This is a genomic window from Pseudomonas anuradhapurensis, from assembly GCF_014269225.2.
GTDB lineage: Bacteria > Pseudomonadota > Gammaproteobacteria > Pseudomonadales > Pseudomonadaceae > Aquipseudomonas > Aquipseudomonas anuradhapurensis.
In genome coordinates, this window is the sequence record NZ_CP077097.1 from 2,221,066 (window position 1) to 2,276,869 (window position 55,804).

Annotated in this window: 52 protein-coding genes and 2 pseudogenes (2 of these 54 running past the window's edge); 25 read left to right on the forward strand and 29 right to left on the reverse strand. The window is 64.4% G+C overall.

Going from position 1 to position 55,804, the window contains the following annotated elements; genetic code table 11:
• On the reverse strand, positions 1-495 hold the 5' portion of the coding sequence (pbpG, locus tag HU763_RS10310) for a D-alanyl-D-alanine endopeptidase (protein WP_170029361.1). Its footprint begins 432 nt before the window's first position; 495 of the gene's 927 nt are visible here — the first part of the coding sequence; the start codon lies at positions 493-495; the stop codon falls past the left edge of the window.
• A 295-nt stretch (positions 496-790) separates the two neighbouring features.
• On the opposite strand from pbpG, the gene HU763_RS10315 reads away from it, so the two are divergent.
• Positions 791-1,159 carry a hypothetical protein gene (locus tag HU763_RS10315; protein ID WP_170029362.1) on the forward strand — a complete coding sequence of 123 codons (369 nt, stop codon included), beginning with the start codon at positions 791-793 and terminating at the stop codon, positions 1,157-1,159.
• Positions 1,160-1,200: 41 nt separating this feature from the next.
• On the opposite strand, the gene HU763_RS10320 is transcribed toward HU763_RS10315, so the two are convergent.
• The gene (locus tag HU763_RS10320) at positions 1,201-1,605 is read right to left on the reverse strand and encodes a MerR family transcriptional regulator (RefSeq protein ID WP_186684636.1); all 405 of its coding nucleotides are present in this window, start codon (positions 1,603-1,605) and stop codon (positions 1,201-1,203) included.
• Positions 1,606-1,677: 72 nt separating this feature from the next.
• Between HU763_RS10320 and HU763_RS10325 the strand changes: the two genes are divergently transcribed.
• Positions 1,678-2,742: an SDR family oxidoreductase gene (locus tag HU763_RS10325; protein ID WP_186684638.1), complete on the forward strand. Its 1,065-nt coding sequence runs from the start codon at positions 1,678-1,680 to the stop codon at positions 2,740-2,742.
• Between the two features lie 103 nt (positions 2,743-2,845).
• Here the strand turns inward: HU763_RS10325 and HU763_RS10330 are convergent, their stop codons facing one another.
• The 3 genes from HU763_RS10330 to HU763_RS10340 form a co-directional block, all read right to left on the reverse strand.
• Positions 2,846-4,084: a DUF2599 domain-containing protein gene (locus HU763_RS10330; RefSeq protein ID WP_186684640.1), complete on the reverse strand. Its 1,239-nt coding sequence runs from the start codon at positions 4,082-4,084 to the stop codon at positions 2,846-2,848.
• A gap of 105 nt (positions 4,085-4,189) precedes the next feature.
• The gene (locus HU763_RS10335) at positions 4,190-5,554 is read right to left on the reverse strand and encodes a DUF2599 domain-containing protein (RefSeq protein ID WP_186684642.1); all 1,365 of its coding nucleotides are present in this window, start codon (positions 5,552-5,554) and stop codon (positions 4,190-4,192) included.
• Positions 5,555-5,725: 171 nt separating this feature from the next.
• Positions 5,726-6,400 (reverse strand): polysaccharide lyase family 7 protein, encoded by a 675-nt coding sequence (locus tag HU763_RS10340; protein ID WP_186684644.1) that lies wholly within the window; start codon positions 6,398-6,400, stop codon positions 5,726-5,728.
• 247 nt (positions 6,401-6,647) lie between these two features.
• On the opposite strand from HU763_RS10340, the gene HU763_RS10345 reads away from it, so the two are divergent.
• Positions 6,648-6,959, forward strand: a complete 312-nt coding sequence (locus tag HU763_RS10345) for a DUF1654 domain-containing protein (protein ID WP_186684646.1) — start codon at positions 6,648-6,650, stop codon at positions 6,957-6,959.
• 37 nt (positions 6,960-6,996) lie between these two features.
• Here HU763_RS10345 and HU763_RS10350 read toward each other — a convergent pair whose 3' ends face one another.
• The 3 genes from HU763_RS10350 to HU763_RS10360 form a co-directional block, all read right to left on the reverse strand.
• Positions 6,997-7,815: a S24 family peptidase gene (locus tag HU763_RS10350; RefSeq protein ID WP_186685059.1), complete on the reverse strand. Its 819-nt coding sequence runs from the start codon at positions 7,813-7,815 to the stop codon at positions 6,997-6,999.
• A 190-nt stretch (positions 7,816-8,005) separates the two neighbouring features.
• Complete coding sequence (locus HU763_RS10355; RefSeq protein ID WP_170029369.1) at positions 8,006-8,188, reverse strand: hypothetical protein; 183 nt, start codon at positions 8,186-8,188, stop codon at positions 8,006-8,008.
• Between the two features lie 93 nt (positions 8,189-8,281).
• Positions 8,282-8,617 carry a hypothetical protein gene (locus HU763_RS10360; RefSeq protein ID WP_170029370.1) on the reverse strand — a complete coding sequence of 112 codons (336 nt, stop codon included), beginning with the start codon at positions 8,615-8,617 and terminating at the stop codon, positions 8,282-8,284.
• A 152-nt stretch (positions 8,618-8,769) separates the two neighbouring features.
• Between HU763_RS10360 and HU763_RS10365 the strand changes: the two genes are divergently transcribed.
• Positions 8,770-9,591 carry a shikimate 5-dehydrogenase gene (locus HU763_RS10365; RefSeq protein ID WP_186684648.1) on the forward strand — a complete coding sequence of 274 codons (822 nt, stop codon included), beginning with the start codon at positions 8,770-8,772 and terminating at the stop codon, positions 9,589-9,591.
• A 64-nt stretch (positions 9,592-9,655) separates the two neighbouring features.
• On the opposite strand, the gene HU763_RS10370 is transcribed toward HU763_RS10365, so the two are convergent.
• From HU763_RS10370 to HU763_RS10380, 3 genes are all read right to left on the reverse strand, one after another.
• Positions 9,656-9,898: a hypothetical protein gene (locus HU763_RS10370; RefSeq protein WP_186684650.1), complete on the reverse strand. Its 243-nt coding sequence runs from the start codon at positions 9,896-9,898 to the stop codon at positions 9,656-9,658.
• 97 nt (positions 9,899-9,995) lie between these two features.
• A complete protein-coding gene (gloA, locus tag HU763_RS10375) occupies positions 9,996-10,523 on the reverse strand; it encodes a lactoylglutathione lyase (RefSeq protein WP_186684651.1) in 528 nt (175 codons plus the stop codon).
• A gap of 225 nt (positions 10,524-10,748) precedes the next feature.
• On the reverse strand, positions 10,749-11,108 hold the full coding sequence (locus HU763_RS10380; RefSeq protein ID WP_170034136.1) for a histone-like nucleoid-structuring protein, MvaT/MvaU family: 360 nt from the start codon (positions 11,106-11,108) through the stop codon (positions 10,749-10,751).
• Between the two features lie 360 nt (positions 11,109-11,468).
• Between HU763_RS10380 and HU763_RS10385 the strand changes: the two genes are divergently transcribed.
• A complete protein-coding gene (locus HU763_RS10385) occupies positions 11,469-12,758 on the forward strand; it encodes an OprD family porin (protein ID WP_186684652.1) in 1,290 nt (429 codons plus the stop codon).
• 67 nt (positions 12,759-12,825) lie between these two features.
• On the forward strand, positions 12,826-13,575 hold the full coding sequence (gene cobF, locus HU763_RS10390) for a precorrin-6A synthase (deacetylating) (protein ID WP_186684653.1): 750 nt from the start codon (positions 12,826-12,828) through the stop codon (positions 13,573-13,575).
• 70 nt (positions 13,576-13,645) lie between these two features.
• Here cobF and HU763_RS10395 read toward each other — a convergent pair whose 3' ends face one another.
• The gene (locus tag HU763_RS10395; RefSeq protein WP_186684654.1) at positions 13,646-13,996 is read right to left on the reverse strand and encodes a response regulator; all 351 of its coding nucleotides are present in this window, start codon (positions 13,994-13,996) and stop codon (positions 13,646-13,648) included.
• A 248-nt stretch (positions 13,997-14,244) separates the two neighbouring features.
• Here HU763_RS10395 and HU763_RS10400 point away from each other — a divergent pair, with 248 nt between their 5' ends.
• From HU763_RS10400 to HU763_RS10420, 5 genes are read left to right on the forward strand one after another with little or no spacing between them, the layout of a single operon-like run.
• Positions 14,245-17,712: a response regulator gene (locus HU763_RS10400; protein WP_186684655.1), complete on the forward strand. Its 3,468-nt coding sequence runs from the start codon at positions 14,245-14,247 to the stop codon at positions 17,710-17,712.
• Positions 17,709-18,530 (forward strand): CheR family methyltransferase, encoded by an 822-nt coding sequence (locus HU763_RS10405; protein ID WP_186684656.1) that lies wholly within the window; start codon positions 17,709-17,711, stop codon positions 18,528-18,530. The genes HU763_RS10400 and HU763_RS10405 overlap by 4 nt, the downstream gene beginning before the upstream one ends.
• Positions 18,527-19,102 carry a chemotaxis protein CheB gene (locus HU763_RS10410; protein WP_186684658.1) on the forward strand — a complete coding sequence of 192 codons (576 nt, stop codon included), beginning with the start codon at positions 18,527-18,529 and terminating at the stop codon, positions 19,100-19,102. The genes HU763_RS10405 and HU763_RS10410 overlap by 4 nt, the downstream gene beginning before the upstream one ends.
• Positions 19,096-20,322 (forward strand): hybrid sensor histidine kinase/response regulator, encoded by a 1,227-nt coding sequence (locus HU763_RS10415; protein WP_186684660.1) that lies wholly within the window; start codon positions 19,096-19,098, stop codon positions 20,320-20,322. The genes HU763_RS10410 and HU763_RS10415 overlap by 7 nt, the downstream gene beginning before the upstream one ends.
• Positions 20,323-20,365: 43 nt before the next feature.
• Positions 20,366-20,743, forward strand: a complete 378-nt coding sequence (locus HU763_RS10420; RefSeq protein WP_170029381.1) for a response regulator — start codon at positions 20,366-20,368, stop codon at positions 20,741-20,743.
• Positions 20,744-20,853: 110 nt separating this feature from the next.
• Here HU763_RS10420 and HU763_RS10425 read toward each other — a convergent pair whose 3' ends face one another.
• Genes HU763_RS10425 through HU763_RS10435 form a run of 3 tightly spaced genes read right to left on the reverse strand, consistent with a single transcriptional unit; the run spans position 20,854 to position 23,494 of the window.
• A complete protein-coding gene (locus tag HU763_RS10425; RefSeq protein WP_186684662.1) occupies positions 20,854-21,435 on the reverse strand; it encodes a TetR/AcrR family transcriptional regulator in 582 nt (193 codons plus the stop codon).
• 12 nt (positions 21,436-21,447) lie between these two features.
• Positions 21,448-22,296, reverse strand: coding sequence for a 3-hydroxybutyryl-CoA dehydrogenase (locus tag HU763_RS10430; RefSeq protein WP_186684664.1), 849 nt, complete (start codon positions 22,294-22,296; stop codon positions 21,448-21,450).
• Positions 22,297-22,309: 13 nt separating this feature from the next.
• Complete coding sequence (locus HU763_RS10435; protein WP_186684666.1) at positions 22,310-23,494, reverse strand: acetyl-CoA C-acyltransferase family protein; 1,185 nt, start codon at positions 23,492-23,494, stop codon at positions 22,310-22,312.
• A gap of 168 nt (positions 23,495-23,662) precedes the next feature.
• On the opposite strand from HU763_RS10435, the gene HU763_RS10440 reads away from it, so the two are divergent.
• Positions 23,663-24,673: an AraC family transcriptional regulator gene (locus HU763_RS10440; protein ID WP_186684668.1), complete on the forward strand. Its 1,011-nt coding sequence runs from the start codon at positions 23,663-23,665 to the stop codon at positions 24,671-24,673.
• 130 nt (positions 24,674-24,803) lie between these two features.
• Here the strand turns inward: HU763_RS10440 and HU763_RS10445 are convergent, their stop codons facing one another.
• On the reverse strand, positions 24,804-25,241 hold the full coding sequence (locus tag HU763_RS10445; protein ID WP_170029386.1) for a carboxymuconolactone decarboxylase family protein: 438 nt from the start codon (positions 25,239-25,241) through the stop codon (positions 24,804-24,806).
• Positions 25,242-25,436: 195 nt separating this feature from the next.
• Between HU763_RS10445 and HU763_RS10450 the strand changes: the two genes are divergently transcribed.
• On the forward strand, positions 25,437-25,895 hold the full coding sequence (locus tag HU763_RS10450) for a nucleoside deaminase (protein WP_170029387.1): 459 nt from the start codon (positions 25,437-25,439) through the stop codon (positions 25,893-25,895).
• Entirely contained in the window at positions 25,892-27,088 is a 1,197-nt protein-coding gene (locus tag HU763_RS10455; RefSeq protein WP_186684670.1) for a cyanate transporter, read from the forward strand. Before HU763_RS10450 ends, HU763_RS10455 begins: the two co-directional genes overlap by 4 nt.
• On the opposite strand, the gene pdxR is transcribed toward HU763_RS10455, so the two are convergent.
• From pdxR to glcD, 7 genes are all read right to left on the reverse strand, one after another.
• Positions 27,081-28,514 (reverse strand): MocR-like pyridoxine biosynthesis transcription factor PdxR, encoded by a 1,434-nt coding sequence (gene pdxR, locus HU763_RS10460; protein WP_186684672.1) that lies wholly within the window; start codon positions 28,512-28,514, stop codon positions 27,081-27,083. The genes HU763_RS10455 and pdxR overlap by 8 nt on opposite strands.
• A gap of 125 nt (positions 28,515-28,639) precedes the next feature.
• Complete coding sequence (locus tag HU763_RS10465; RefSeq protein WP_186684675.1) at positions 28,640-28,981, reverse strand: hypothetical protein; 342 nt, start codon at positions 28,979-28,981, stop codon at positions 28,640-28,642.
• A 201-nt stretch (positions 28,982-29,182) separates the two neighbouring features.
• The gene (locus HU763_RS10470) at positions 29,183-31,354 is read right to left on the reverse strand and encodes a malate synthase G (protein ID WP_186684677.1); all 2,172 of its coding nucleotides are present in this window, start codon (positions 31,352-31,354) and stop codon (positions 29,183-29,185) included.
• Positions 31,355-31,401: 47 nt separating this feature from the next.
• Positions 31,402-31,800, reverse strand: a complete 399-nt coding sequence (locus HU763_RS10475; protein ID WP_186684679.1) for a heme-binding protein — start codon at positions 31,798-31,800, stop codon at positions 31,402-31,404.
• A complete protein-coding gene (gene glcF / locus HU763_RS10480; protein WP_186684681.1) occupies positions 31,793-33,028 on the reverse strand; it encodes a glycolate oxidase subunit GlcF in 1,236 nt (411 codons plus the stop codon). Before glcF ends, HU763_RS10475 begins: the two co-directional genes overlap by 8 nt.
• Before the next feature lie 9 nt (positions 33,029-33,037).
• Positions 33,038-34,090 carry a glycolate oxidase subunit GlcE gene (gene glcE, locus HU763_RS10485; RefSeq protein WP_186684683.1) on the reverse strand — a complete coding sequence of 351 codons (1,053 nt, stop codon included), beginning with the start codon at positions 34,088-34,090 and terminating at the stop codon, positions 33,038-33,040.
• Complete coding sequence (gene glcD / locus HU763_RS10490; RefSeq protein ID WP_186684685.1) at positions 34,090-35,589, reverse strand: glycolate oxidase subunit GlcD; 1,500 nt, start codon at positions 35,587-35,589, stop codon at positions 34,090-34,092. Before glcD ends, glcE begins: the two co-directional genes overlap by 1 nt.
• Positions 35,590-35,785: 196 nt before the next feature.
• Here glcD and glcC point away from each other — a divergent pair, with 196 nt between their 5' ends.
• Positions 35,786-36,550, forward strand: a complete 765-nt coding sequence (glcC, locus tag HU763_RS10495; protein ID WP_186684687.1) for a transcriptional regulator GlcC — start codon at positions 35,786-35,788, stop codon at positions 36,548-36,550.
• 92 nt (positions 36,551-36,642) lie between these two features.
• Here glcC and HU763_RS10500 read toward each other — a convergent pair whose 3' ends face one another.
• Complete coding sequence (locus tag HU763_RS10500) at positions 36,643-36,960, reverse strand: DUF2388 domain-containing protein (RefSeq protein WP_170029397.1); 318 nt, start codon at positions 36,958-36,960, stop codon at positions 36,643-36,645.
• Positions 36,961-37,169: 209 nt separating this feature from the next.
• On the opposite strand from HU763_RS10500, the gene HU763_RS10505 reads away from it, so the two are divergent.
• On the forward strand, positions 37,170-37,796 hold the full coding sequence (locus HU763_RS10505) for a glutathione S-transferase family protein (RefSeq protein ID WP_186684689.1): 627 nt from the start codon (positions 37,170-37,172) through the stop codon (positions 37,794-37,796).
• A 37-nt stretch (positions 37,797-37,833) separates the two neighbouring features.
• Here the strand turns inward: HU763_RS10505 and mrdA are convergent, their stop codons facing one another.
• A complete protein-coding gene (gene mrdA, locus HU763_RS10510; RefSeq protein ID WP_186684692.1) occupies positions 37,834-39,729 on the reverse strand; it encodes a penicillin-binding protein 2 in 1,896 nt (631 codons plus the stop codon).
• A gap of 307 nt (positions 39,730-40,036) precedes the next feature.
• Between mrdA and HU763_RS10515 the strand changes: the two genes are divergently transcribed.
• The 5 genes and pseudogenes from HU763_RS10515 (at position 40,037) to alr (ending at position 45,778) form a co-directional block, all read left to right on the forward strand.
• A complete protein-coding gene (locus HU763_RS10515; protein WP_186684694.1) occupies positions 40,037-40,702 on the forward strand; it encodes an ABC transporter ATP-binding protein in 666 nt (221 codons plus the stop codon).
• The gene (locus HU763_RS10520; RefSeq protein WP_186684696.1) at positions 40,702-43,164 is read left to right on the forward strand and encodes an ABC transporter permease; all 2,463 of its coding nucleotides are present in this window, start codon (positions 40,702-40,704) and stop codon (positions 43,162-43,164) included. Before HU763_RS10515 ends, HU763_RS10520 begins: the two co-directional genes overlap by 1 nt.
• Positions 43,154-44,221: a lipocalin-like domain-containing protein gene (locus HU763_RS10525; protein ID WP_186684699.1), complete on the forward strand. Its 1,068-nt coding sequence runs from the start codon at positions 43,154-43,156 to the stop codon at positions 44,219-44,221. Before HU763_RS10520 ends, HU763_RS10525 begins: the two co-directional genes overlap by 11 nt.
• A 59-nt stretch (positions 44,222-44,280) precedes the next feature.
• Positions 44,281-44,411, forward strand: a pseudogene (locus tag HU763_RS10530) (IS5/IS1182 family transposase); the annotation flags it as partial.
• A 137-nt stretch (positions 44,412-44,548) separates the two neighbouring features.
• Complete coding sequence (gene alr / locus HU763_RS10535) at positions 44,549-45,778, forward strand: alanine racemase (protein WP_186684701.1); 1,230 nt, start codon at positions 44,549-44,551, stop codon at positions 45,776-45,778.
• A 48-nt stretch (positions 45,779-45,826) separates the two neighbouring features.
• On the opposite strand, the gene HU763_RS10540 is transcribed toward alr, so the two are convergent.
• Both HU763_RS10540 and HU763_RS10545 read right to left on the reverse strand, forming a co-directional pair.
• Positions 45,827-47,167, reverse strand: coding sequence for a D-serine ammonia-lyase (locus tag HU763_RS10540; protein WP_186684703.1), 1,341 nt, complete (start codon positions 47,165-47,167; stop codon positions 45,827-45,829).
• Positions 47,168-47,240: 73 nt separating this feature from the next.
• Complete coding sequence (locus HU763_RS10545; protein ID WP_186684705.1) at positions 47,241-48,959, reverse strand: FAD-dependent oxidoreductase; 1,719 nt, start codon at positions 48,957-48,959, stop codon at positions 47,241-47,243.
• A 194-nt stretch (positions 48,960-49,153) separates the two neighbouring features.
• On the opposite strand from HU763_RS10545, the gene HU763_RS10550 reads away from it, so the two are divergent.
• The 3 genes from HU763_RS10550 (at position 49,154) to HU763_RS10560 (ending at position 51,968) form a co-directional block, all read left to right on the forward strand.
• The gene (locus HU763_RS10550) at positions 49,154-49,930 is read left to right on the forward strand and encodes an IclR family transcriptional regulator (protein WP_186684708.1); all 777 of its coding nucleotides are present in this window, start codon (positions 49,154-49,156) and stop codon (positions 49,928-49,930) included.
• Positions 49,931-50,070: 140 nt separating this feature from the next.
• Positions 50,071-51,123: a Gfo/Idh/MocA family protein gene (locus HU763_RS10555; protein WP_186684710.1), complete on the forward strand. Its 1,053-nt coding sequence runs from the start codon at positions 50,071-50,073 to the stop codon at positions 51,121-51,123.
• A gap of 29 nt (positions 51,124-51,152) precedes the next feature.
• Positions 51,153-51,968, forward strand: a complete 816-nt coding sequence (locus HU763_RS10560; protein ID WP_186684712.1) for a sugar phosphate isomerase/epimerase family protein — start codon at positions 51,153-51,155, stop codon at positions 51,966-51,968.
• 141 nt (positions 51,969-52,109) lie between these two features.
• On the opposite strand, the gene HU763_RS10565 is transcribed toward HU763_RS10560, so the two are convergent.
• Both HU763_RS10565 and HU763_RS24690 read right to left on the reverse strand, forming a co-directional pair.
• Positions 52,110-53,435 (reverse strand): MFS transporter, encoded by a 1,326-nt coding sequence (locus HU763_RS10565; RefSeq protein ID WP_186684714.1) that lies wholly within the window; start codon positions 53,433-53,435, stop codon positions 52,110-52,112.
• A 127-nt stretch (positions 53,436-53,562) separates the two neighbouring features.
• Positions 53,563-54,090: a histone-like nucleoid-structuring protein, MvaT/MvaU family gene (locus tag HU763_RS24690; RefSeq protein WP_420831054.1), complete on the reverse strand. Its 528-nt coding sequence runs from the start codon at positions 54,088-54,090 to the stop codon at positions 53,563-53,565.
• Positions 54,091-54,193: 103 nt separating this feature from the next.
• Here HU763_RS24690 and tssM point away from each other — a divergent pair.
• Positions 54,194-55,804: pseudogene (tssM, locus tag HU763_RS10575) on the forward strand (type VI secretion system membrane subunit TssM); its annotated part runs 678 nt beyond the window's last position; the annotation flags it as partial.

A 55,804-nucleotide genomic window follows, 5' to 3' on the forward strand; every position in this document is an offset into this window, starting at 1 on the left:
GACGTAGCGAGTGTGCGCCATGCCCAGGCTACGGGCCTTGGCATTCATCGCCTTGATGAACGCCGGGTAGCCACCCGGGTAATGGTTGGCCAGGGTATTGGCCGCACGGTTTTCCGACGACATCAGGGTAATCAGCAAGGTCTCGCGGCGGTCCAGCTGGCTGCCCAGGCGCACCCGCGAATACACGCCTTTCATTTCCGGGTTGTTGGCGATGGTCATGGTGAGCATTTCATCCATGGGCTGCTTGGCGTCGAGCACTACCATGGCGGTCATCAGCTTGGTCACCGAGGCGATCGGCACCACGCGGTCGGCGTGGTTCGAATACAACTCCTGGTTGCTGTTCAGATCGATCAGCAGAGCGCTGCCCGAAGCCAGGTGCAGCTTGGACGGGTCACGTTGAACCTGGGCCGGGGATTGTGCAGCAGCGGTCGACGGGAGGGTCGCGGTACCTGTGAGCAACAGCAGCAGGCTGAGGATGGACAGGGATGTTTTCACGTTCAGGCTCACTAAAAGTTGGTATGTCGTTGGCTGTGCAAGGGTTTTCCCCCAAAAACCGCTGCATTTTGGAGTATGGCTGAAATGCTGTCGAATGCCTTATGACTAAAGGGCGCAAGGTGAAGGAAATTTAATCCTGTATCGCGGCTGGATAAGTCGTGGCTCGGTTTCTGCACGTTCGCAAGCAACACCAGCCGCCCTGGCTAATCAAGTTCGGGTTGCCATTTGCCACTTTGCCCGTGAATTCTGTAACTGGTAAAGTCTGCGCCTTTGTTACCAGCCTGAGAGGGATCTTATGCGGCGCATCATTGCAATGACGTTTGGCGGTTTGACACCGAGCTATTACATCCGCCAGCTTTTCTTCGGCGCGCTTTTCGCGGCGTTGATTCTGGGCTTCGCTGCCAATAGCCCCACCGGCCTGACCGGCAAACCCGGCCTGCTGCTGATGGCAGTCGTCTCGACCTTGTTATACCCGTACTCTCGTTTCGTCTACGAAAGCGTCGTGGGCTTCATCATGGGTAATAACGTCTTTTTCGTGAACGCGCTGTTCATGTTGTCGGTCAAGGTTTTCACCATGGCGCTTTGCTGGTCAATGGCGATTTTCATCGCTCCAGTAGGCTTGGCATATCTGTACTGGCACCACAGCCGAAGCGTTTCCCAGTGAGCAAGCGCTAACGCCTGAACCCAGCCATTGCGCTGGGTTTTTTATTGCCTGGAGACCGCCTCCTGTACCGGAAGATGCGGCAGCATCAGCCCCTTAGCGATGGCACTGGCTTCAAGCTTTTTACGTTCCGCATCGAGAGATGCATGGGCGGCTTGCAGGGCGATGATCTTCGCCTGGATTTCGGCCATTTTTTCCGCGATCAAGGCTGCGCCTTGTGCGCAATCGATGGTGTTGCCGCGCTTGGCAGCCAGGATGTCGCCGATCGCCGCGAGTGAAAACCCCATGCTCTGGGCAAGCTGGATGAACTGCAGGTCAGCAACGGTGTGTTCGCTGTAGCTGCGGTAGTTGTTGGCCCGTCGATGGGCGCCGATAAGCCCGAGCTTTTCGTAATAGCGCAATGCGTGACGGCCGATGCCACTGCGGCGCTCCAACTCTCCAACATTCACAGCGAAATTCCTTGACTGTAGACCAGGCTCTATACCTTAGCCTGCGCCGATCATGCAAACAAGGATTCGGTCATGGCTGTGGAATGCTTCGTTACAGGCGGTAGCGGGTTTGTCGGGCAACATCTGCTGGCCCGGCTTTCTGCGACTGGGCACAAGACCTGGGTACTGATGCGCAACCCGGGCCACCTCGCGCGTCTCAGGGAGCAGGTCGGCCAGCTGGGCGGTAACCCGGCGAATCTGCATGCCGTTGCGGGCGATATCAGCAGGGACGGGCTTGGGCTCAGCGAGGCAGACAGGCAGAGCGTGTCCTGCGTCTCGGTGGTTTTCCACCTGGCCGCAGAGTTCTCCTGGGGGCTGACGATGGAACGTGCCCGCGCGGTCAATGTGCAAGGCGCGCTGAGGGTCGCCAGGCTGGCGGCGAGCTTGCACGCCCGCCTGCTGATGGTGGGTGGCTACATGGTACAGAACCTCGCCTTCCTCGACGGTATCGGGGTTGATTACGACTGCCCCGGAAACACTGACTGGCGCGCAGTCTATCGCCGCGTGGGTGGCTACGAAGGCAGCAAGCTCGAAGCGCATTTCGCGGTCATCCGCTACATGCAGGAAGCACACGCGGATTACACCATGGTGCATCCGGCAACGGTGTGTGGCCACAGCGAGAGTGGGCACATCCTGGCAGGCCAGCCGCTGGTCGAACTCATTCGCAATCTGGCGCAAGGCCGTTTCAAGGCTGTGCCTGGTTCCCCCCAGCACTGGTTGCCAATGGTCAGCGTCGATTACCTGGTGACGCTGATGACCTGCGTCGCGTTCGACCCTTTGCTGGCCAACCGGCAGGTGCTGGCGCTGCATGAGCAGACGCCCAACCTGCAGGGGCTGCTCAAGGAGTTGGCGCAAACGCTGGGGGTCAAGCCACCCCAGCGCCATGTCGCGATCGGGTTGCTCCGCTGGCTAGCGACGATTCCCGGGCTGGCCGCCCGTTTGGAGATCCGCGCGGAGTCATTGAACTTCATCCAGACGCAACGCTTCGACATGAGCGAGAGCGAGCACCTGGAGTGCAAGTATCGGTTAACGCATCCTGACATGGCACAGACACTGGAACGGACGGTGCGCTACGTCATGGCTCACTTGCCCGGCTGAGCCAAGCCCCTCGGGCCATGCTCGTCAAGCTGGCGCATGCCATGAAAACCAAGGCCTGGAACCCGCCGATAGCGGTCAGTACCGGCAGGTCCGGGCCAGCGGTTCAATACGGGTTGCAGTACTGCGCTACGGCGGTGGCCTGGTCGACGTACGGGCGCGCCGGCTCAAGGTTCCATTCGGGTTTGTCCCTGACCGGTTTGTTGTCATAGCTTGCTGCCAGGTGGCACACCAGCTGGCGACGTAGCGAGCCACCGTTGACGCTGTAGCGCCGCCATTGCGCATCGTCCTTGTGCTTGTTGTACAGCTCGGCGAACATCCGGTCGGTCTGGTCGTCCTTGATCGCCCGGCCGCACGCGGTGGGCACGACCTGCAGCGACCAGGTGTCCGGCCCCAGTTTCGGATCCGGGCGCTGCACCCAGGTGCTGGACTCAATGTACCTGTCGCAGAACCGCTGCGTGGGCAGCGGCGCTGCCTGGGTGCAGGAGAAGCTGGCCTTGCCGTTGGGCGTGTGCGGGAAGTTGATCTTGACGATGTTGCGGTCCTTGCCGGTCTTGTTCTTGTAGTCGCGCTGGTTGGCCAGGGCATCGTTCAGGCCGCGCTGATCACTGTAGAAAAACGCCAGGATCGGCAATTCATCATCTTTCGGGTTGCCCAGGCGCAGCTCGGTCTGGGTCTGGAACTCCCGGGTGTTGATGACACGTCGGGCACCCATGAAGTTGCGGAACGCATTGACCCGGTCCTGGCTGCTCATCGGGTTGCGCATGTTGAAGCCACATTGCAGCTGGTCCTGCAGGCGGTCGTTGTTGAACCGGGTGAAATGGGCGACCCAGGCACTGGCGTTGGTGATGGGCGGGGCCATGGCCTGGCAAACGGCCTCGGTCTGGCTGGTATTGCGGTTATTGCCGCAGCCCCGGTCATCACGGAAATCGGTCCAGGCGTCGTTGGGGAAGGCGCAGTACACATGCACCGGCGTCTCGGGGGCGCGCACCAGGTCGATCGGCTTGATGATGTAGCCGTTCTGCGTGCTCATGCCCGGGTCTTCATAGCTGATGCCGTCGGCACGCATCCAGGAGGCGGCAAAGGTCCCCAGCTCCCGCGCCTTGGGGCTTGGGTTCCATACGTCCCATTGCTGGCCCTTCGCCGGGTCGGCGCGGTGGGTACCCCTGATCAACAGGCCGGAACAGTCGGATGCTGGGTCGTTGCCGCAGCTGTCGACGGTTTTGTTGTAGAGGCTTTCCACCTGCCTCAGGGTCTCTTCGCAGGACTCGGCGTTGGCCGACGTGATGTGCAGACACAACGGCAAGGTCAGTAGCGGGACAATCCTGTTCAAACGTTTTTGCATGGCCTGTATCTCCCTGATTAGCCAAAAAACAACCTGCGGTCCAACTTCATTCGGGTACGGCTGCACCTCCTTGCTTGCCAGGTGAACAGTCAAACGGTCGAGTGGTCAGCGCGGGACCGGGTTGCAACCTGCGGCGCGGGTTTCGCTTTCCGATAGCCTTGGCCGGAAAGGCTCCAGGTTCCACGGCGTCTTGGCCCGGTAGTTGACCAGCACGCAGCTCAATTGCTGGCGCATGCTGCCGGCAGAGGTCTCATTCTCGCGCCATTGGCCGTCGGCACCTCTGAGGGCAAACAGCTGGTCGTACAGCGCCCCGACTTGCGCGTCGGGCAAGGCGCGTCCCGCCGGGGTCGGCACCACGCTCAGGGTCCATTCCTCTCGGCGGGTGCCGGGGTCGTAGCGCTTGGCCCAGCTGGTCGCGGCGATATAGCGCGGCGCCGCTGGCACTGGCGCGGGTTGCCCGCCACCGGCAGGGGACAGGTCGATTGCCTGGTCGGCGGCGACATAGCTGAAGCGTTGCTCCGGCGGTTGGGTGAAGTCCAGCCGCAGAATCGGCACGCTATAGCCCTGCGCCTTGAGTTTCTTCTGGAAGTTGCGCGCACTGTTCAGGCCATTCTCCGGTTTTGGTGGTGCCACGTCACCGCGGGTGGCGAAGTTCTGCGTGCTGTTGACGTTGTAGATGAAGGCATCGATGTGCTTCATGTTCTCGCTGCCGTCGTTGCTCGCCGAGGCATTCTTGAGCATGAATTCGGTGACCTGGGCGCTGTAGGCGAAAGGGTCCTTGCGGGTGGGGTTCAGGCGCGATTCGTGGACCTTGATCATGGCATTCCAGTCACTCGGTTTTTCCGCGTTCCAGGAGCACTGGTTGTACTGGATGGGGCCCTTCAACACGCCGGTGTATTTCTGTGTCCACTGCTCGGCGGTGGCGACCCCGGCTTCCGCGCAGGTGCCATAGGCCAGCGCGGCATTACGGTTGCTCAGGGTGCCCTGGGCGGCGCGCGGCGGTTCGCGGTTGTCGAAGAAGCCGCAGCCGTACCATTTGCGTTCTGGCCCGGTGCCGCCGTCGAAGGCGTAGATGCAGGTCCAGCCCTGCTCCTTCACCGGCAGTTTCAAGGCCACTGCGTCGGTGGGCAGGCGCAGGATGAAACCGGCCGGGTGGATGAGAATGCGCGTACTCAGGTCCTTGCGCAGCCAGCTATAGGAGGTGGCGCCGATCTTGACCGCATAGGGGCTGTAGTCCCAAGGGTTGAACGGCCCGTCATTGACCATGCGCAAGGTCACACCGCTGCAGTAGTAGTGCCCGCGTGCGGCACCGGTGTCGGCCTCCTGGCAGCGGTTATTGATGGTGTTGTAGTTGCGGTTGATGCGCTTGACGGTTTCCAGTGGGTCGAGCGGCGCCTGGGCGGCCAGCGCACTGAGGGTGAAGGGCAGGGCATAGGTGATGAGAAATAGGGAACGAACCTGCGGGTACATTGCCGACACTCCTTGTCGCACAAAAATGGTTCACGCTTGTAGCCGCAGCGTAGTTAGCCGGCCCCTTGCGGTCAAATGCGCTGGCCAGACAACGGCGATCTCGTCGCAGAACGTCCCGTGCTGTCTGCGCCGGAGCACAGGGCATCGGGACGTCTTTTCGGCTAGCCAAGTTCAGGCATGGACCAGTGACAGATCGCTGATGATGCAGATCGAGCCATCATCGGGTGGGGTCGTATCGGTATAATCGACCTGGTTGTACACCCCACCATGGAATTCGAACTGGTGCGCTGCCCAGCTGCTGTCGAACTGCAGGTCGCCGGAGCTGCCGGTCACCCCGTTGCAACTGGCGGTCACGTTGACGGTGCCCTGGGCGGTGGCGTGGATGCTCACGGAAAACTTCGCCCCCAGCGGGACGCCCCTGAGCACCGTCGAGTTCACCGGATCGGTCTGGTTGTAGGTCTGCCGAAACCCCAGGGTGATATCGCCTTTTCTCCAGAACACCTTCACTGGCGGGCTGTCGTCGCCGTACACGTGCATCTGCGCCACGACCACCTTCTGCGCCCAGTTGACCTTGGTCAGGGTCATCACTTGACGATTCCAGTGATTCGGGGCACCGGCCAGCGTCCAGTAGGTTGGCTCCGACCACTCGCAGCGTGTCCGCCGGGTACTTTTGCTCGACACGCCTTTGGTCGGGGCAGACAGCTGCACCGAACCGTCGGCGAGCACTGACACATATTCTGGATACTGGACGATCGCTTCGCTGCCGGTGAGTTCATCGGCGACTAGGCTGGTCGAGGATTCGGCCACCGGAACGGAAATGATGAGGTTGCTGATGTCTACGCTCATGGAGGTACTCCTTGATAATTGATAACGGGTTGTGCCCCTGGGGCTGGCAGCGACTATGGCATCGCTGTCGATAAAAAAATTAGCCGCGGGCTAAATTCATGTCAATAGCTTGAGCTAAATTAATTTCGCTCGTCGATAAATCTTCTCCAGGTCGGATTTTTCCTGGAAACGGGCTTTACGCTGGTTTTTGCAGTGGGCTATGCTTTACTCGAATACTGTACAAAAATACAGGTATTGGAGTGAGCCTATGTCCAAGCACATGAAGCCGACGCTGCAGCAGCGCCAGCAAATGACCGGTTTAGAGCGGCTTAGCCTGCGGGTGTCAGCGATGATCAACCACCCGCTGGCACAGACCCAGCGTTGGGTTGTGCTCCATCGCCTGGATACGGATGGTGAGGCTAAGTGGGAGGAAGTGCTGGGCCTGCTGGCCGAAACGCCCGAGTTGGACCTGGCCTTCAACGATGACGACAGTGTCACCCTGCGTTGGGCGCGCAGCAGCGTGGGGGCGTGCGACGATCTTGCCGTAGAGCAGCAGGCGGGCGAGGCTGCACCGTTCTGAATTGCAGAAAAAAGCCCGCCAGGAGGCGGGCTTGGCGTCATACCAGGTGCGCATTCCACACCAGCAGCACCCTGGCCTGGATGTAGGTTTCCTCCTGACGGACCATGCGGTCCTTGTGTCGCGAGTTGTCCGAAATCATTTCGAAATGCTCTTCATCGGCGATCTGCAGCCGCTTGATATAGAGGTGGTCACCCCAGCAAAACAGGTAGATGCCATCGCCGACGAACTCACGGATGCTGACGTCCACGATCAGCGGGTCGCGGTGCCTGATGGTTGGCTCCATCGACTGGCCCCAGCCGGTCACCATCTTCAGGTGGTGATGGTCGCTGAATTCCACGCCCAGCTCGCGCAGGTGGCTTGGGCTGACGCGAACGTCCTTGAACATCTCAGGGTAGTCATGGGGGACCTGCCCGCCGCCCATGGCCGCCCGCACGTCATAGTGAGCGATCCATACCTCGTCACCCACCAGGCCGGGCTGAGCCAGGTCAGCCTTGACCAGCGTGGCCTTTACCGGCTCCTCGGCAGCAGCCAGCAGCCGTTGCCGGGTTTCCTCGGAAATGCCTTTGCCGCTTATGGCCAGCATCTGCTTGACCAAGTCAGCTGCGGACAGCCTGCTGTCGCCAACGTCGGCCTGTGCCTGCTCACCAGCCGCCATGGTGTCGAACCACCCCCTGGGCAAGCCCTCGATACCCTCGATTCTGCGCGCCACATCATCACCCAGGTTCTTCGCTGTCTTGTTCGAGAGGATCTGGCTGAGGTGTGCAGGGGCCATTCCCCAGCGCTCTGCACAGGAGCCTTTTCTCTGGTTGCCGATCAGCTTGAGCAGGTTGTGCTTGCGGATTTCGTAGATGTCCATGAGGCGAAGCATGCCAGTGTTTAGCTCGTTGCTAAATAGCTATGAAGGTAAATATTTTCTGCGCCGTGGCTAGCGCCAGGCTAAACCGATTCAGGCCTGCAACAAAAGTCAGCCGGCCTGCGTCGATAAAAAAAGGCCCGCCAATCGGCGGGCCAGAAGGGCGTAGGGAGCAACGCACAACAAATACGGGTCAGGCGACCAGGGTGCCTGGTTGCAGCTGTTCGATCAGCGCCTGGGCCGAGGCCCGGCTCGGCATCGGGCCACTAACGGCTTCGCCGTTGCGCACCAGGTACCAGCAGGCCAGCAGGCCTTGTTCACGCAACGCAGCGGGGACGGCACTGCCGACAACGGACATGATCTGAATAGTGGCCATGGGGACCTCCTGTAAACATGGCTTCACCATACGCAGCAGCCGAGGCGCTTTGAAATCAACTTCCTCGATAGTGGTCATTAGTTCTATCAACCCTCACCAGCGCGGCGGGCCGTAATACACCGGTGGCGGGCCGTAGTAACTGCGGTAGCCCGGCGGTGGCGCATAGTACGGTTGGTAGTACACCGGTGGTGGTGGCGGTTGCATGTACACCGGCGGCGGTGCGTAGTAGACCGGCTGGCGCTCGACATACACGGTACGCTCGCGCCCGCCATAAACCGTTGCCCCGACCACCGCGCCAACCACGGCGGCACCTAGCAGCGGGCCCGGGCCATACCAACCACCGCCGCCATGGCCACCATGGGCGGCAGCGGGCCCGCTGATGGCCAGGGCACCGACCAGCAGGGCGACTGAAGGAATGTGGCGGTTCATAAAGCAACCTCGCAAGGCGTGGGGTCCTGTTAACTATGACCCCACTCTTGCTCGGCTGAGCACAGGGAAACGGTAAAGGTTGTGTAAGGGACGACCAGTGGTTGCCTCTGTTACGCTGCAAAAACGTTTCAGTTATGACAAAGGAGCAGGTTATGTCGACAAGTCCCAGCAGAGATACCGTGTTGTGCATCTCCCTGGCCGGCCGCCCCGGTACCTTCGGGGTGCGCTTCCATAATCATCTGTACCAGCAGCTGGGCCTGGATTTCTACTACAAGGCCATGCGCACCGATGACCTGCCGGCAGCAGTAGCGGGCATCCGCGCCCTGGGCATCCGCGGCTGCGGCGTATCGATGCCGTACAAGGAGGCCTGCATGGCGTTGGTCGACGAGGTCGACCCCTCCGCGGCGGCCATCGAGTCAGTCAATACCCTGGTCAATACCAACGGCCATCTGAAGGCGTACAACACCGACTACCTGGCGGTACGCCAGTTACTGGCGCAGCACCAGGTCGACCCGCGCACGGCGTTTGCCCTGCGTGGCAGCGGTGGCATGGCCAAGGCCGTAGCCAGTGCCCTGCGCGATGCCGGGTTCGCCGAGGGCATCATCGTCGCGCGCAACGAGCAGGCCGGGCGGCAATTGGCAGATGTGTGCGGCTATCGCTGGGTGGCTGAGCTGGAAGACCTATGCCCGCCGATGCTGGTCAACGTGACGCCAATTGGCATGGCGGGCGGTGCGGAGGCCGAGCAGCTGGCGTTTTCCGAGAACGCCATCGCTGCCGCGGAACGGGTGTTCGACGTGGTGGCGATGCCGGCGCATACACCATTGATTCGGCGGGCGCAGGCGTTGGGTAAACCGGTGATCTCCGGGCTGGAGGTGATTGCGCTGCAGGCACTGGAGCAGTTCGTGCTGTATACCGGTGTACGACCGACGTCGGCGCAGGTGGAGGCGGCAGTGGCTTACGCCCGGGATATCTGATTGCGCCTGTTTTGGCCCCTTCGCAGGTAAGCCGGCGAAAGGGCCAAGACAGAACCAACCAGGATCAGAACACCTTGTGCCCTTCATCCAGTTGCTGGTCGACCAGCGCCCGGCCATGGGCCAGCGACACATGTTGTGCGTTCTCCAGGTCGGAGAAGAACTTCATCGGCATCGCCATGCGCTTGCTGGTATGCCCTTCAGGGTCGGTAATCCGGCATCCGGCGGCGTAGGGCAGGGGAGAGTCGGGGTGGGGCATCACGCTGGCGGTGATGGTGTGCTGGCGGTAATCACAGTGAAGAGATTGCATCGTCCTTACCTCGCTGTGGCATGTGAAGCAGTTACCTTCATATACCATAGCAAGGGGCCGGGAGTTCCCGGCCCGACGAGCGCACCGCGGGGAACGTTCAGCCCTTGAGTTCGCTCGGTTGGATGACTTCGACCCAGTAACCGTCCGGGTCCTTGATGAAGGCCAGGTGGTTCATGCGCCCATCCTGCAGGCGTTTCTGGAACGCTACGCCCAGTGCCTCGAAGCGAGCGCAGGCGGCGCGCACATCCGGTACCGAAACGCAGATATGGCCAAACCCGCGCGGGTCAGTGTTGCCGTTGTGGTAGGCGAACTCGGCGTCGTTCTCGGTACCGTGGTTGTGGGTCAGCTCCAGCACGCCGGGGATCGACTTCATCCACTGGTGGCGTTCGGCGTCATCGGCCGGGATCTGCGCCGGGTCGACCAGGGCAAGGAAGTACAGGCTGAAGGCCGCTTCGGGGAAGTCGCGCTTGTCCACCAGGCGGAAGCCCAGCACACGGGTGTAGAAGTCCAGGGACTTTTCGATGTCCTTGACCCGCAGCATGGTGTGGTTGAAGACGAACTGAGCAGTGGCAGCGTCCGGTTGGGCAGTGACGCCAGGCAGGGTTTGCAGATCGTGCAGGCTCATGGGAACTCCTGAGGCAAGGCCGGGCGCAGGGCACCGGCAAAACAGACAGGCTGGCCATGATACGGCAGTGCGCCGATTGCGCAAATGAAAGCGCCCTGCACAAGGCAGGGCGCTGGAATTAGAGGCCCGCATGTGCGGGCGCGTGATGGGGTCGCTAGTCCTTTAGCTGTCTCGATACTGAGCCAGCCGTTGTGAAAAAAGTGTGAAGTCTGCGTGGACGTTTCATCAGCGTACCCAGCTTTCTACCGTGGCGGCTCCGTACTGCTCTTTCCAGGCCTTGAGGCCACGGTGATTACCGCCTTTGGTTTCGATTCGCTCGCCGGTGTGCGGGTTGGTGTAAACCTTCACGACGCGTGGGCGGCGTTGTTGTTTGGGCGCGGCACTGGGCGCCCGGGGCGCGGCCTTCGGGTCGAGGATGGCGATGATATCGCGCAGGCTCTTGTCATAGCTTTTCATCAGGCCGACTAGTTTCTGCTCGAATTCGATTTCGCGTTTGAGGCCGGCATCCTTTTTCAACGCTTCCAGTTGCGCCATCTGTTCCTGGAGCGCTTTTTCGGCAGCACGAAACTCTGCAAGTCTGGACACTGTAATCACTCCTGTACGTCGGCGGTGGCAGGGCGTGACGAACATTGAAGAAATAAAAACGCCGGCCACACGGGTAGGTTCTGTTGTTCGCTGATATCGAGTGTAGTCATTCACGGGTACCGGGTAAACTGCTAACTTTTTTTGAAGTAAGCGGGGAACTTTCCCGGTGCCCCGTGCGTTATTTGTCTTTTTCTTCACGGTGGCCCTGTCCGGCGCTTAGACCATGGTCCAATGGTGCGTTGTAGAGCGGTTGCGCGATCATTTCTGATGATGGCCGGGTATTCTTCGGCCGCGCCGCTATACCGTGGCCAGCCTGTGCCACCGGTTATTTACTCGCCTTGATTCTGGATGTTTCCCCGCATGTTTGCCCCTTTTCCCCGCGCCCCCGGGCGTCGTGTTGCCGGCCTGTTCCTGTTGTGTGCCGGTGCCAATGCCCAAGCCGCTGGTTTTCTTCAAGACAGCAGTGCCAAGGTTGAAGCGCGCAATGTCTATTTCAACCGGGACTTTCGTGATGGTCACAGCAGTTCCAAGCAGGGAGCGTCCAAGCGCGAAGAATGGGCACAAGGCTTCATCCTCAATGTGCAATCCGGTTTTACCCAGGGCCCGGTAGGTTTTGGCGTGGATGCACTGGGCATGTTCGGCTTCAAACTGGATTCCAGCCCGGCGGACAGTAACAGCGGCCTGTTGCCGTCTTCTGGTCACGATCCGCGGCACTCGGCCGACCAGTACGCGAAGATGGGCCTGGCCGGCAAAGCCAAGGTTTCCAATACCGTGCTCAAGTACGGTTCGATGATGCCGGACGTGCCGCTGCTCAAGTACAACGATGGCCGCCTGCTGCCGACCATGTTCCACGGCGCCATGCTGACTTCCGAAGAAGTGCAAGACCTGAAGTTGACCTTGGCCCGCCTGGATAAATACACCGCACGGGATTCCACCGACCGTCAGGACATTCGCGTGCATTGCAAGAACAAGCGTTATGCCTGCGATATCGAGGCCGACCACTTTGACCTGGCCGGTGTCGACTACCGTTTCAACGAGCGCCTCAGCGCCCAGTACCAGATGGCCAAGCTGGAGAACATCTACCGCCAGCACTTTCTCGGCCTGGTGGCCAGCCAGCCATTGGCGGTGGGCAGCCTGTCGGCCGACCTGCGCTTGATCAAGAGTGATGACATCGGCAATGCCCGCGCTGGTGAAATAGACCACCGCGCACTCAGCGGCATGCTCGGCTACAGCCTGGGTGGCCACAAGCTCAGTGCCGGCTGGCAGCGCATGTACGGCGACAGTGCCATGCCGTACCTGGATGGCAGCAACCCGTACCTGGTCAACTACGCCCAGGTCAACGATTTCGCCGCCGCCCAGGAACGCTCCTGGCAAGTGCGTTATGACTACGACTTCAAAGCCCTGGGTGTACCCGGCCTGACCTTCTTCACCCGTTACATCAACGGCGACAGTATCAAGGTGCCGGGCAGTACGGCCGAAGGCAAGGAATGGGAACGCGACACCGAACTCAAGTACCAGGTGCAAACTGGCACATTCAAGGACGTCAGCGTACGCCTGCGCAATTCCACTTACCGCAGCAACTATGAACGCTGGGCACGTGACATGGACGAGACCCGGGTCATCGTCAGCTACAACTTCTCGCTGTTCTGATCGCTTGCTTTGCCAAATACCGGCAGCCGCCCGACAATGGTTGCTGGTTCGCGCAAAGGGCAGGGCAATGAAAGACCTGTTGTTGATCGGCATCGGCCCCGGTGACCCGCGCCAGATCACCTACGAGGCGGTCGAGGCGCTGGCCCAGGCCAGCGTGTTCTTCGTGCTCGACAAGGGCCGCGACAAAGATGAGCTGGTGCAACTGCGCAAGGCTATCCTGCAACGTTACCGGCCTGAGGGCGGCTATCGCCTGGTACAGGTGGCCGACCCTGTGCGCGAGGGGCATGCCGACGGCTACCTGGGTGCGGTACGGCATTGGCACCGCCAGCGTGCGGCCCTTTACGCGCAACTGATCGACCAGGAGGTCGGCGCCGGGGAGGTGGGCGCCTTCCTGCTGTGGGGCGAGCCGGCCTTGTATGACAGTACCTTGCGCATTCTCGACCTGGTCCGCGAGCGCGGCGTAGCGCTGCGCCTGCGGGTGATTCCCGGCATCAGCAGCGTGCAGGCCCTAGCTGCGCGTCACCAGGTGCCGCTCAACCGCATTGGTGAACCGCTGACGGTGCTGCCAGGGCGATGCCTGGCGACGCAGGGGCGTATCGACAATGTGGTGGTGATGCTCGATGGCCAGTGCGCATTTGCCCAGCTCGATGACCCGGCATTGGTGATCTACTGGGGCGCGTATCTGGGGACCGAAGATGAAGTGCTGATTGCCGGGCCGTTGCAGGCGGTGAAGGCACAGATCCTCGAAGTGCGCGAACGGCAGCGCCGGCGCAAGGGCTGGATCATGGATACCTACCTGTTGCGCAGGGAGTTGTGAGGTACGGCTACCGCATCAGCTGGAGACCATGCGGCCTGCACGCAAGCCTGCAAAGCCGGGTGCGTTCACCTCAAGCAGGACCCACGATGGCCATCACCTGATCGCGCAATTGGTCGATGCTGAACGGCTTGCTGATCAGGTACATGCCTTCTGGTACATCGACGCTTTCGGCATAGCCGCTGGCGAACAGCACCGGCAGCGTCGGCCGCAGTTCGCGCGCCTTGGCCGCCAACGCCTCGCCGCGCATGTCCGGCAGCCCGACGTCGGTCATCATCAGCGCCAGCGGCTGGTCCGGGTTTTCGAGGATGCGCAGCGCCGCGCTGGCGTTTTCCGCCTGAATGACCTTATAGCCTGACTCGTCGAGCACTTCGACTATCAGCATGCGGACGATGTCGTCGTCTTCGACTACCAGAAGGTGCATGGTTCTGATCCTGTACAAATGGAATGTCTTTAATCTGTGCACCGGGTGGCAGCAGAAGTTCCCGAGGATACCGGTCCATGCAATCAGATGGAACGATTGGCGCACACCACCTTCAAATACTGGCTAAATGCCCTGCCAGACCCGCTAAAGCTGGTTAGACTCGCTTAACAGGACGGTGCAGTGGCAGATAACAACAACGATTGATCGGCCACACTCTTCATGGACTTTTCTTGCTCGGGCGTTTTCACATGATTCAAGCAGCCTCGATGGACCAGCGCAGCTTCCGCAAGTTGTTGACCCGCAACGTCGGCCTCCCTTTGGGGGTGGGCCTGTTGGGGGCCTTGGCCTTTGTCGTGGTGATCAACTACCTGCTTTCGGCCATGCAGTGGGTCGAGCACACCGACCGGGTCATCGGCAATGCCAACGAGACGGTCAAGCTGTCGATCGACATGGAGACCGGTATGCGCGGCTTCCTGATCACCGGCGACGAGACTTTTCTCGATCCTTATGAGGTGGCCAAACCGCGTATTTTCGGCAGCCTGCAGGGCCTGCGCAGCATGGTCGAGGACAACCCGCAGCAGGTCGAGCGCATTGACCGCTTGATCGCCTTGCAACAGGCCTGGAACGCCTTTGGCAGCGAACTGATTGCCCAGCGCCGCAGCCAGGGCGACTACCGCGCGACGATCGGCAGTGGTCGCGGCAAGCGCCTGACCGATGAGATCCGCAAAGAGTTCGATGCCCTGATCAGTGCCGAGCAGCAGCTGCGCATGGCCCGTAACGAGCGGGTCAGCAGTGTCACGGTGACGGTCATGCTGTCGTTCGTGTTGTTCATCGTCGGCCTGAGCGCCTTGCTCGCCTATCTGGGGCGGCGTGACCTGCTGGCGCTGTCGGCCAGCTACGATGCAAACCTGCACGCCCAGCAACGCGCCACCGAGCACCTGGAGCACCAGGCCTGGCTGCGCAACGGCCAGACCCAGCTGGCCGAGCAGGTACTGGGCCAGCTGACCCTGTCCATGCTGGGTGACAATATCCTGCGCTTTTTTGCTGGCTACCTGGGCAGCGTGGTCGGGGCCATGTACGTGCGCGACGAGCATGGCCACCTGGTGCGGGTGGCCTGTTACGGCCTGGATGCCGAAGAACAGGCCCGCGAGCAGGTGCTGGGCGATCACGAAGGTTTGCTGGCCCAGGCCGTGCGCGAGGGGCGCCTGCTGCGCCTGGACAACTTGCCAGAAGGCTATTTCCACCTCAGCTCCGGCCTGGGCCGGGGCTTGCCGCTCAGCGCAGTGCTGGTGCCGGCTGGCGAGGGCTCGCAGGTCAATGGCGTGCTCGAGCTGGGCTTCCTGCGGCCATTGCTCCCACGTGACGAGGAACTGCTGCAACGGCTTGGTGGCAACATCGGTATCTCGATCGACAGCGCCCGCTACCGCCAGCGCCTGCAGGAAGTGCTGGCCGAGACCCAGCAACTGAACGAAGAGCTGCAGGTGCAGCAGGAAGAGCTGAAAACCGCCAACGAAGAGCTGGAGGAACAATCCCGCGTGCTCAAGGAGTCCCAGGCCCACCTGGAAACCCAGCAGGCGGAGCTGGAGCAGACCAACGAGCAGTTGTCCGAGCGCACCGAGGCGCTGGACCGCAAGAACGACGAACTGCTCCACGCCCAGGAACAACTGCAGGCGCGCGCCGAAGAGCTGCAGCGTTCGAGCAAGTACAAGTCCGAGTTCCTCGCCAACATGTCCCACGAGCTGCGCACACCGCTGAACAGTTCGCTGATCCTGGCCAAGCTGCTGGCCGAGAACGTCGCAGGCAACCTCAGCGAGGAACAGGTCAAGTTCGCCGAATCCATCTACTCGGCCGGCAACGACTTGCTCAACCTGATCAACGACATCCTCGACATCGCCAAGGTCGAGGCCGGCAAGCTGGAAGTGCGCCCGGAAACCACCCAGCTGGAGCGCCTGGTCGAAGGCCTGCGCGGCATGTTCGAGCCGCTGGCCGCGCACAAGGGCCTGGCCTTCGAGGTCACCACCGACGCCCAGGTGCCGGCCACCCTGTTCACCGACCGCCAGCGCCTGGAGCAGATCCTCAAGAACCTGCTGTCCAACGCCATCAAGTTCACCGAGCGCGGCCAGGTCAGCCTGAACATTGGCTACCAGCCCGACAGCGGCATCATCTTTGCCGTGCGCGATAGCGGCATCGGTATTGCCGCCGACCAGCAGCAGGCGATCTTCGGTGCCTTCCATCAGGTCGATGGCACCAGCAACCGGCGTTATGGCGGCACCGGCCTGGGGCTGTCGATTTCCCGCGACTTGGCGCATTTGCTGGGAGGGCAGATCAGCGTCGACAGCAGCCTCGGCCAGGGCAGCGTGTTCAGCCTGATCCTGCCGGAGCGCTACGAGCGTGAGGCACAGACCGCCGAACCGCTCGCCCTGCGCCCGGCGGTCGATGCCTTGCCACCGGCTGCGCCGACACCCGTGGCGACCAAGCCACAACGCCCGGCCCCGGCGTTTGCCGATGACCGCGAGCGCGCGCCGTTCGCCAACCGCTGCATTCTGGTGATCGAGGATGAGCCGAACTTCGCCCATATCCTGTTCGACCTGGCCCACGAGCTGGGTTACAGCTGCCTGGTCGCGCAGGGCGCCGACGAGGGCTTCGAGCTGGCCATGCAGTACATTCCCGATGCCATCCTGCTGGACATGCGCCTGCCCGACCATTCCGGCCTCACCGTGCTGCAACGCCTGAAGGAGCAGGCCAGCACCCGGCACATCCCGGTGCATATCATTTCCGTGGAAGACCGGGTCGAGGCGGCCATGCACATGGGCGCCGTCGGTTACGCGGTCAAGCCCACCAGCCGCGAGGAACTCAAGGAAGTGTTCGCCCGCCTGGAGGCCAAGCTGACCCAGAAGCTCAAGCACATCCTGCTGGTGGAAGACGACGACCTGCAGCGCGAAAGCATTGCCCGGCTGATCGGCGATGAGGATATCGAGATCACCGCCGTGGCCATGGCCAAGGATGCCCTGGCGCTGCTGCGCGAGAACATCTACGACTGCATGATCATCGACCTCAAGCTGCCGGACATGCTCGGCAACGAGCTGCTCAAGCGCATGACCGCCGAGGACATCCGCGCCTTCCCGCCGGTGATCGTGTACACCGGGCGCAACCTGACCCGCGAAGAAGAAGCCGACCTGCTCAAGTATTCGCGCTCGATCATCATCAAGGGTGCGCGCTCGCCGGAACGCCTGCTCGACGAAGTGACGCTGTTTCTGCACAAGGTCGAGTCGCAGTTGTCCAACGAACGCCAGCGCATGCTCAAGACTGCGCGCAGCCGCGACAAGGTGTTCGAGGGCCGCAAGGTGTTGCTGGTGGACGACGACGTGCGCAACATCTTTGCCCTCACCAGCGCGCTGGAACACAAGGGCGCGATCGTCGAGATCGGTCGCAACGGGCGTGAAGCCATCGAGCGCCTGGAACAGCATGATGACATCGACCTGGTGCTGATGGACGTGATGATGCCGGAAATGGATGGCTTCGAGGCCACCCGCCTGATCCGCCAGCAAGCGCGGTGGCGCAAGTTGCCGATCATCGCCGTGACCGCCAAGGCGATGAAGGATGACCAGCAGCGTTGCCTGCAGGCTGGCGCCAACGATTACCTGGCCAAACCGATCGACCTGGACCGTCTGTTCTCGCTGATCCGTGTCTGGCTGCCGCAACTGGAGCGAATTTGACTAGCGAACGTAACACCGACATCGAAATCCGCTTGCTGATCGAGGCCATCTACCTCAAGTACAGCTACGATTTCCGCAACTATTCCGGCGCTTCGATCAAGCGCCGGATCCTACATGCGCTGCGCCAGTTCGATTGCCTGACGGTATCGGCGCTGCAGGAGCGCGTGCTGCACGACCCCGGCATGTTCATGCAGTTGCTGCAGTACCTGACAATCCCGGTCAGCGAGATGTTCCGCGACCCGGAGCACTTCCTGGCAGTGCGCAACGAAGTGGTGCCGCTGTTGCGCACCTGGCCGTCGATCAAGGTCTGGATTGCTGGCTGCAGCACTGGCGAGGAGGTCTATTCGATGGCCATCCTGCTGCGCGAGGAAGGGTTGCTGGAGCGCACCATCATCTACGCCACCGACATCAACCCGCATTCGCTGGACAAGGCCAAGCAGGGCATCTACTCGATGCAGAGCATGTACGAATACGCTGAAAACTACCGCCTGGCCGGTGGCCGGCGGGACTTTTCCGACTACTACACGGCGGCCTACGGCAATGCCATCATGGACAGCTCGCTGCGCGAAAACGTAACCTTCGCCGACCATAGCCTGGCCACCGACAGCGTGTTTTCCGAAACCCAGCTGGTGTCGTGCCGCAACGTCCTGATCTACTTCGACAAGGTATTGCAGGACCGCGCCCTGGGGCTGTTCCACGAGTCCCTGTGCCACCGCGGCTTCCTGGTGTTGGGCAGCAAGGAGTCGGTGGATTTTTCCGCCTATGCCGAGCGCTTCGAGCCGCTGGTCAAGCCCGAACGGATCTACCGTAAATCATGAACGGCGTGCGCGCGGTGGTGATCGGCGCCTCGGCAGGCGGGGTGACGGCCCTGTTCAAGGTGCTCGGCGCGTTGCCGGCCGGCTTTGCCCTGCCGGTGGTCTGCGTACTGCACCTGCCGGATGACCGCCATAGCCAGCTGGCCGAAGTGCTGCAACGCCGCCTGCATCGGCCCGTGTGCGAGGCGCGCGACAAGCAGCTGCTGCGGCCTGGGCAGATCTATGTGGCCGGGCCGGGTTATCACCTGTCGGTGGAACGCGATTTCACCTTGTCGCTCAGCCAGGAGCCGCCGGTGCATTTCTCCCGACCGGCAATCGACTTCCTGTTCATGTCAGCCGCCGACGCCTACGGTGCCGGCCTGCTTGGCGTGCTGCTCACCGGTGCCAATGAAGATGGTGCCGCAGGGCTTGCCTATATCAAGAACAGCGGGGGCCGGACCATCGTCCAGGACCCTCGCGATGCACAGGTTGCGCTGATGCCGGAGGCTGCCCTGGCCCTGCATCAGCCCGACCATATCCTTACTTTGAGTGGTATCGAGCAGTTGCTCGCTGCCCTGGAATCCAGCGCATGCTAAGCCACACCACCGCCAAACTGCTGATCGTCGATGACCTGCCGGAAAACCTGCTGGCCCTTGACGCCTTGATCCAGGGCGAAGATCGCGAGGTGCACCAGGCCCAGTCTGCCGAAGCCGCCTTGTCGCTGTTGCTCGAACATGAGTTCGCCCTGGCCATCCTCGATGTGCAGATGCCCGGCATGAACGGCTTCGAGCTGGCCGAGCTGATGCGCGGTACGGAAAAGACCCGCAACATCCCCATTGTCTTCGTCACTGCCGCCGGGCGTGAGATGAACTACGCCTTCAAGGGCTACGAAAGCGGTGCGGTGGACTTCCTGCACAAACCGCTCGACACCCTGGCGGTGAAGAGCAAGGTGTCGGTGTTCGTCGACCTGTACCGCCAGCGCAAGGTGCTCGACCGCCAGTTGCAGGCGCTGGAGCGTAGCCGCCAGGAACAGGAAATGCTGTTGACGCAGTTGCAGACGGCGCGGGCCGAGCTGGAGCATGCCGTGCGCATGCGCGATGACTTCATGTCGATCGTGTCGCATGAGGTGCGCACTCCGCTCAATGGTCTGATCCTCGAAACCCAGCTGCGCAAGCTGCACCTTTCGCGCGGCAACCTTGCCGCGTTCAGCAGTGACAAGCTCCAGGCCATGGTCGAGCGCGACGAGCGGCAGATCAACAGCCTGATCCGCCTGGTCGAGGACATGCTCGATGTGTCGCGCATTCGCACCGGCAAACTGTCGCTGCGGCCCAAGGCGTTCGACCTGGGCCAGCTGGTGCGTGGCCTGGTGGAGAATTTTGCGGCCCAGGCCATTGCCCTGGATACCCACATCGAACTGCAACGCTGCGAGCCGCTGCACGGTGAATGGGACGAGTTTCGCATCGAGCAGGTGCTGGCCAACCTGCTGTCCAATGCCTTGCGCTACGGTGAGCGCAAACCGGTGCAGGTGCGTGTGTACGAGGAAGATGGCCTGGCCTGCGTACAGGTGCAGGACCATGGCATCGGCATTGGCGCGGCCAACCAGCAGCGCATTTTCCAGCAGTTCGAGCGGGTGGCTACCCAGCAGGCCAGCGGTGGCCTGGGCCTGGGGCTGTACATATCGGAGCAGATCGTCCAGGCCCATGGCGGGCGTATCCTGCTCGACAGCGAAGAGGGCAAGGGTGCCACGTTCACCCTGCAGTTGCCGTTGGCAGCCTGCGAACAACAAAACGACCAGGCGCGGGCAACCTCTGCATGAGCCTGGGGTCTGATGGCTGTTGCAAGCATTTCAAGGCGTTGACATGAGTGAAGATGCACAAGATGTGGTGCTGGTCGTCGAGGATGAGCCGGCGATTCGCATGATCCTGCGGGATTACCTGGCAGGCGAGGGCTACCACGTACTGGTGGCCGAGGATGGCGAGCAGGCATTCGCGATTCTGGCCAGCAAACCGCACCTGGACCTGATGGTGACGGACTACCGCCTGCCCGGCGGGATATCCGGCGTGGAAATTGCCGAACCGGCGGTCAAGTTGCGGCCGGACCTGAAGGTGATTTTCATCAGCGGCTACCCGGCCGAGATTCTTGAATCCGGCAGCCCGATCACGCGCAAGGCACCGATTCTGGCCAAGCCGTTCGACCTGGATACCCTGCACGAGCAGATCCAGTCGCTTCTGCGCTAGCCTGCACTGGCCCTTTCGCGGGTAAACCCGCTCCCACAGGAACTGTGCAAACCTTGAGACTTGCACAGTTGCTGTGGGAGCGGGTTTACCCGCGAAAGGGCCGTAACAGGCTAGCGCAGTGTCCGCTCCAGGCCACCCACCAGCATGCTTTCCATCAAGCCCAGTCCTTGTTCCTCGGGCAACGCCTTCAACAGCCCCGGCAACTGGTTCAGCAGTGTCGCCAGCACATGCGCGGTAGCCACCAGCGCTTCCCCCTGCAGCTTCGCCTGCGGTGCGATCAACCGCAGCAACCCCGCCTCATAGCGCTTGCGCAACAAGGCCAGGCGCCCCTGCTGGTCGTCGCTCAGGCAACACAAGTCGCGCTCCGCCAGGCGAAACTGCAGCGGTCGCTCGGCGTGCAGCTGCCAGTGCGCCGCAATCAGGCAGGACAACGCCGATGCCCCGCGGGCCATGGCCCGGCGGCCCTGGTCCAGGGTAGCCTGCAACTCCTCGTACAACTCTTCGATCAGGTCGTACAACAGGTCCTGCTTGCTGGGGAAGTGGTGGTACAGCGAGCCGGCAGTCAGGCCTACATGGGCCGCCAGCTCGCGCATGCTGACCTGGCCAAAGCCCTTTTCGGCAAACAGCGCCATGGCCCGCTCACGTCGCTCCTCGAAATTGGCACAGCGCATCGCGGCATTGACCGGGGGCATGGCGTTCGCTCCTCAGTAGGTGAAGAAACCGCGGCCGCTCTTGCGCCCCAGCCAACCGGCCGCGACCATTTCCTTGAGCAGCGGGGCAGGGCGGTACTTGCTGTCGTTGAAGCCTTCATGGAAGGCCTCCATGATCGCCAGCAGCGTGTCCAGGCCGATCAGGTCGGCCAGCGCCAGCGGGCCGATCGGCTGGTTGCAGCCCAGGCGCATGCCGGTGTCGATGTCCTCGGCACTGGCCAGGCCTTCCTGACGCACGAAGATCGCTTCGTTGATCATCGGCACCAGAATGCGGTTGACCACGAAGCCCGGGCGGTTGCCGGCGGTGATCGGCGTCTTGCCGACCTTTTCGGTCACCACCAGTGCCTGGGCATAGGTGCTGTCGCTGGTCTGCAGGCCGCGGATGATCTCGACCAGTGCCATCATCGGCACCGGGTTGAAGAAATGCACGCCGATGAAACGCTCGGGGTGCTCGATGCTGGCAGCCAGCTGGGTGACCGACAGCGATGAGGTGTTGGTGGCGATGATGCACTCGGCGGCGACGTTGGCCGCAACCTGCTGCAGGATACGCTGCTTGAGCTGCAGGTTTTCGCTGGCCGCCTCGATCACCAGTTGCGCACCGTTGAGCTGGCTGTAGTCGGTGCTGGTGCGGATCCGCGTTTTCGCCGCCGCAGCCTTGTCCGCATCGAGGCTGCCCTTGCTGACCTGGCGCTCGAGGTTCTTGCTCAAGGTGGCCACGCCGCGCTCCAGCGCCGCGTCGGAAACATCCACCAGCAACACTTGGTAGCCGGCGACTGCACACACCTGGGCAATGCCGTTGCCCATGGTGCCGGCGCCAATCACGGCGATTTGTTCAATGTTCATCGGTCAGCCTCCCTCAGACGCGCTCGAAGACCACGGCGATGCCTTGGCCACCGCCGATGCACATGGTGGCCAGGGCGTAGCGGCCCTGGATGCGCTGCAGTTCATGGATGGCCTTGGTGGCAATGATCGCGCCGGTGGCGCCCACCGGGTGGCCAAGCGAGATGCCCGAGCCGTTGGGGTTGACCTTTTCCGGGTCGAAGCCCAGTTCGCGGGCCACGGCGCAGGCCTGGGCGGCAAACGCTTCGTTGGACTCGATCACGTCCAGGTCCTGCACCTTCAGGCCGGTCTTTTCCAGTACCTTGCGGGTGGCCGGGATCGGGCCCAGGCCCATCAGTTCCGGCTCGACGCCGGCATGGGCGTAGCCGACCAGGCGTGCCAGCGGCTTCAGGCCCAGGCGGCGCACCGCGTCACCCGTGGCCAACACCAGGCCGCCTGCGCCATCGTTGATGCCGCTGGCGTTGCCGGCAGTGACGGTACCGTCTTTCTTGAACACCGGCTTCATCCCGGCCAGCTGTTCGGCGGTCACTTCGCCACGCACATGTTCATCGACACTGAACTGCACGCTGCCCTTGCGGGTCTTCAGCTCCAGCGGAACGATCTGGCTGGCGAAACGGCCTTCGGCGATGGCGCGGGCGGCGCGGCGCTGGCTGGTCAGGGCCAGTTCGTCCTGCATCTCGCGGGTAATGCCGTGTTTGGCCGAGACGTTCTCGGCAGTGATCCCCATGTGGAAGTGCTCGAACGGGTCCTGCAGCACGCCGACGGTGTAGTCGATACCTTGCAGGTCACCCATGCGCGCACCCCAGCGTGCCTGTGGCAGCAGGTACGGGCCACGGCTCATGGATTCGGCGCCGGCCGCCACGGCCACCTCGGTGTCGCCGAGCAGCAGGCACTGGGCCGCCGAGACGATCGCCTGCAAGCCGGAGCCGCACAGGCGGTTGACGTTGAACGCGGGGGTTTCCTTGGGGAGGCCGGCGTTCATCGCCGCGACCCGGGCCAGGTAGGCATCGCGTGGCTCGGTGGGGATCACCGTGCCCATCACCAGGTGGCCGATTTGCTCGGCGGCAACCCCAGAGCGCTCGATGGCGGCACGGGTGATGGCGCTGGCCAGGTCAGCCAGCGGCAGGTCCTTGAGGGAACCGCCAAAGCCACCGATGGCTGAACGGACGGCACTGACGACGTAGATTTCTGCGCTGCTCATAGGGGCTCCGATTGCGAAGGCATGGCGGGACCGGGCCAGGCTCTGCGAGAATGGCCGGCGATCCCGGAGTGGGACCGAGTCTAGGCAAAGGCTCTGTTGCAGCCTATGCCGGAACTGTTCAAACAACCTGGCACTTTTTGCCACTCAGCATAGACAGCGAAAACCGCCATGCGCGATAGCGATTCGGTCGCCGTGTACTTCCTCAATGCCATGCTCCACGCCCTGCGCGACTGCCCCGAAGAACGCGATGCGCAACTGCGCGCGGTGGGCATCGACCCGCAACTGCTCGCGCAGCCCCAGGCCCGCGTGCCGGCCAAGGCCTTCGCCCAGCTGTGGCTGGCGCTGATCCAGCGCCTGGATGACGAGTTCTTCCGCCTCGACAGCCATGGCATGCCGCAGGGCAGCTTCGCGCTGATCTGCCGGGGCCTGATCCTCGAGCCGAACCTGGAAAAAGCCTTGCGCCAGTGCATGGCCGGTTTCGGCCTGTTCCTGCGTGACTTGCGCGGCAGCCTGACGGTGCGTGGCGGGCGGGCCGTGATCAGCGTGCACTCGACCATTGCCGACCCGCTGACCCGGGTGTATGCCGAGGAAACCTACCTGGTACTGATGATCGGCATGCTGTGCTGGCTGGCCGGGCGGCGGATCGCCATCGACCGCACCGAGCTGGCGGTGTCGCGCCCGGCGCAAGAGGACGACCTGTTGTTGTGGGGGCCAGACCTGCGCCTGGGTAGCGGGCGTACCGAAGTGGAGTTCGACAGCGCCTACCTGCGCCTGCCGGTGGTGCAGGACCTGGCCGCCCTGAAAACCTTCCTGCGCAGCGCGCCACAGGGGCTGGTGATTCGCTTCCGCAACCAGAACGGGCTGGTGGCCGAGGTGTACCGGCACCTGCGGGCGCGGCGCTACGGGCAGTGGCCGACACTGGCGGCGCTGGCGCAGCAGCAGGGGGTCAGTGCCAGCACGTTTCGCCGCCAGCTGGAGCGGGAAGGCCGCTCCTACCAGCAGATCAAGGACGAAGTGCGCCGGGCAATGGCTTTCGAGCGCTTGCGCGAAGGGGTGTTGAGCATTGCCGAGATCGCCGAGCAGGCGGGCTTCCAGGAACCCAGTGCGTTTCACCGGGCGTTCAAGAAGTGGACCGGGCAGAGCCCGGGCAGCTACCGGGCGCGGTTGGCCGGGCGATAGCATTTACCTGCATCGGTCAATCGCCGGCAAGCTGGCTCCCACAGGTACGGCGCAACTTTCGAATGCCATGAATTCCCTGTGGGAGCGGCTTCACCCGCGACGAGGCCGGCACTGGCAGCGGCTCAAATGATCAGGCCGGCACCATGGCAAAGCCGACGCCAAAGCGGTTCCAGGCATTGATGGTGGCAATCGCCAAGGTCAGGTTGGCCACCTCGGCCGGCTCGAAGTGCTCCTGCAAGGCTTCATAATGTGCCTGCGGCGCACCGTGCTCGGGCAGCCGGGTCAGGCTTTCGACCCAGGCCAGCGCAGCGCGTTCGCGTGGGGTGAAGTAGGCGGTTTCCTGCCAGACGCACAAGGTCTGCAGGCGGGCTTCGGTCTCACCGGCCTTGCGCGCATCGTTGGCGTGCAGGTTGACGCAGTAGGCGCAGCCGTTGATTTGCGAAGCCCGCAGGCGCACCAGTTCCAGCAGCGAATTCTCCAGGCCACTCCTGGCCAGGGCCTGTTCCAGGCCGACCATCGCCTGGTAGGCCTCAGGGGCGTGCTTGGCCCATTCGATACGGTTGTGCATGGCTATCTCCAAGGGTGTGTGGGGGATGGCGCTACTGTAGCGTCGGCCCTGCGCCGCCCCGATAGCCAATCACGCACATAAGCGGGAGGCCAATCGGCCATTCGGCTGGCCACTGACAGGCATCCAATCTCTTCATTTCTGCCCCAGCGTGCGGGCCGGGATAATGACCGGGTGTCGTTACAGGAGAAATTATTCATGTCCGCAGAACAATTCATGCGTGAAGCCCTCGACCTGGCCCGGGCCAACATCCGCGCCGGTGGCCGGCCCTTCGGCGCCGTGCTGGTGTACCAGGGCCAGGTGCTGGCGCGCGCGGTCAACGAGATCCACAGCACCCAGGACCCTACCGCCCACGCCGAGATCCAGGCCATCCGCAAAGCCAGCCATGCGCTGGGCCAGGCGCGCCTGGCGGGTGCCGAAATCTACGCCAGCGGCCATCCGTGCCCGATGTGCCTGGCGGCCATGCACCTGTGTGGCATCGAGCGCGCCTGGTTTGCCTACGACAACACCGAGGGCGAACCCTTCGGCTTGTCCACCGCGGCGGTCTACGCGCAGATGGCCCGCCCGCCGCAACAGCAGAGCCTGCCGCTGCGGGCGCTGAAGCCCAGCGGCGAAGCCGGCCTGTACCTGGAATGGCAGCAGGCCAACGCGCAATGAGGACGGCGTTGAACCTGTTGCTGGTGATCTTGCTGGCAGTCAACCTGAGGCCGATCCTGACCAGTATCGGCCCGTTGCTCGAAGCCATGCGCGCCAGCACTGGCCTGGGCTATCAGCAGGCTGCCTTGCTGACGGCAGTGCCGGTGCTGTGCATGGGCCTGGTGCCGCTGCTGCAACCGTGGTTGCGGCGCGGGATCAGCGAGCATGGCGGCATGCTCGCCGGCCTGGCGGCGATCGCCCTGGCCTGCCTGTGGCGCCTGCAACTGGACAGTGCCTGGGCATTGATCGCCAGTGCGTTGCTGGCCGGCCTGGGGGTGGCGCTGGTGCAGGGCATGATGCCAGGGTTGGTCAACCGCTGGTTCCCCGGCCGCCTGGCGGCGGCGATGGGCCTGTATTCGGCGGCGCTGATGAGCGGTGGCGGCCTGGCCGCAGTACTCGGGCCGCATGTCAGCAGCTATTTCGGCCACTGGCAGGTCGGCCTGGGCCTGTGGGCGGCCCCTGCGTTTCTGGCGCTGCTGGCCTGGGCCATGCTGCGGCCTCGCCAGCTTGCACCGACGCAGGCCGGTGCCGCGAGTGGACACTGGTTCGGGACGCGCCGGGCCTGGTTGCTGGCGTTGTACTTCGGCCTGATCAACGGCGGCTATACCAGTATGGTCGCCTGGTTGCCGGCCTATCACATCGAGCACGGCGGTAGCGCCCAGGGCGGTGCAGACCTGGTTGGCCTGATGACCCTGTCCCAGGTGGCCGGGGCGCTGGGCCTGCCGCTGCTGTTGCGGCGCTGGGCAGACCGCCGCCCCGGTCTGTGGCTGGCGCTGGCGATTCAGTTGGTGGGTTTCCTCGGCCTGCTGCTGGCGCCCACACTGGCCCCGGGGCTATGGGTGGCGTTGATCGGCTTTGGCCTGGGCGCCTGTTTCAGCCAGAGCCTGACGTTGACCCTCGAACATCTGAAGACCCCGGCCGAGGCGGGCAGCCTGGCGACTTTCGTGCAGGGGATCGGTTTCATCATCACCGGCATCGTGCCGTACATCACCGGCTGGTTGCGGGATGTGAGCGGTGGCTTCCAGGCATCGTGGACGTTGCTGAGCGTGACCGTGCTGACAATGTTGCTGGTGACCGCCTGCTTCAGCCCACGCGGCTATGCTGCGGCCATCGCCCGCCCGCTGGCTCCAGGCAAGGCTGCACCAGTCAACTGAGGCGCTGCAGGGTGTCGCGCACCCGGTCCAGCGCCGGGTCGATATCCAGCAGTTCGATGGCGCCGAAGCCCAGCAGTAGCCCGGGGCGTACCGCTGCCTCACTGAAGAACGGTGCCAGCGAGTACAGGCCGACCTCCACCTTGCGTGCGAGGGTGGTCAGCAACTCGACATCCACCCCTGGGCTGGCCAGGGCGCTGAGGTGGAAGCCGGCGCTGGCAGGGATGGCGCTGAACCATGGCCCCAGGTCGCCGCCCAGGCGCGCCAGGATGCGTTCGCGACGGGCACTGTAGATATCGTGGCAACGGCGGATGTGCTTGTTCAGGTGGCCTTCGGCCAAGAAACGCGCCAGCGCCCACTGCAGCAGGGTCGGGCTGTGCCAGTCACTGAGGTGCTTGGCCACGCAGGCGGCTTGCAGCACGGCCGGCGGAAGCACGGCATAGCCCAGCCGCAGTTCTGGCAGCAGGGTCTTGGAAAACGTCCCCACGTAGGCCACCAGGCCATGGCGGTCGAGGCGCTGCAGCGCGTCTGCAGCCGGCCCGTGGTAGCGGAACTCGCAGTCATAATCGTCTTCGACGATCAACGCCCCCAGCTCGGCGGCCCTCGCCAGCAGGGCGTGCCGGCGTGGCTCGCTCATCGGCATGCCCAGCGGGAACTGGTGCGAAGGCGTCACATAGATCAGCCGAGTGCCGTCGGCGATCTGTTCCACGCACAGGCCTTCGTCATCCACCGGCACCGACTGCAGGCGCGCGCCCAGCGCCAGGAACAGCTGCCGTGCGGGTGGGTAGCCAGGGTCCTCCATGGCCACCTGGCAACCCGGCTCGACCAGCACCCGGGCGATCAGGTCCAATGCCTGCTGTGCGCCGTTGCATACCAGCAGGTCGGCTGCACTGCAGTGCACGCCTCGGGCGTAGGCGATGTGATGGGCGATGGCCTCGCGCAGCTCGGGCAGGCCCTGGGCCGGGAAGTGCCGCTCGGGGTGGCGCTGGCTGCGGCGCAAGGCGTAGTTCAGGCAACTGCGCCATTGGTCGAACGGGAACTGCGCCTTGCTCGAAGCCCCGCCGATGAAGTCATAGCGTGAGGGTGATTCCAGCTGCCGTCGGCTGAGCACGGTGGCGCGCTGCTGCCAGCGTTCGAGCGCAGCGGCACTGGCCAGGGGAATGGCCGATGAGTCACTGCTGCGCAGCGGCTGGCGCGGGGTGACGAAGGTGCCACGGCCGACCACGCCACTCAGCAGGTTGTCATAAGTCAGCCGGGAATAGGCTTCGGCCACGGTCTTGCGTGACACGCCGAGTTGCTCGGCCAGCAGGCGGCTTGGCGGCAGTTGGGTGCCGGCAGCCAGGTGGCCGCTATCGATGCCGGCACGCAATTGCTGGTAGAGCTGGTCGGCCAGGCCTTTGCGGCCTTGCAGGCGGATGTGCAGTTCCATGGGCGGGTCCGGAGCGGGGGAAGCGCTCAGGATAGCGGATAGACGAGGGAAGGGCATGGGGCCGCCCTGCGGTCCATCTCCGGCAAGCCAGCGATGGGTTGACCAAGCCGCTGACAGGCTGCTGGTCAGCAAAAACGGGCTGTACTCACCGTGATGTAGCCTTTGTCCGCCAACGCTATGCGTATCACCGTTTCATCCGCAGGCGCCGTGCGGTTGCGCTTGATACGCACGCCTTCCACGGCTGCCGCCTTCATATGCTGGGCAATGGCCCGCCCGTTCGCGTCGAAGAACACTTCGCTGGCCAGCAACTCGATACGCTCGATCAGTTGCCTGGAGCGTTCATCCGTGGCGCAGAAGAACATCACCCCCGACAGGTGGGGGTCTTCATCCGGGTTGTCCATGTCGTGGGCCAGCAGTTCGCGCAGGGTGCTGCGCAATTCGGCGGTAAAGCGAGCGTACAGGTGCATGCGGAGCCTCCTCTGGATCGCGATCTTGCGTCATCCAGTGCCGATCATGTTTTCATCGGCCAGGGGCAACAAGTAAGACACTTCCGAGCACCGCGTAGGAAAATACTGCGCGTTACAGATGCCACCCCCGACTGGCGAGTAGCAGCGAGGAAGCGGCCTGTCGTAACACCAGGCCGCTTCCCTCATGGGTGCCTGGCGCCTCTAGCGCTGGACCTCCTGTTTGAAGCGCAGCCGCCAGCTGTGCAGCAAGGGTTCGGTGTAGCCGCTCGGCTGCTTCCGCCCTTCGAACACCAACGCCCGTGCGGCTCGGAACGCGTGTGAAGCGGCGAAATCGACCGCCATTGGCCGGTACGCAGGGTCTGCGGCATTCTGCTGGTCGACCACGGCGGCCATGCGCTGCAAGGTCGCCTCGACCTGCTCGGCATCGACCACCCCATGGTGCAGCCAGTTGGCAATGTGCTGCGCCGAAATCCGCAGGGTGGCGCGGTCTTCCATCAGGCCCACATCATGGATATCCGGCACCTTCGAGCAGCCGACGCCTTGTTCGACCCAGCGCACCACATAGCCGAGGATGCCCTGGCAGTTGTTGTCGAGCTCGGCCTGGATTTCGGCAGCAGTCCAGGGGCGGTCGGGGCTGACCGGGACACTGAGCAGGTCATGCAGCAACTCTGCGCGCTGGGCATCCAGGTCAACCTGTTCCAGCGCTTGCTGCACGGCTGCCACATCCACCTGGTGATAGTGCAGTGCATGCAGCGTCGCGGCGGTGGGCGAGGGCACCCAGGCGGTGTTGGCGCCAGCCCTGGGCTGGGCGACTTTCTGTTCGAGCATGGCCGCCATCAGGTCGGGCATGGCCCACATGCCCTTGCCGATCTGTGCCTTGCCACGCAGGCCGCAGGCCAGCCCGACCAGCACGTTGCTGCGCTCGTAGGCCTGGATCCAGGCGCTGCCCTTCATGTCGCCCTTGCGCAGCATGGCCCCGGCTTCCATGGCCGTGTGCATCTCGTCCCCGGTGCGGTCGAGGAAGCCGGTGTTGATGAACACCACCCGTGACGCGGCGTTGGCAATGCAGGCCTTGAGGTTGACGCTGGTACGCCGCTCCTCGTCCATGATGCCCATCTTCAACGTGTGCGCAGGCAGGCCCAGCAGCGCTTCGACGCGGCTGAACAGTTGGTCGGCAAAAGCTACTTCGGCCGGCCCGTGCATCTTCGGCTTGACGATGTACAGGCTGCCCTCGCGGGAGTTGCCACGGCGCTTGAGGTCGTGCAGGCCGATCAGGCTGGTGACCACGGCATCGAGGATGCCTTCCGGAATCTCCTGGCCGTCACGGTCGAGAATGGCCGGGTTGGTCATCAGGTGGCCCACGTTGCGGATGAACAGCAGCGAGCGGCCCGGCAGGGTCAACGGTTGGCCGTCCGCGCCGTGGTAGTTGCGGTCTTTCGCCAGGCTGCGGACAAAGGTCTTGCCGCCTTTGCTGACCTGCTCGCTGAGGTCGCCCTTCATCAGGCCGAGCCAGTTGCGGTACACGTTGACCTTGTCGTCGGCATCCACCGCCGCTACCGAGTCTTCGCAATCGATAATGGTGGTGAGCGCCGCCTCCAGGAGAATGTCCTTGACCCCGGCCAGGTCCTGCTGGCCGATCGCGTGGTTAGGGTCGATCTGGATTTCGAAGTGCAGTTGGTGGTGCTGCAACAGGATCGCTGTCGGCGTATGCGGCTCGCCTTGGTAGCCGCGCAGTTGCCCAGGATGCTCAAGGCCGACCTGACGGCCATCAGCCAGGGTCACCTGCAACCGGCCATGGTCGACCGTGTAGGCCCTGGCATCGTCATGTGATGCCCCTTGCAGCGGCGCACTGGCATCGAGGAACTGGCGGCCAAAGGCAATCACCTTGGCGCCACGCACCGGGTTGTAGCCCTGGCCCCGTTCGGCACCCCCGGTTGCGGCGATGGCATCGGTGCCATACAGCGCATCGTACAGCGAGCCCCAACGGGCGTTGGCAGCATTCAGGGCATAGCGGGCGTTGCTCAGCGGTACCACCAGCTGCGGGCCGGCCTGCACGGCAATCTCGCGGTCGACGTTGCGGGTACTGACGCGCACGTTGGCGGGCGCGTCCACCAGGTAGCCGATGGCTTGCAGGAACTGCTGGTAGGCGGCCATGTCACTGATCGGGCCGGGGTGCTGGCGGTGCCAGTTGTCCAGTTCGGCCTGCAGGCGTTCGCGTTCGGCCAGCAGGGCGCGGTTTTGCGGGGCGAGGTCGTGAACCAGGGTGCTGAAGCCTTGCCAGAAGGCGCGGGCCTCGATGCCGGTGCCAGGCAGTACTTCGTCTTCGATGAAACGCTGCAGGGTGGGGGCGATGTGCAGTGGAGGGTTTGGCATGGTCTGTTCGCTCGATAGTCTGTCTTTGGAAAGTGGCTGCACAGGATTCAGAGGGCGGCGGCCCCGGCCAGGGCCACCTGGGCATCCTGCCCGGGCTTGACCCCGGATACGCCAATGGCGCCCACTACCTGGCCATCCACCCGCAGCGGCACGCCCCCTTCCAGGCTGGTCAGCAGCGGCGCGGTGACGAATGCCGTACGGCCTGCATTGACCATTTCCTCGTAATCGCGTGTCTCTCTGCGCCCAAGCGCAGCGCTGCGCGCTTTTTCCATGGCAATGTAGGCGCTGGCCGGGGCGCAACCGTCCAGGCGTTCCAGGGCCAGCGGGTGGCCGCCGTCATCGACCACGGCGATGGTCACGCTCCACTGTTGCGCCAGGGCTTGCTGGCGGGCGGCGTTGAGCACACGGGCGACTTCGGCCTGGCCGATCACGGACTTGCTATGCATGGTGGTTCTCCGGGTTCAAGGCTGCTTCGACAATTTCGATCCAGTGCCGCACCGGCGTGCGCCCGGCCCCATCGAGGTGGGCCTGGCAGCCGATGTTGGCGGTGGCAATGACTTGCGGTTTGCCGCTTTCCAGGGCGTTGAGGCGGTTGTCGCGCAATTGCCGCGACAGCTCAGGCTGGGTCAGCGAGTAGGTGCCGGCCGAGCCGCAGCACAAGTGGCTGTCGGCGACCGCGGTCAGGGTGAAGCCCAGGCGTGTGAGCAAGGCTTCCACGGCGCCGCCCAGCTTCAGTGCGTGTTGCAGGGTGCACGGGCAATGGAAGGCCAGGCGCTGGTCGGTGCACAGGCCCAACTGCTCGACCGGCTCGTCGCGCAGCACCTCCACCAAGTCGCGTGACAGCGCGCTGACGCGTGCGGCCTTGGCGGCGTAAAGCGGGTCCTTCTCCAGCAGGTGGCCATAATCACGCACGAACGCGCCACAGCCGCTGGCGGTCTGCACGATGGCCTCGGCACCGGCCTCGATGGCTGGCCACCAGGCGTCGATATTGCGCCGTGCCCGCTGCAGGCCTTGTTCCTGGGCATTGAGATGGTAGTCCACCGCACCGCAGCAACCGGCTTGGCGGATCGGCTCCACGCTGATCCCCAGGCGGTCCAGCAGGCGTGCGGCGGCGGCATTGGTGTTGGGCGACAGGGCCGGTTGCACGCAGCCTTCCAGCAGCAGCACGCGGCGCGCATGGCGAGCTGGCGGACGCACACCGGGGGCGGCGACCCGTGCCGGCAGCTTGTGCCTGAGCGCGGCCGGCAGCAGCGGGCGCAGCGCCTGGCCGCTGCGGGTCAGGGCCTTGAACAGCACCGGGCGCGGCACCACCGCACGCAGGCCCTGGCGCAGCAGGCGTTGGCCGAGTGGGCGCGGTACCTGCTGGTCGACCACGGCGCGGCCGATGTCCAGCAAGTCGTGGTACTTCACCCCGGACGGGCAGGTGGTTTCGCAGTTGCGGCAGCTCAGGCAGCGGTCCAGGTGCGTCTGGGTACTGGCGCTCACCGGTTCGCCTTCGAGCACCTGCTTGATCAGGTAGATGCGCCCGCGTGGGCCGTCCAGTTCATCGCCCAGCAACTGGTAGGTGGGGCAGGTGGCGGTGCAGAAACCACAATGCACGCAGGAGCGCAGGATGCTTTCGGCTTCGTCGGCGCGGGCCAGGCGACGGGCGCTTTCGCTGAGGTTGGTTTGCATGGTCTGGGCTCACAGGTCCGGGTACAGGCGGCCAGGGTTGAATATGCCCTGGGGGTCGAGTTGTTGCTTGAGGGCACGGTGGTAGCGCATCAGCGCAGCGGTTAGCGGTGGGCTGCTGGCCGCGCCGGAGGCGTAACAGGTGGCATGGCCACCAACCTTGGCAACCTGCTCGCGGATGTCCTCTGCTGCTGCGGTGGACTTCAGCCAGCGTTGGGCGCCACCCCAGTCGAGCAGTTGTCGGCCGGGCAGCTCCAGCTCGCCGGTGGCCAGCGGCACGGACAGGCGCCATAGCGGTGCAGGGTCGGCAAAGAACGCCAGGCGCTGTTCGCGCAGGTCGCTCCAGAAGCGGCTGTCGAGCGGTTCGCCGCCCAAGCGCTGCTGCGCTGACTGCACGGAGCCTTCACCTCCCTCCAGGCGCAGGTACAGCGCCTCGCCGTCATGGCAGGCAGCGCTGATCGGCAGTGGCTGCTGGCCCCATTCGGCGAGTTCCAGCAGGGCCTCGTGGCGGCTCATTGGCAAGCGCAGGCTCAGGCACTGACGCGGACGCGGCAGCACTTTCAGCGACACCTCGGTCAGCAGCCCCAGGCAACCGAAGCTGCCCGCCATCAGCCGTGACACGTCGTAACCGGCAACGTTCTTCATCACTTCGCCGCCAAAGCGCAGCAACTTGCCGTGGCCGGTGATCACCCGTGTGCCCAGCAGGTAATCGCGCACCGACCCGGCCCACGGCCGCCGTGGCCCCGACAGCCCGGCCGCGACCATGCCACCGAGGGTGGCCTCGGCGCTCAGGTGTGGTGGTTCGCAGGGCAGCATCTGCCCGGCTTCGTGCAGCACCGCCTCGATTTCGCGCAGCGGCGTGCCGGCCCGGGCGGTGAGCACCAGCTCGGTCGGGTCGTAGCTGACGATGCCGCGGTGGCTGCGGGTGTCCAGCACCTCGCCGGCAACCGGGTTGCCGAGCATGGCCTTGCTGTTGCCGCCCTGGATACGCAGCGCCGTGCCCTGGTTCAATGCCTGGCTGACCTGCTCCAGCAAGGCCTGGCTCATATCGCGGTCGATGCTCATCAGAAGCGCTCCAGCTCGGGGAAGGGCAACTGCCCGTGGTGCACGTGCATCGCGCCAAATTCGGCGCAACGGTGCAGGGTGGGGATGTTCTTGCCCGGGTTGAGCAGGCCCTGCGGGTCGAAGGCGGCCTTGACCGCATGGAACAGGGTGATTTCCTCAGCGTTGAACTGTGCGCACATCTGGTTGATCTTCTCGCGCCCGACGCCATGCTCGCCGGTGATGCTGCCGCCGACGGCCACGCACAGCTCGAGGATCTTGCCGCCAATGGCCTCGGCGCGCTCCAGTTCGCCAGGCAGGTTGGCATCGAACAGAATCAGCGGATGCATGTTGCCGTCGCCGGCATGAAAGACATTGGCCACGCGCAGGCCATACTCACGGGACAGGTCACTGATGCCCTTGAGCACCCGTGGCAGCTCGCGGCGCGGGATGGTGCCGTCCATGCAGTAATAGTCGGGGGAGATGCGCCCCACTGCCGGGAAGGCGTTCTTGCGCCCGGCCCAGAAGCGCACGCGTTCGGCCTCGTCGCTGGCCAGCCGCACCTCGCGCGCCCCGGCCCGGGCCAGTACGCCGGCGACCCTTTCGCAATCGTCGTGCACATCGGCTTCGACGCCGTCCAGCTCGCACAGCAGGATGGCCGCCGCGTCCACCGGGTAGCCGGCGTGGATGAAGTCCTCGGCGGCGCGGATCGCCAGGTTGTCCATCATTTCCAGGCCGCCGGGGATGATCCCGGCGGCGATGATCTCGGCCACCGCCCGGCCAGCGTCCTCGACACTGTCGAAACTGGCCAGCAGCACCCGTGCCACCTGTGGCTTTGGCAACAGCTTGACGGTGACTTCGGTGACGATGCCGAGCATGCCTTCGGAGCCGGTGAATAGCGCCAGCAGATCGAAGCCGGGGCTGTCCAGGGCATCGCCGCCCAGGGTCAGGCGCTCGCCTTCGACGGTCAGGATCTCGACCTTGAGCAGGTTGTGCACGGTCAGGCCGTACTTCAGGCAGTGCACGCCGCCGGCGTTTTCGGCCACGTTGCCACCGATGGAACAGGCGATTTGCGACGACGGGTCTGGCGCATAGTACAGGCCGTGCGGGGCGGCAGCCTGGGAGATGGCCAGGTTGCGCACGCCGGGCTGCACCCGGGCGAAGCGGCCCTGCGGGTTGACTTCGAGGATGCGATTGAAGCGCGCCATCACCAGCAGGACGCCCTTGGCCAGCGGCAAGGCGCCGCCCGACAGGCCGGTACCGGCGCCGCGCGCAACCACCGGCACACCGCGCTGGTGGCAGAGCCTGAGCAAGGTCTGCACCTGCTCCAGGCGCTCGGGCAGCACCACCAGCAGCGGCACCGTGCGGTAGGCCGAAAGGCCATCGCATTCGTAGGGTTTGAGGTCTTCCTCGCGGTGCAGCACTTCGAGGTCCGGCAGGGCTTCACGCAGCGCCTGCAGCAGGGCGGCCTGGTCCACGGCGGGCAGTGCGCCATCGACGCGTTCGTCGTACAGGATGTTCATGGGTTCACTCGGCAACGGTTTTTGTCGTTATTGGCACATCGCTCACCCTGTCCAGCCTGAGCGTCATGGCGGCCGCGGTCGAGTGGTTGGCGAACTGGTCCTACCAGTTTATGTAGCCGGTGCTGGTAATTTACGGGTTTGCTCGGCTAGATTGAGCCGGGTAGGCGAAGTGGTCCTACCAGCAGGAGGGTGCGCAGTGGGTACTGAAGGCAAGGCCAAGGTCGCCGACCAGGTGGCCGAACGGGTCGAACGGTTGATCGTCGAGGGCGTGCTCAAGGTCGGCCAGCCGCTGCCGTCGGAGCGGCGCCTGGTGGAAAAACTGGGCTGCTCGCGCTCGGCTTTGCGGGAGGGCCTGCGCATCCTGCGCGGGCGCGGCATCATCGACACCGAGCAGGGGCGCGGTTCGTTCGTCGCCGACCTGACCGGCCAGGCAGGCGGCACGCCGTTGATGCACCTGTTCAGCTCGCAGCCGCGCACGCTGTTCGATCTGTTGGAGGTGCGCGCACTGCTGGAGGCTGAATCGGCGCGCCTGGCTGCCTTGCGTGCCACCGATATCGACCGTTTGCTGATCCGCCGGCGCTATGAAGAGATGTTGGCCGCCCATGCCGCCCAGGAGCCACTCGATGCCCGTGAACATGCCCGCCGCGACCATGCCTTCCACCGTGCCATCAGCGAGGCCTCGCACAACCCGGTGCTGGTGCACACCTTGCAATCGCTCAGTGACCTGACCTTGAGCACCGTCTTCGCGTCGGTCAACAACCTGTATTGCCGCCCCGCGCAAAAGCGCCAGATCGACCGCCAGCATGCACGGTTGTACCACGCCGTGATGGAGCAATTGCCCGAGCAGGCGCAGCGCGCGGCTCGCGAACACATCAACGGGATACGCGACAGCTTGCGCGAAATCGAGCAGGAGGAGCAGCGCCTGGTGCGGGCGACCATGCGCATGGATGGCTGGGGGTGAAATTTGCCTGCGCCGGCCCTTTCGAGGGGGCACCCGCTCCCACAGGGGCCGCAGCGGCCTTGTGGGAGCGGGTCAGCTGCAGGCTGGCCTGGTCAATGATTGGCTACGCTATCGTCCTGCGACAGGATGGCCCGGGCCAGTTCTTCGTCACTGGCCTGCAGGCCAGGGTGGTCCTTGCGCGCCTGTTCCAGCGCCGCCTCCACGTAGGCGCCACGGATTGCACCGCCGCTGGCGACATAAGCGGAAAGCTCGTCACGCGCCGGGATGATCCGTTTGTCGTCCTTGAAGGTCGAATACAGCGAAGCGGAAACACCGGCCGAGGTGGCGACGTCGCCCGCATCGACGTCAGCCAGGGCAGCGCCGGCAGGCAGCAGGAGCAGCAAGGCAGGGGCGAGGAGTAGGTGGCGCATGGCATGTTCTCCAGTAACGTGCAGCACAGGGAAATAAACCACTCAGTGTTTAAGAGCGCGTGAACATGGCCGGAGTTCCATGGGTGTTCCACGGCAGGGGCGTTCAGCGGCTGCACGCGTGCATTGACTGTGGCACGCCCGGCGTGATTTGCTCGGGCTTGCCCACCACGGGCCTGCGCGATCATTCAACGGAATCTGAAGGTCCTCTCATGCCCGACTACAAACTGCATTGCTTCGCCGAATCCGGTAACGCCTACAAGGCTGCCCTGATGCTCGAACTCACCGGCCAGGCCTGGCAACCGGTGTTCGTCGACTTCTTCCATGGCCAGACCCGCGAGCAGGCCTGGCGCGAGGAAGTGAACGAACAGGGCGAGGTGCCGGTCCTGGAACACGCCGGCAAGACCCTCACCCAGTCTGCGCTGATCCTCGAGTACCTCGCTGCGCAGACCGGACAGTTCGGCCCGCGCGACGAAGACGAAAAACGCGAAATCTGGCGCTGGATGCTGTTCGACAACCACAAGTTCACCAGTTACTACGCAGCGCTGCGCTTCCTGTTTTGCCTGAAGAACACCGGCGAAACGGACGTGACCCGGTTCCTGCGTGAACGTGCCCAGGCGGCCTACCGCATCGTCGACGCACACCTGGCAAAGACTCCGTTCATGGTGGCTGGGCGCCTGACCATCGCCGACCTGTCGCTGGCGGGGTACGTGTACATGCCGGAGGACACCGGCATCCGGTTGGCGGAATTCACCCATATAGAGGCCTGGAAGGCCCGGATCCAGGCGTTACCGGGCTGGAAGCACCCGTACGAGCTGATGCCTCGCGCAGCCGCCTGAGACGTTCCCCTGCCGAGTTGTCACGCCGTTTTCACGCCTAGCTGTGTGGCGCAGTATGTGCGCTTGCGCCACCAGCATATTCAGGCTTCAGATGCCCCTGTTCGTCCAGCAGATAGGCATCCATCACTTCCCGTACTACCGGGCCCGCCACCCGCCCACCGGCCTCCCCGTTCTCGATCATCACCGCCACCACCACGCTTGGGTGGTCAGCAGGCGCAAAACCGACGAACAGGGCGTTGTCGCGGTGCCGTTCCTGGGTCTTGTCGCGGTTGTAGCGCTCGCCCTGCCTGATTGCCACCACCTGCGCGGTGCCGCTCTTGCCGGCAATCCGGTACTGCGCGCCAGCCGCTGCGGCACGGGCGATCCCGCGCGGGTCGTGCATGACCATCTGCATGCCCTGGCTGACCTGGTCCCAGGCATGCCTGTCATGCAGCACGATGTCGGGCATCGGGTGCGGGTCGACCGGTGTAGCGCCGCCCACGGTCATCGCCAGGTGCGGGCGGTGCCACACGCCCTTGCTCGCCAGCAGGCTGGTGGCCTGGGCCAGTTGCAGCGGAGTGACCTGCATGTAGCCCTGGCCGATGCCGAGGATCAGCGTCTCGCCGGGGAACCAGGCCTGGCGCCGCGTGGCCCGCTTCCACTCGGGCGACGGCATCAGCCCGGCGGCTTCCTCGAACATGTCCAGCGACACCTTCTGGCCCAGGCCGAACTCGGCCAGGTAGTCGTGCAGGCGGTCGATGCCCAGCTTGTGTGCCAGGTCGTAGAAGTAGGTGTCGTTGGAGCGCATGATCGCGATGTACATGTCCACCCAGCCATCGCCGCTGCGGTTCCAGTTGCGGTACTTGTGGTCATAGTTGGGCAGTTCGTAGTAGCCCGGGTCGAAGACCCGGCTGCCCGGGGTGATCACGCCGCTGTCGAGGCCGGCAATGGCGACCTCCGGCTTGACCGTCGAGCCCGGTGCATACAGGCCGCGCAGCACGCGGTTGAACAGCGGCCGGTCGATCGAGTCGCGCAGCGCGGCGTACTGCTTGAAGCTGATGCCCTTGACGAACAGGTTGGGGTCGAAGCTGGGGTTGCTGACCATGGCCAGCACATCACCGTTGGCCGGGTCGAGCACCACCACCGAGCCACGGCGGTCGCCAAGGGCTTTTTCCGCCGCCAGTTGCAGGTGCGCGTCCAGGGTCAGGACGATGTCCTTGCCGGGGGTCGGGTCCTTGTGGTTGAGCACCCGCATCACGCGGCCCTGGGCGTTGGTCTCGACCTCTTCATAACCCACGTGGCCGTGCAGCTGGCTTTCGTAGAAGTGTTCGATACCGGTCTTGCCGATCGACTGGGTGCCGCGGTACTCGGTGTTGTCGAGGGCCTTGGCCTCTTTTTCGTTGATCCGCCCCACGTAGCCCACCGAATGGGCGAAGTGTTCGGCCAGCGGGTACTCGCGGATGAACTGCGGCTCCACTTCCAGGCCCGGCAGACGGAACTGGTTCACCGCCACCAGGGCGATCTGCTCTTCGCTCAGGCCGACCATCAGGGTGACCGGCTCGAACGGCTTGCGGCCCCGACGCAGGTCCTTGTCGAACTGCTTGCGCTCGTCTTCGCCCAGGCCCAGCACCTGCGCCAGGGTGTCGAGCACCTTGGCCGTGTCGCCGCCGGCCCGCTCGCGGGTCATGGTCAGGTCGAAGCTGGGCTTGTTGTCGGCCAGCACCACGCCGTTGCGGTCATAGATCAGCCCGCGCTCGGGAGCGATGGGCAGCACGTGCACGCGGTTGTTTTCCGATACGGCGCTCTGCTGGTCATGCTGCAGCACCTGCAGCACATAAAGCCGGCCCACCAGCACGGCACACAGGCAGAACACCAGGGTGGCGCAGGCCAGAAGCCGGCGGTTGACCAGGTGCTTTTCCTTTTCGTGGTCCTTGAGGGGGATGGGTTGCGGCATCGGCGGTTCTGTCTGCGGGTGGTGGGGCTGGATGACGGCGGACGCCGTGCAAGCTGACCTGTGGGCGCGAGCTCTGTGGCAGCGGGGGCGGTGATGCTACGCAAGCTACCAGGCCCTCTCAAGGCAAAAGCCTGCCGGCGCAAAAGCTCTGGCGGCTGCCACGCCCGTAATCACGCGGGCCGCCGGCAACATGAAGATTTGTTCATCACGGCGCTACCAAGCTGCAACCTCGCCCTGCAACGATGCACGCGCATTGCCCTGAACCTGCTATGCCTAAAAGGACACCCGAACCCAACAGGGCCTATCGATGCTGGTCATCGAACAATTGCACAAATCGTTCTCCACCCCACAAGGCCTGCTGCCGGTATTACAGGGCGTCGAATTGCGCCTGGCCCGCGGCAGCAGCCTGGCGCTGATGGGCGAGTCGGGCAGTGGCAAGAGCACCTTGCTGCACCTGCTGGCCGGTCTCGACCGCGCCGACAGTGGCCGTATCCTGATCGACGGCGCCCCGCTCGATGGCCGCTCCGAGGCGGCGCTGGCGCGCTGGCGGCGGCAGGCGGTTGGCCTGGTGTTCCAGCAGTACAACCTGATCAGCAGCCTGGACGTGGCGGCCAACCTTGCCTTCCAGGCCCGGCTGGCTGCGCGGCATGACCCGCAATGGGTCGCCTACCTGGTGCAACGCCTGGGCCTGGCGAGCCTGCTTGAGCGCTACCCGGAACAGCTCTCCGGCGGCCAGCAGCAGCGGGTTGCCATCGGCCGCGCGCTGGCCGGGCGCCCGGCCTGGCTGCTCGCCGACGAGCCCACCGGCAGCCTCGATGAAGCCAGCAGCGACGAGGTGCTGAGCCTGCTGTTGCAACTGGTCGCCGAGGCCGGCAGTGGTGTGCTGATGGTGACCCACAGCCCGCGCCTGGCGGCACGCTTGCAGCAGCGTTGCTACTTGCAGGCCGGCCGCGTACGGGCCGAGCAGGGCTGATGAGACTGTTACCACTGGCGCTGTGGGCGCTGCTCAGCCATTGGCGGCGCCATCGTGTGCAATGCTTCAGCATTTTCACCGGCCTGTGGCTGGCCACGGCCCTGTGGACCGGCGTGCAAGCGCTGAACAGCCAGGCGCGCAGCGACTATGCCCGGGCCAGTGCGGTATTGGCGGGGCCGCTGCAGGCGCAGTTGGTGGCGCGCAATGGCGAGCGCTTCGACCAGGCGCTGTACGTGCAACTGCGCAGGCTGGGCTGGGCGGTTTCCCCGGTGCTGGAAGGCCGCCTGCGTTTGCCGGGCGAGCCGCCGCGCAGTGTGCGGTTGATCGGCATCGAGCCATTGAGCCTGCCGCCGGCCAGCAGCGTTGCCGGGGTGCAGCTGCAGGCCTTCGACCTGCAGGCGTTCATCGGCTCGCCTGGGCAAGCCTGGGTTGGCACAGATACGTTGCGGCAGTTGAATGTGGCCCCCGGGGAGCCCACACGCGACAGCGAAGGGCAGGTGCTGCCTCCTGTAGTTCTGCAACCTGCGCTGGCCCCCGGGGTGATCGTGGTCGATATCGGCCATGCCCAGGCATTGCTGCACGCGCCTGGGCAGTTGTCGCGCCTGCTGCTGACCACTGCGCCAGGGCCGCTGCCGGCAGCATTCGCCGCTGATCTTGAATGGCAAGCGCGGCAGGATGACGGTGGCCTGCAGCGGCTGACCGACAGTTTCCACCTGAACCTCACGGCACTCGGCCTGCTGGCGTTCGTCGTCGGCCTGTTCATCGCCCACGCCGCGATTGGCCTGGCGCTGGAACAGCGGCGCGGGCTGATACGCAACCTGCGTGCCTGTGGTGTCCAGCTGAACATCCTCTTGTGGGCCTTGGTCCTGGAACTGGGCTTGTTCGCCGTGCTGGGTGGCGTCGCTGGGGTGGCCAGTGGGTACGCCTTGGCCGCAAGCTTGCTGCCCGACGTGGCCGCCAGCCTGCGCGGCCTGTATGGCGCCCAGGTGGCCGGCACGCTGAACCTGCCGGCGTGGTGGTGGTTGGCGGGTGTGCTGGTGAGCGTGCTGGGGGCGTTGCTGGCCGGGCTGAGCAGTGTACTGCGGGCCGCCCGGCTACCCTTGCTGGCGCTGGCACAACCCCAGGCCTGGCGCCTGGCGCAAGGGCCGTGGTTGCGGCGGCAGGCTTTGCTGGCGGGCCTGCTGCTGGTGCTGGCCTTGGGCTGCGGTATGCTGGGTGACAGCCTGCCCAGCGCGTTCGGCATGCTGGCAGCGCTGCTGCTGGCGGCGGCGCTGTGGCTGCCCGCCTTGCTCGACAGGGCGCTGGCCTGGCTGGCGCGCCGTTGCCGGCGGCCGCTGGCGCAATGGTTCGTCGCCGACAGTCGCCAGCAACTGCCGGCCCTGGCGCTGGCGCTGATGGCCCTGTTGCTGGCGCTGGCCGCCAGCGTCGGTGTCGGCAGCATGACCGAAGGTTTTCGCAAGACCTTTGTCGGCTGGCTTGACCAGCGCCTGTCGGCCGCGCTGTACATCACTCCACGGGATACCGCCCAGGGCCTGCAGATCAGCCAGTGGCTCGGGCTGCAACCCGCGGTCAGCACGGTACTGCCTGTCTGGCGCGTGGAAACGCAGTTGCAAGGTTGGCCGGTGCAGGTTCAGGGCATCCTCGACCATCCGGCCTATCGAGCACGCTGGCCATTGCTGGAACAACAGCCACGTGCCTGGGAGCAATTGGCCCGCGGGCAGGCCGTGATGCTCAGTGAACAGTTGGCCAGGCGCCTGGAACTGCACCTGGGTGACCGCTTGAGGTTGCCGGCAGACACCTCGTCGGCGCTGACTGTCGTGGGGATATATGCCGATTACGGCAACCCCAAGGGGCATGTCCTGGTCGATGCCGGCTGGTTACGCCAGCACTGGGTGCAGGCTTCCCTGACTGGCGTGAGCGTCGATATAGCTGCAGACCAGGCGCCATCGCTCATCGCCGCATTGCAGCAGCGCTTTGCCCTCGACGACAGCCGGGTGGTCGAGCAGGCCCGCCTGAAACGCTGGTCGACCGAGGTGTTCAACCGCACTTTCGCCGCCACCGCGGCACTCAACAGCCTGACCCTTGGCGTGGCCGGTGTGGCACTGTTCATCAACCTGCTGACCCTGGGCCAGACCCGCCTGGGCCAGTTGGCGCCATTGTGGGCGTTGGGGGTGCGGCGTGCGCAGCTGGCCTGGTTGAGCCTTGGGCAGACATTGCTGCTGAGCAGCCTCACCGTGCTGCTGGCGATTCCGCTGGGTATCCTGTTGGCCTGGTGCCTGGTCGCGGTGCTGAACGTGCAGGCATTCGGCTGGCGCCTGCCGCTTTACGTGTTCCCCGCACAACTGCTGCACTTGGCCCTGTTGGCCTTGCTGACCAGCCTGCTGGCCAGCGCCTGGCCCCTGTGGCAGCTGGCGCGTCGCCAGCCGCGCGAACTGTTGAGGCCGTTCACCGATGAGGCATAGCCTGCGCCTGCTGTTGTCTGGCCTGCTAAGTAGCTTGCTGGGTGGCTGCGAGCAGCCGACGGAGCAGAGCTATGCCGGGCTCGGCCAGCAGGCGGCGGCGTTCAGCCAGGTGACCCGTGGCCAGCACCTGGCTTTTCCACGCGACCATGGGGCGCATGATGGCTTTCGCATCGAATGGTGGTACGTCACCGCCAACCTGCAGGATGCCCGCCAGCGGGACTGGGGCGTGCAGTGGACACTGTTCCGCTCGGCCCTGCGCCCCGGCCCGGAAACTGCCAGCTGGAACAGCCCGAACCTGTGGCTGGGTCACGCGGCGTTGACCGGCCCGGGCGGCCACCAGTCGGCTGAGACCCTGGCGCGCGGCGGCATCGGCCAGGCCGGCGTTCAGGCCCAGCCGTTCCGGGCGTGGATCAATGACTGGACGCTGCAGGGCAGCGCTGGCATCGACAACCTGCAGATGCTGGCCACTACCGAAGGCTTTCGCTATGACCTGCAACTGCACAGCGATGGGCCCTTGGTGTTGCACGGCGAGCAGGGCTACAGCGAGAAGTCCGGCAAGGGGCAGGCTTCGTACTATTACAGCCAGCCGTTCTACCACGTGCGTGGGTACGTACAGCGTGGTGGTCAGTGTATTGCTGTCACAGGCCGGGCCTGGCTGGACCGGGAGTGGAGCAGCCAGCCCTTGGCCGCCGGGCAGACCGGCTGGGACTGGTTTTCGCTGCACCTGGACAACGGCGCCAAGCTGATGCTGTTCCAGGTGCGCCAGGCCCAGGGCGAGGCGTATCGCGCCGGCACCTGGGTGGGCCCGCAAGGTCAGGTGGTGGCGCTGTCGGGCGCGCAGGTCCAGCTGCAGGCGCAGGCCTGGACGCGGCAGAAAAATGGCAAGCGGGTGCCGACGCGCTGGCGGGTGCGGGTGCCGGGGCAGGGCGTGGATGTGCAGGCCGAGGCGCTGGAGCCGCAGGCGTGGATGGACACCCGCTTCCCGTACTGGGAAGGGCCGGTGCGGTTGACCGGGAGTGCGGGTGGGCGTGGTTATCTGGAAATGACCGGGTACTAGGTTCTGTACGAAAAAAAATGTCGCAACACCGCATGGAACAGGCCAGTGAGACCATGGCGGTTTTTGGCTGGCTGGAAGAGAAGCGCCGCATCGTGACACGCTTCAACAAGCTCGCGGAAAACTATGCCGCCATGGTTTCACTGGCCTGTTCCATGCGGTGTTGCGACATTTTGTTTCGTATAGAGCCTAGCCGGTGTTGGCTGGGCGCGACACAGCTGGCCATATCCCCAATGGCTGTGGCACCCTCGCTGACGGCGTGCCGAGCACCAATTCCCTTGGGTCTTTCCGGCCGCATACATCACCAAAAAAAAGAATAGAGAAATCACCATGCCATTTCGCCGTACCCTCCTGGCTGCCTCCCTCGCTCTGCTGATCACTGGCCAAGCCCCGCTGTACGCCGCACCGCCGCTGTCGATGGACAACGGCACCACCGCCCTGACTGTGCAGAACAGCAACGCTTGGGTCGAAATCAGTGCCAGCGCGCTGCAGCACAACATTCGTACCTTGCAGGCCGAGCTGGGTGGCAAGTCCAAGCTGTGCGCCGTGCTCAAGGCCGACGCCTATGGCCACGGCATCGGCCTGGTGATGCCCTCGATCATTGCCCAGGGCGTGCCCTGCGTGGCGGTGGCCAGCAACGAGGAAGCCCGTGTGGTCCGTGCCAGTGGCTTCACCGGGCAGCTGGTGCGGGTGCGCCTGGCCAGCCTCGGTGAAGTGGAAGATGCCCTGCAGTACGACATGGAAGAACTGGTCGGCAGCGCCGAGTTCGCCCGCCAGCTCGATGCCCTGGCCGAGCGTCACGGCAAGACCTTGCGCATCCACCTGGCGCTCAATTCCAGCGGCATGAGCCGCAACGGGGTAGAAATGGCCACTTGGTCCGGCCGTGGCGAAGCACTGCAGATCACCGACCAAAAGCACCTCAAGCTGGTCGCGCTGATGACCCACTTCGCCGTGGAAGACAAGGACGATGTGCGCAAAGGCCTGGCCGCCTTCAACGAGCAGACCGACTGGCTGATCAAGCATGCCAAGCTGGATCGCAGCAAGCTCACCCTGCACGCGGCCAACTCCTTCGCCACGCTGGAAGTGCCGGAAGCGCGCCTGGACATGGTGCGCACCGGTGGCGCGCTGTTCGGCGATACCGTGCCGACGCACACCGAGTACCAGCGGGTCATGCAGTTCAAGTCGCACGTGGCTGCGGTGCACAGCTACCCGGCCGGCAACACTGTAGGCTACGACCGCACCTTCACCCTGACCCGTGATTCGCGCCTGGCCAACATCACCGTCGGCTACTCCGATGGCTATCGCCGGGTGTTCACCAACAAGGGCCATGTGCTGATCAACGGCCACCGTGTGCCGGTGGTGGGCAAGGTGTCGATGAACACGTTGATGGTCGATGTCACCGACTTCCCCGATGTGAAGGGTGGCAACGAAGTGGTGTTGTTCGGCAAGCAGGCCGGGGGCGAAATCACCCAGGCCGAGATCGAGGAAATCAACGGCGCGCTGCTGGCCGACCTGTACACCGTATGGGGCAACTCCAACCCGAAGATTCTGGTCGACTGACAGAGCCGTTCCAGCAAGCCCTGGCGCTGCCGGCCCAGGGCTCGGGTGCTAGGTGCCTGAGCGGCCTTTGCTCAGATAAGCGGCGAATTCCGCCTCCGGCACCATGCTGCCGCCGGTCCCCCACACCAGGTGCGTAGCCCTGGCCATACGCTCGCTCGACAAGCCCATGCGTGCCAGGTATTCGGGCGAGTCGAGCACCTTCAGCAGCCCCGGCATGCCGGCCAGCGCCGAAGGTTCCAGCCGTGCCTGTTCCAGGTCATGAGCCAGTACCAACAACCGGTACAGGGTTTCGTCGCTGACCGTGTAATAGCCGTCGAGCAGGCGCTGCATGGCCTTGCCAACGAAGCCGGAAGGGCGGCCTACCGCCAGGCCATCGGCGGCGGTGACGTTGTCGATACCGAAATCCTGCACGCTGGTGGCGTCATGCAGACCGCTGTAAACCCCCAGGAACATGCACGGCGAGTGGGTGGGCTCGGCGAACAGGCAGTGCACATGGTCGCCCCAGATCAGCTTCAGGCCAAACGCCACGCCACCCGGCCCACCGCCAACGCCGCAGGGCAGGTAGACGAACAACGGGTGCTCGGCATCCACCTGGATACCGGCCGCGTCGAACTGCCTGGCAAGCCGCTCGGCGGCCACGGCGTAGCCAAGGAACAGGTGCGGCGAGTTCTCGTCATCGACGAAATAGCAGGTCGGGTCCGCCGCCGCCTGCTGGCGCCCTTGCGCCACCGCCACGCTGTAGTCGCTGGCGTACTCGACCACATTCACGCCATGGCTACGCAGTTTGTCCTTTTTCCACTGCCGGGCATCGGCCGACATGTGCACGGTGGCCTGGAAACCCAGCCTGGCGCTGATGATGCCGATTGACAGGCCGAGGTTACCGGTCGAACCGACGGCAACCTTGTAGCGGCTGAAGAATTCTCGCGCCTGGTCGCTGGCCAGGGCCCTGTAGTCGCTGTCGACGCTGATCAGGCCGGCGGCCAGGGCCAGGTCTTCGGCATGCTTGAGCACTTCGTGAATACCGCCGCGGGCCTTGATCGAGCCGGAGATCGGCAGTTCGCTGTCGGCCTTGAGCCACAGCGAACCGCTGGCGTGCAGGCCGGCCGCCTGCAGCAGGCTGGCGTGCAGCCTGGGCAGCGGGCGCAATGGCGATTCGATGATGCCGCCGCTGGCGGCGGTATCGGCAAATACACTGGCCAGGTACGGGGCAAAGCGCGCCAGCCGGGCGCTGGCCGCACTGACATCGGCGGCGCTCAGGCCGACATCGGCCAGGGCCTGGGCGGCCGGGGCGATGTTCGGGTTGAACCAGCGGGTTTCATGCAGTGCCACCAGATCCTCGATCAGGGGATGGGAGTTGCACCATGCTTGCAGCGTCTTGCCGTGAATCATCGTGGCGTTCCTGGGATGGGGGCGGGGCTGGCTGAGCGAAGTAATCAGATTTGCCCCTGGTCGGCAAGGCCGATCAGTTGCATTCATAGTTCCGCGCCCCGGCAATATGCCGCCCGGCCACATAGCCAAAGGTCAGCGCCGGGCCCAGATTGATGCCACCCGACGGGTACCAGCCGCCAAACACACTGGCCATGTCGGTACCCGCCGCGTACAGGCCGACGATGGGCTGCCCGGCCTCGTCCAGCACGCGGGCACTGGCGTCGGTGCGCAGCCCGGCAAAGGTGCCAAAGCAGCCGGGTTGGACCTTCACCGCATAGAACGGCCCGTGTTCGATCGCTGCCACGCAGGGGTTGGGCCCTTTATGCTGCGGGTCGCCCTGCTTGCGGTTGAAGGGTGTGGAGCCACGGCCGAAGGCAGGGTCCTGGCCGTTACGGGCGTGGTGGTTGAATTCGCTGACCGTGGCCCGCAGCCCGACCGGGTCGATGCCGCAAGCCTCGGCCAAGGCTTCGAGCGTGGCGCCGCGCCTAAGGTAGCCGCTGCGCAGGTGCGGCCATACCGGCAGCGGGGCCGGGCGGGCGTGGCCCAGGCCGTAGCGGCGCAGGAAACGGTGGTCGCAGACCAGCCACGAGCACACCTCCTCATGCGGCGGTACGGCCGCGATCATGGCCGCCACGTAGTCGTAATAGCCATGCGCTTCGTTGACGAAACGCCTGCCGTTGGCCAGCACGCCAATGATGCCTGGCTTGCCGCGCTCGATGATGTGCGGGAAGTGGCCGACACTGCCGTCGCGGTGCGGCACCAGTGACACCGGTGCCCAGGCCACTGGCGACTTCAGGTCGGTGGCAACCACGCCGCCAGCCGACTCGCCCAGGCGCAGGCCGTCGCCCGAGCAGCCCTTGGGCGGCAAGGCCAGGTGGTCGTGGCCGCTGGCATCGCGCGGGAACAGTTGCTGGCGCCGCGCAAGGTCGTTGGGGAAGCCGCCGGTAGCCAGGACCACTGCATTAGCGCGCACCGCTTGTTCGCCCTGCGCCGTGGCGATCACTGCCCCGCACACACGGCCATTCTCGACCAGCAGGCGCCTGGCCGGTGCCGACGCTTGCAGTTGCACGCCCAGGTCCTGCGCCGACTTGGCCAGGCGCGCCACCAATGCCACGCCGTTGACCAGGTGCATCGCCCGGCCATACCGGGCCAGGTGGTAAAGGTGGCGGCCAAGACGCTTGCATACGTGCAGCAAGGCCTTGGGCGAGCGGGTCAGGTTGAGGAACGCGGCAAGGTCGGCACCGGCCATGATCGGCATGCCCATGAACGAGGTTTCGCGCAGGGTCTGGCGCAGGCGCGGTAGTAGTGTGCCCACTTCGCGGGCGTCATAGGGCGCGGCAATCACCTGGTGCCCACCCTCGGCCGCACCTGGCGTGTCGCCGTGCATGTCCGGTATGCCGTTGCCGTCGGCAAACTGCAACGCCGTGTGCTGTTCAAAGAACGCCACCATGTGCGGGCACGCCTCGAGGAAGGCGTCTACCAGCTCTGCGTTGTAATACGCCCCCAACTCGTTACGCAGGTAAGTGCGCGGTTGCTCGATGCTTTCCTCGATCCCGGCGCGGCGTGCCAGCGGGTTGCGCGGCACCCAGGCCCAGCCGCCGGACCAGGCGGTGGCTCCGCCGAACACCGGTTCCTTTTCCACCACGATTACCTTCTGCCCATGCCAGGCAGCCGTCACCGCGGCAGCCAGCCCGGCGGCGCCGGACCCTATGACCAGTACATCGCATTCGGTTTCAATCGAGGCGGAAGGCATCACAGGTGTCCTCTGTTTTTTCTGGAACAAGGTTCCACATTTTTCTCGGTGGTGCACCACGCTGCAAGGGGGAGCAGGCCCGGTATGGCAAGTTATGGGCGATCACCGGACAATTCTTGCTGACCTGGCTGCGCCAGCTATCGTGCCTGTGGAATCATCTTCTAGAATCCGCAAAAATTTCAGGGACCTGAGTCATGGCTGGTAGTCAGATCGAACGCGCCTTCAGTCTTGTAGAACACCTGGCCGGTGAACCGCAGGGGCTGCCTTTGCAAACCCTGGCCGAGCGTATGGACATCCCCAAGAGTGCTACCCACCGCATGCTCACCGAGCTGGCAAGGCTGGGCTATGTGCGGCAGAACCGTGACAACAGCCGTTACCAGCTCTCGGCCAAGCTGGTGGCTCTGGGCTTTCGTTACCTGGCCAGCAGCGGCGCCGACATCATCCAGCCGATTCTCGACCGCCTGGCCCAGGACAGCGGCGAACTGGTGCGCCTTGGCGTGATCGACGGCGCCCGCCAGACCTGGATTGCCAAGTCCCAGGGCGCCCGCTCGGGGCTGCGCTACGACCCGGACATGGGCCGCGATGCGCCGCTGTTCTACACGGCGTCCGGGCATGCCTGGCTGGCCAGCCTGGATGATGAACAGGCGCTGCAGATGGTCTTGCGGCAGGGGATTGCCGACCCGGCCCAGTTCGGCCCGAAGGCGCCACGCTCCACCGATGAGCTGCTGGCCTATCTGCACCGGGCGCGTCAGCGCGGTTACGCCTGGGTCGAGGAAACCTCGGCGATTGGCACCTCGGCCCTGGCGGCGGTCGTCCGGCGCCCGCAAAGTGACCAGGTGATCGGTGTGCTGAGCATCGCCGGGCCCAGTGCGCGCCTGGCACAGAGCCGCCTGACGGAGCTGGCGCCGTTGCTGCTGGCGGCAGCGGAGGAACTCTCGCAAGCCAGCCGGGCCAGCGAGCTGTTTGCCTGAGAGCGCATTTCTGGTCGATAACCGCACAGTTTGTGGTGCTTGTACTTCTTAAAAGCAGAACCTGGTTCTAGATTGTTTAACGCAGATTGTGGAACCTGGTTCCGGAATCCTCAATACAACAATCACAAGAGGACAGGCTGTTGAACGCACCCCTTCGTATCGCCTTGATCGGCGCTGGCATCATGGGCCGGCAGCATTACCGGCATCTGTTCACTGTGCCGCAAGCCCGCCTGTGTGCCGTGGCCGATCCGGGCTCGCAGGCCGAGACCTTTGCCGCCGAATGCGGCGTGCCATGTTTTGCCGACCATCGGCGCATGCTGGAGAGCGCGCGTCCCGAGGCCGTGATCGTCGCCAACCCGAACAACCTGCACGTCGCCACTGCGCTGGACTGCATCGAGGCCGGCATCCCCGTGCTGGTGGAAAAACCGGTGGGTGTGCACCTGGATGAAGTACGCGCGCTGGTCGAGGCCTCGCGTCGGCGCAATGTGCCGGTACTGGTCGGCCATCACCGTCGGCACAACCCGCTGATCAACCAGGCTCGCCAGGTAATTACCGACGGCAAGCTGGGCCGCTTGATCAACGTTACCGCGCTGTGGCAATTGCAAAAGCCCGACAGCTACTTCGACACCCCATGGCGCCGCGAGCCGGGTGCCGGTTTCCTGCTGACCAACCTGATCCATGATCTGGACCTGCTGCGCTACCTGTGCGGCGAGGTGGAGCAGGTACAGGCCTTCACCCGCAACGATGTGCGCGGGTATGCCAACGAAGACAGCGCAGCGGTGTTGCTGCAGTTCGCCAATGGGGCGTTGGGCAGCCTGACCGGCTCCGACGCGGTAGCCGCGCCCTGGAGCTGGGAACTGGATTCTGGCGAAAGCCCGGTGTACCCGCGTCAGGAGGGCCAGCCATGCTACTTGCTCGCCGGCACCCGGGGCGCGCTGAGCATTCCCCAGCTCAAGCGCTGGCACTACGCTGAGGCAGGCGCGGGCTGGCACACGCCATTGCTGCACAGCGAGGAAACCATTCCCGCAGGCGAAGCACTGACCCTGCAGTTGCAGCACTTCGTGCGGGTTGCCCGGGGCGAGCAGGCGCCGCTGATCGACGCGGCCGACGGTGGCCGCACCTTGGCCTTGATCGAAGCGATTCGCAAGGCAGCGTACAGCGGCCGGGCCTGTGCGCCCGAACAGGTCGCCTGAATGCGCCCTTCATCGACTGGTGACAACTGATGACTGATCGAATGTTCTCCCTGGCGGCGCTGACCGTTCTCGAACTGTCCCCACCCGCCATGGTTGAAGCCGCAGCCCGCGCCGGCTACAGCCATGTTGGCCTGCGCCTGGTGCCTGCCACCGAGCAGGAGCAGCATTTTCCGCTGGTGGCCGATGGTGACCTGCGCCGCAAGACCCAGGCGCGTCTGCGCGACACGGGTATCAAGGTGCTCGACCTGGAAATCCTGCGCCTGAAGGCGGACACCAGTGTGGCCAGTTTCGAGCCGATTCTGGCCGTGGGCGCCGAACTGGGTGGCACAGAACTTCTGGTGGCTGGCAACGATGCGGACGAGGCACGCCTGACCGAGCGTTTCGCCGCGCTGTGCGACCTGGCGGCGGACTACGGTATTCATCCGCACCTGGAGTTCATGCCCTGGACCGATGTACGTGACTTGCGCCAGGCCATGCGGGTGGTAGCCAATGCCGACCGCGGCAACGGCTGCGTGCTGGTGGATGCGTTCCACTTCAACCGCTCCAGCTGTTCGTTGCACGACCTGGTGCAGCTGGCGCCGCAGCGCATGCGCTACGCCCAGTTGTGCGACGTCGCTGGCCCGGTGCCGGCCGACATGGACGAAATCCTGCGCCAGGCACGCAATGAGCGGCGTTTCCCCGGCGAAGGCGATGCCGACCTGGTCGGCCTGCTGCGCGCCTTGCCGCCGAACGTACCGCTGAGCCTGGAAATTCCCACGCGGCAGCTGCTGGCGCAGGGCATCAGTGGGGAACAGCGTGCGCGCATGGCACTGGAGAAAGCCATGGCGGTGCTGGCCAAGGTCTGACCGAAACCTGTTCGCCGGCAAGCCAGCTGCTGTGCGGCAGGAGCCGGCTTGGCGACGGCGGGGCCGGTGCAGGCATTGCCCATTGCGGCCTGAACAAAAAAAGGCCCGCAAGGGGCCCCGTAGAGGTAAGTGGCAGCGCGCCTAGGCGTGCTCGACCTTGCGCGGCGCCATGAAGTACATCCACACCAGCGCCAGGAAGTACATGGCCGGAATCAGGGTGAACAACACCGCATAGTTGTTGTTTGTGGCGGTCAGTACGCTGCCGACGATCTGGGTCATGAACATGCCGCCAATCGCCGCGCACATGCTGCCAAAGCCGAACACCGTACTCACCAGGTGCCGGGGTGTGTAGTCCATCACCAGGCTCCAGATATTGGCCGTCCACGCCTGGTGCGCGCCCACTGCCAGCGAGATGGCGACCACCGCGACCCACAGGCCACTGGCATTGGCGGCGAAGGTAACGCTGAGCATGGTGCAGGCGAAGATCAGCATCGACACCAGGCGCGCCGTGGTGGCGCGCATGCCGCGCCCGATCAGCCAGGACGACAGGACGCCGCCGCCGATGCTGCCGAAGTCCGCTGTCAGCCAGATGATGATCAGCGGGATACCCATCTGGGTCACGTTGATACCCAGGCTGTACTGTTGGTTGAGGAACGGTGGCAACCAGTACAGATAGAACCAGAACACCGGCGCGGTAATCGCATAGGCCACCGCGAAGGCCCAGGTGCCACGCAGGCGCAGAATGCGGCTGAACGGCACGCGGTTTGGCTCGGCGGTATCGCCCTGCTGGATGTATTCCACCTCGCTCTGGCGCACGCGGGGATGGTCTTCCGGGTTGTAGTACTTCAGCACCCACAGCACCACCCACACCAGGCCCAGGCTACCCATGGCGATGAACGCGGCCTGCCAGCCCCACACCGCCAGGATCAGCGGCAGCAGGGCCGGGGTGACCATGGCGCCGACGTTGGTACCGGCATTGAACAGGCCGGTGGCGATGGCGCGCTCCCCCGCCGGGAACCACAGGCGCACGGTCTTCACACAGGCCGGGTAGTTGGCTGCCTCGGTCAGGCCGAGGATGAAGCGGCAGACCATGAAACCGGCGGCCGACGTGGCCAGGCCATGGGCGCCGGTGGCCAGGCTCCATAGCAGCACGGCGAAGAAGAACGCGCGTTTGACCCCGACCCTGTCGATCAGCCGGCCCTGCAGCAGGAAACCGATGGCGTAGCCGACCTGGAACCAGAAGTTGATGTTGGCGTAGTCCATCGCCGTCCAGCTCATTTCCTTGGCCAGGATTGGCTGCATGATGCCCAGCGCGGCACGGTCGATGTAGTTCAGGGTGGTGGCGAAGAATACCAGGGCAAGCATGCCCCAGCGGGTCTTGCCGACGGCGAAGGCGCCGCGAAGCTTGTCGCCGATCGAACCCTGGGGCGTCCGAGGGGCGGCGGGAGTGGTCCTGGAGTGGTTCATAAACTGCTCGTTCTTGAAATTGTATTCAGCTGCGGTGCTACGGGTAGGTCGCCAGTCCCAGGCAGGGGACATGCAAGGCCGATGCATGGTGGGCAGTGAAGGCGGCAGCGTCAATTCAAGGGAGAGGCTAGTGTTCGGTTACCGAACGGTTGCGGTGGTCTGTGGGCGAGGCGGTGGTTCGGACCATGCCGAAGGAGACGGGGCCGTCGTTACTCGGCACCGCAGGTCGGAAAAGTATCGGCAGGGCAGAGCATGGGTTGGCGCCAGGGTGGCGGTACCACACAGTTGCCCAGCGTTTCACCTCCTCGCGGCCGTACTGTTGCATCCACAATTGCAGTGTTTTGTTTAACGTGCTCTTCGCTTCTACCATCTCACCGGTGTACGGGTTTCTGTAGTACTTGCTTTGCCGTGCCCTGAAGCGGCGGAGTGGTAAAGGGGGCGACCATGAATGTTTGCTATCTTCGTCCTCGATCCCTCTGATTGCCAATATATCCGATAAGCCGAATTGGTATTCGGCGAGCAGGTCGCGGAGTTTGCCTTCGAACTCGAATTCGCGCTTGAGGTGCGGATCGATTTTTATGAAAGAGAGTTCGGACTTCTTGGCGGCGAGCAGGTGTTCGAGTGCACGGAATTCGGCGATAACACGTTGAACCACAGCATCCCGGCGTTCAAACCACCGCCGACGCTGGATGTCAGCAAGCCGAGGAAGTTGGGTTTCACCCGTACGGTAGTGGTCAGTTCGATTGCAATCGTCCGGTTTCAGGCGCGTCATCTACCGCGAGGTCGGTCTCGCTGGCGACAACGCCAGGGTGGCTCGCAGCAAGCGCCAGTTGTTCCGCGTGGGTTCCGCAGTAGGCATGCTGGCGTTCTGTATCGTTGTCGCCAGCTGGCAGCGTTACTTCGATAGCAATGCTGCCAAGGCTGCCAGCGTACTCGCCAAGAGCGAGGAGTACAGCCACCGGCAACTGGACCAGCATCTTGACCCGACCGGGCGCAACCTGCTGGAGCCGCTGGACCAGATCCGCGATGCAGTGGCGGTGTTCGGCGACTATCGCACTGCATGGCCAGGTGTAGCCGATGCGGGCCTCTATCAGGGGCGCGCGATCGGGCCTCGGGTCGATGAGGCCTATCTGAGCCTGCTCGGCAGGCGCTTCCTGCCGGCATTGGCCAGTGGTGTAGTCGACGCGATGAGCGCCGCGCCCCCTGGCAGTGAGCAGCAGATGGCCGCGCTCAGGGTTTACCGAATGCTTGAGGATCGCCAGAACCGCCGCCCCGAATGGGTCGAGGAGTGGATGGCCCAGCGGTGGCAGCAAGCCTTCCCGGGCCAGGGGCAACTGCAGCGCGAGCTCATGCGACACCTGCAATACGCCTTGGCTTATGCCGACGCCGACCTGCCCCAGTACCAGCAACGCGTTGCCGAAGTACAGCAGGCCCTGCGCAAATTGCCCCTGCCGGAGCGAATCTATGCGGGCCTCAAGCAGCGCGCTGAGGAACAGCTGCACCAGGGCCTGGACCTGCGTTACCAGGTCGGGCCAGCCTTCGATGTGGTCTATCGGCCGGCTTCCGCTTCCATGCGCGATGATGCTGGCTTCGTGATTGCGCCGATGCTCACCGCCAAAGGTTTCCAGGCGTACGTTGCACCGCTCGGCCAGCGGTTCGTCGAAATGGCGATGATCGACCAGTGGGCGCTGGGCGAGCGCGGCCAACTCGATTATTCCGATGCCGATCGGGACGCGCTTGTTGCTCGCGTACGCAGCCTGTACAGCAGCGATTACATTGATAGCTGGCGGCGGGCGCTGGCCGCGTTTTCGCTGGTGGACTTCCGTGATCTGGAGCATGCAGTCGCAGTTCTCGAGCAAATGACCGGGCCTGCGGCACCGCTGCAGCGACTGCTGGATACAGTGAAGGACAACACCACGCTGTGGTCGCCAGCAGGCGAGGAGGTGCCAGGCGAGACAGCTGTTCTGCAGCCAGCTGGCCGCGCCGCTGAACAGCAGCAGACCTTGGCCATCCAGCGCGCATTCGCCGGGCTCAGCGGCATGTTGCAGGCGACAGGCGACAAGCCGAGCGGCTATGAGGAAACCCTTGCCGCGCTGACCGCGGTTCACGCCTACGCCAAGGCGGTACAGGACAGTCCCGACCGGGGCAAGGCGGCTCTGCAGGCTGTGCGTCAGCGCTTTTCGATGACCGGGCACGACCCGATCGGCACCTTGCAGCGGCTGGCGACAGGCCTGCCGGAGCCGCTCAACCACCAACTCGGAAAGGTCGCGGAGCAGACTGCGCAGGTGCTGAACATTCAAGCATTGCTTGAGCTGGAGCGCCGCTGGGATGCTGACGTCTACAGTTTCTTCCAGCAGCGATTGGCAGGG

Bases quoted from the DNA above. Each gene is read 5' to 3' on its own strand.
- gloA (WP_186684651.1), bottom strand. From the start codon at position 10,523: ATGAGCCTGCACGATCTGCAAACCCTGCCTGGCGTCACTGCCCAACCG.
- HU763_RS10425 (WP_186684662.1), bottom strand. From the start codon at position 21,435: ATGCCCCCGGTCAATGCCGCGATGCGCTGTGCCAATTTCGAGGAGCGA.
- HU763_RS10330 (WP_186684640.1), bottom strand. From the start codon at position 4,084: ATGCAAAAACGTTTGAACAGGATTGTCCCGCTACTGACCTTGCCGTTG.
- HU763_RS10505 (WP_186684689.1), top strand. From the start codon at position 37,170: ATGCCCGACTACAAACTGCATTGCTTCGCCGAATCCGGTAACGCCTAC.
- HU763_RS10410 (WP_186684658.1), top strand. From the start codon at position 18,527: ATGAACGGCGTGCGCGCGGTGGTGATCGGCGCCTCGGCAGGCGGGGTG.
- HU763_RS10400 (WP_186684655.1), top strand. From the start codon at position 14,245: ATGATTCAAGCAGCCTCGATGGACCAGCGCAGCTTCCGCAAGTTGTTG.
- HU763_RS10360 (WP_170029370.1), bottom strand. From the start codon at position 8,617: ATGAACCGCCACATTCCTTCAGTCGCCCTGCTGGTCGGTGCCCTGGCC.
- HU763_RS10335 (WP_186684642.1), bottom strand. From the start codon at position 5,554: ATGTACCCGCAGGTTCGTTCCCTATTTCTCATCACCTATGCCCTGCCC.
- HU763_RS10420 (WP_170029381.1), top strand. From the start codon at position 20,366: ATGAGTGAAGATGCACAAGATGTGGTGCTGGTCGTCGAGGATGAGCCG.
- HU763_RS10325 (WP_186684638.1), top strand. From the start codon at position 1,678: ATGGCTGTGGAATGCTTCGTTACAGGCGGTAGCGGGTTTGTCGGGCAA.
- HU763_RS10355 (WP_170029369.1), bottom strand. From the start codon at position 8,188: ATGGCCACTATTCAGATCATGTCCGTTGTCGGCAGTGCCGTCCCCGCT.
- HU763_RS10370 (WP_186684650.1), bottom strand. From the start codon at position 9,898: ATGCAATCTCTTCACTGTGATTACCGCCAGCACACCATCACCGCCAGC.
- HU763_RS10470 (WP_186684677.1), bottom strand. From the start codon at position 31,354: ATGCCAAACCCTCCACTGCACATCGCCCCCACCCTGCAGCGTTTCATC.
- HU763_RS10545 (WP_186684705.1), bottom strand. From the start codon at position 48,959: ATGCCTTCCGCCTCGATTGAAACCGAATGCGATGTACTGGTCATAGGG.
- glcF (WP_186684681.1), bottom strand. From the start codon at position 33,028: ATGCAAACCAACCTCAGCGAAAGCGCCCGTCGCCTGGCCCGCGCCGAC.
- glcE (WP_186684683.1), bottom strand. From the start codon at position 34,090: ATGAGCATCGACCGCGATATGAGCCAGGCCTTGCTGGAGCAGGTCAGC.
- HU763_RS10540 (WP_186684703.1), bottom strand. From the start codon at position 47,167: ATGATTCACGGCAAGACGCTGCAAGCATGGTGCAACTCCCATCCCCTG.
- HU763_RS10455 (WP_186684670.1), top strand. From the start codon at position 25,892: ATGAGGACGGCGTTGAACCTGTTGCTGGTGATCTTGCTGGCAGTCAAC.
- HU763_RS10365 (WP_186684648.1), top strand. From the start codon at position 8,770: ATGTCGACAAGTCCCAGCAGAGATACCGTGTTGTGCATCTCCCTGGCC.
- HU763_RS10465 (WP_186684675.1), bottom strand. From the start codon at position 28,981: ATGCACCTGTACGCTCGCTTTACCGCCGAATTGCGCAGCACCCTGCGC.
- HU763_RS10520 (WP_186684696.1), top strand. From the start codon at position 40,702: ATGAGACTGTTACCACTGGCGCTGTGGGCGCTGCTCAGCCATTGGCGG.
- HU763_RS10315 (WP_170029362.1), top strand. From the start codon at position 791: ATGCGGCGCATCATTGCAATGACGTTTGGCGGTTTGACACCGAGCTAT.
- HU763_RS10550 (WP_186684708.1), top strand. From the start codon at position 49,154: ATGGCTGGTAGTCAGATCGAACGCGCCTTCAGTCTTGTAGAACACCTG.
- HU763_RS10340 (WP_186684644.1), bottom strand. From the start codon at position 6,400: ATGAGCGTAGACATCAGCAACCTCATCATTTCCGTTCCGGTGGCCGAA.
- HU763_RS10475 (WP_186684679.1), bottom strand. From the start codon at position 31,800: ATGCATAGCAAGTCCGTGATCGGCCAGGCCGAAGTCGCCCGTGTGCTC.
- HU763_RS10430 (WP_186684664.1), bottom strand. From the start codon at position 22,296: ATGAACATTGAACAAATCGCCGTGATTGGCGCCGGCACCATGGGCAAC.
- pdxR (WP_186684672.1), bottom strand. From the start codon at position 28,514: ATGGAACTGCACATCCGCCTGCAAGGCCGCAAAGGCCTGGCCGACCAG.
- HU763_RS10350 (WP_186685059.1), bottom strand. From the start codon at position 7,815: ATGGACATCTACGAAATCCGCAAGCACAACCTGCTCAAGCTGATCGGC.
- HU763_RS10525 (WP_186684699.1), top strand. From the start codon at position 43,154: ATGAGGCATAGCCTGCGCCTGCTGTTGTCTGGCCTGCTAAGTAGCTTG.
- HU763_RS10345 (WP_186684646.1), top strand. From the start codon at position 6,648: ATGTCCAAGCACATGAAGCCGACGCTGCAGCAGCGCCAGCAAATGACC.
- HU763_RS10500 (WP_170029397.1), bottom strand. From the start codon at position 36,960: ATGCGCCACCTACTCCTCGCCCCTGCCTTGCTGCTCCTGCTGCCTGCC.
- HU763_RS10560 (WP_186684712.1), top strand. From the start codon at position 51,153: ATGACTGATCGAATGTTCTCCCTGGCGGCGCTGACCGTTCTCGAACTG.
- HU763_RS10515 (WP_186684694.1), top strand. From the start codon at position 40,037: ATGCTGGTCATCGAACAATTGCACAAATCGTTCTCCACCCCACAAGGC.
- HU763_RS10450 (WP_170029387.1), top strand. From the start codon at position 25,437: ATGTCCGCAGAACAATTCATGCGTGAAGCCCTCGACCTGGCCCGGGCC.
- mrdA (WP_186684692.1), bottom strand. From the start codon at position 39,729: ATGCCGCAACCCATCCCCCTCAAGGACCACGAAAAGGAAAAGCACCTG.
- HU763_RS10435 (WP_186684666.1), bottom strand. From the start codon at position 23,494: ATGAGCAGCGCAGAAATCTACGTCGTCAGTGCCGTCCGTTCAGCCATC.
- cobF (WP_186684653.1), top strand. From the start codon at position 12,826: ATGAAAGACCTGTTGTTGATCGGCATCGGCCCCGGTGACCCGCGCCAG.
- HU763_RS10440 (WP_186684668.1), top strand. From the start codon at position 23,663: ATGCGCGATAGCGATTCGGTCGCCGTGTACTTCCTCAATGCCATGCTC.
- HU763_RS10385 (WP_186684652.1), top strand. From the start codon at position 11,469: ATGTTTGCCCCTTTTCCCCGCGCCCCCGGGCGTCGTGTTGCCGGCCTG.
- HU763_RS10415 (WP_186684660.1), top strand. From the start codon at position 19,096: ATGCTAAGCCACACCACCGCCAAACTGCTGATCGTCGATGACCTGCCG.
- alr (WP_186684701.1), top strand. From the start codon at position 44,549: ATGCCATTTCGCCGTACCCTCCTGGCTGCCTCCCTCGCTCTGCTGATC.
- HU763_RS10445 (WP_170029386.1), bottom strand. From the start codon at position 25,241: ATGCACAACCGTATCGAATGGGCCAAGCACGCCCCTGAGGCCTACCAG.
- HU763_RS10395 (WP_186684654.1), bottom strand. From the start codon at position 13,996: ATGCACCTTCTGGTAGTCGAAGACGACGACATCGTCCGCATGCTGATA.
- glcD (WP_186684685.1), bottom strand. From the start codon at position 35,589: ATGAACATCCTGTACGACGAACGCGTCGATGGCGCACTGCCCGCCGTG.
- HU763_RS10565 (WP_186684714.1), bottom strand. From the start codon at position 53,435: ATGAACCACTCCAGGACCACTCCCGCCGCCCCTCGGACGCCCCAGGGT.